Source organism: Paraburkholderia solisilvae (assembly GCF_902859875.1).
GTDB classification, from domain to species: domain Bacteria; phylum Pseudomonadota; class Gammaproteobacteria; order Burkholderiales; family Burkholderiaceae; genus Paraburkholderia; species Paraburkholderia solisilvae.
The window spans coordinates 1-57,671 of the sequence record NZ_CADIKF010000031.1; the positions used below are offsets into that span (position 1 = coordinate 1).

The window sequence follows — 57,671 nt, forward strand, 5'->3', positions numbered from 1 at the left end:
AACCTCGATTTCCTCCGTGCAACAACGCTCATGTCGAGTCATGGGAGTTCGGCAGGAGCGCGAACGGTCACCCGTCTAAACAGATCCCTCGACCTCGGTCCGTTGATCGAACGCCCTTCTAGCATCTTCGATTTCAGCCAGGTGTATTTGCGCCCACATACCGAGTGCCCGGACGGGCTCGCACAGTGACCGCCCAAGTGCGGTCAATTCGTAATCAACCCGCGGAGGTTTTGTGGGGTAGATGGTACGCGTGACTAAGCCGTCCCGCTCCAGACCGCGCAGCGTGAGCGTCAGCATTCTCTGCGATATCCCGTCCGCCATGCGCTTGATTTCGTTGAAGCGCCTGGAACCGTCCCCGAGGAGGATGACGACCAAAACACTCCACTTGTCGCCGACGCGAGTCAAGATTGTGCTCACTCTCCGACAGTCGTCGTGCGTCGGATGGTGGTATTCACTAGTCACTTCGATGTGCTCCGGTATCAAGAATATGCCTTCCTGCAAAGTTACCAGAGACGATGACGAAGAGAGCCCCGGATAGGGCGTTCATGTGCCGTATGGACGAGGTGCACCTGCCCGCGGCTAAAAACGGCAGCGTGCCCGTCCAGTGTTCCACTTAAAAATCAAAAAACTGTTCGAACGCGAACGGGGCCACCTCTGTTTTCGCAGTTTCTGTATGGCAAGGTACCCGCTCCACTTATCTCCAACGCGCGCCAGGATTTTGCTCACCTTCCGGCAGCTTTCATGCATCGAGGGGTGATGTCTAAGGGCCACTTTTCTGGATCGGACGGAGAGGCTTGAGGGTGCACGTCGATATGCTCCAGTATCAAAAATGTGCCTCCTTGCGGAGGCTCACGATAGTTACTTAAGATGTCCAGGTCGCAACTTGATGCCGATCCTGGAGTCAATGAAGCTTTTGCACATCGACTCCAGCGTCTTGCGGGGAAACTCTGGTAGTCGGCCGATTGTTGCCGCCGTCGTTAGCAGGTTCCGACAGACCGATCCCAACCTTGAATTTACCTATCGCGACTTGGGTGAAGCACTTTTATCGCATCTAACGCCGGTGCAATTGCCGAGTGACCATCCACTTTGTGCGACGGCCCCCTGTGCGGGTACGACGCAGGAAGAATAAGGCGACAAGCGAGGCCACACTGGACGAGTTCCTTGCGACTGACATCGTGGTTTATCTACCTTCAAAATCGCTTGCGCTGGCAAGGTACGTCCGGCCGTTCATCATCTGAGTTGCCTCACTGTTGTTGCGAACCGTGCTCAAACCAGCTCGTATCAGTTGACAAGGTAAATGCGAAGCGCAGTGCAAATCGGTGAAGGTCAGACCTTACAACGTCAATCTATTTGAAGCCGTACGGTCTGCCGACACACACTACGGCGCTTTGTCACGGCTTGGGAGCCTGGCGGGAAAGATCCCATTGGCATGCTCAAACTTTCTACTTAGGAAAACTTAAATGAACTCACCAAAAAAGTTAGCTCATGTTGTCCTCTATTCTGGCCAGGTCCAGGCAATGCGAGACTGGTATTCGAATGTTCTCGGAGCCAGAGTCGTGCACGAAAACCCCGCCATGGCATTTTTGACGTATGACGAAGAGCATCATCGAATCGCGTTCGGAGATCGATCTGCCGTTGCCAAACTGGTGGATGGAATCGATGGACTGGACAAGCTGATCCCAACCGGATCCGAGAATGCAGATGTGAAGACTCCCGAACATCCGAATCGTGGTCTTGCGCACATTGCGTTTGCTTACGATTCGCTCGAATCCTTGCTTGAAAACTATGCGCGCCTGAAGTCGGACGGCATTCTGCCCGTGTACTCGATCAATCACGGTCCGACGACGTCGCTGTATTACGAAGATCCGGATGGTAACCAAATCGAATTGCAGATCGACAACTTTGAAACGATTCAGGAAGGCACGGAGTTTATGGAGTCAGATTCTTTCAGCAAGAACCCCGTTGGCGTGCCGGTTGATCCGGATGAACTGCTCATTCGGCTGCGAAACGGAGAGTCGCAGTCCACCTTGGTAACACCCTGGTGGTGACGCCGAGTGAGAGTGGCGGGCCGCGCGGAGCGGCCTTCAATTTTACGACCCGGTTTAAGTCACCAGAACTCGTGCCACCTCTTTATCGAGTCACCTTGTGGGAAATCTCCGAAACCCGGGCAAAGCGCATTCAGATGCGAGATCGCGTGAGCCGAAAATCAAAGGCGCTTACTCGAGACGCATATTGAAGGACTCGAGCGACATTCCAAGAGTCGTGATTGTCGGCGATTCGGCCCCAGACGTCGACCGTCTCTTGTTAGCCTGTCTCTGCCGAACGTGACAGGCAGAAGTCGACACCACTGCGGCCGTCGACCCAGCGCGACATCCACGGCGGCTTTCAAGGGTACACAGCCGTTCGTTGACACACATAGGGAGACGGGAGTTCGGCCGTAACGGTCATCGAGATCCGGTCGAATGAACGACAGTTATTTGATCGGAAACGCACTGTCGGCGTCGATGTCGGCATCTCATGCCATGGTTAATACCATTTCGGGCAGGCGGCGAGAGCGACAACCTCGGGTCAGCAATATAAGCGCACAGCCTCGACTGCGCCTTGGATTGCTTCAGAAAATGTGTTGTAGGTGACAATTTTGCGTATTGCGGGTAGCCCCAATGCCATGAGTGACACGATTCCCTTGCCAATCTGCAGATCATGGTACTCCCGGTTTGGATTCTGGTATTGCGCCCCCTTCACGCGGTTGATACCGAGATCGCCGACCAGCATGATCACGGGAATGCCTGAGCCCTCAGCGATTTGAAGCTCGATCCCTAAGCCTGTTGACGGAAAGCTTGCATCCGCAATGACCAAATCGGCCTCTTCGACCATGCGACGGTCCCAGTCGTAGCATAGACCTGCTTGATCCGCTTCAGGCTTGGATGCAAGTTGCGGATCGCTATCAACCAAGGCGTATCGTACGTTCTCGATGGCGTCTATTGCCCGTAGTTGCTTGGCGAGCCCGTGAACATAGGTTGTATATTGAGGAAAAACATCTCGGGGAACATGGGTAAGCCCACATGCTATGTAAATCTGCATTTTGTACTCAGTTTGGCAAGCGCACATTCGGGATCATGATTTGGTGACCCGTCATCTCGCTTGCTATCTCGTCAAGGAACTGGGCCGGCGTCATCGCGACAAACTCGCTGAGTAGCCAGTTCTTTTGTCCGTCGAGATAAGACTGTAACTGAGATGGCTTATAGCGGCAGATCTCACTAAGCCGGTGCATCGCCGAGAGTGTCAGGGTGATCGGCATTCGGTTGATTTCATACGATCCGGCAGTCTTTAGATACCAGAGTGTGTGAGCGCCATTGATATAGTGAAACACTCTGCGAAGCGAAGCGTTCAACTGACAAAGTGCATCCAACTCAGCAATTGTAGGCGAGTTTGCCGTCGCCCAAGTTATCGAAGCGACCGACTGAATAGCCGATGTACTCCCCGGGAGAGCTACTACTTCAACAGGGAGACGCCTCCGATAATACGTCCAATCGATGTTGTCGACGAACTCTGCCTGAAGCCGCACTTCACCTGATGCGGGATCACGGAGAAAGGCAGCGGTTTTCAGAGGTATAAAGCGCTCCCTTTTGTTTGCATAACTTAGGCAATAGGTTCTATGGACGCATACCAAATTATAAAGAATGTCCTCCAAGCTGTGACGCGGGGATGGCTCGGTCTCACCGAAATAGGAAATCAGAGCGGGTACAATGCCATGCTGCTTGATCGCAATCCCCTCGTTGCTAAGCATGATTCTGCTATTCGGGCCGCGCATAAGGTGTGCACCGACGCCGTGGTATGGAACGAATGCAATGCCTTTAGCGGCAAGTAGAGCTTTTGCGGCATTCATGAAACAGTAATAGAGCACGAGCGGGGCAGATTCGATCGGCAATCCGCCGGCTGCACGATGAAAGTTTCTCGCTTGGCGCCAATAGTGCAGCGCTTCGTCCTTGTGCTCTCGGCGAAGCCAAAGGTCGACATAGTCGAACGGGTCCAGAGTAAGGACCGTCTTCATGCTAAATTGCGGCTTCTTGACTGCTTTGGCTAAGGTGAGCGCCTTATTTCCGATCGCGATTCGTTCCATGGTCATACGATCACTTTTATATGCAGATAGAGAGAGTGCCCGCTCCAGCACGGCGATTTTGACCGCCGATGCTGCTCCGCAGGGGGTATAACTGTTTGGGGCCTGTGTTTATTTCCACGATGCATGATACCGCGCGCCTTCAGAATCGAGCATTTGCCCGCCAGTGCCGATCGATTCCTGCCTGAAAGTCAAGAAGCTCGACTACTTACGGTATATCTGAGTTATTTCAACTGTAACTTTGAAAGATCGCAGTCGGTCTTGGAGCGGACGTCGGTCGGGCCAGCCGCAACGACCGCTTTGGTCGAAGACCGAGCGTTCGTCCTTTAGAATTGGATGGCCGGTTATGGAGCGGAGCCGACGCTTGAACGTCCGAGCGACGACGCAAGTGAAGGCTGCTTGTGGCCGAACCCGGAAATTGAAATGAGTCGTCGCTCGCCCGGGCGCAACGTCAGCCTCGAATTTCCGCAGCCGACCCTAAGCGGACACGTAGGTCGAGTGGCGCACCCGTGGAGCGCGCCACTCGAATTGCCTGGTTCTGGTTCGGGCTGGCGTCCCGTCAGGATTTGATGAATTCGAGAAGGTCGGGGTTGAGGACGTCCGCGTGGGTGGTCAGCATGCCGTGCGGGAAGCCAGGGTATGTCTTCAGCGCACCGTTCGCGAGCAGGTCGACCGCGCGGGGCACCGAACTGGCGAACGGGACGATCTGGTCGTCTTCGCCATGCATGACCAGTACCGGCACAGTGATCTTCTTCAGGTCTTCGGTGTAGTCCTCCAGCCAGGAGGATACAGTCTCATAGTGGGCCTGGGCGCTGCCGGCCATGCCCTGGCGCCACCAGTTCGCGATCACCGCCTCAGACGGCTTGGCGCCCGGACGATTGAATCCATAGAACGGACCCTCCGGGACTGCCCGGTAAAACTCCGACCGGTTGCCAAGCATGCCTGACTTAACCGCGTCGAACCACTCCCGCGGCTGACCTGCAGGGTTCGCGTCGGTTTTCACCATGTTCGGCGTCAACGAGGCCACCAGCACTGCCTTGGCCACCCGCTCCTGGTGGCGAGCGACGTAGCGGGCCACCTCGCCGCCGCCGGTGGAGTGCCCGATGTGGATCGCGTCGCGGACGCCGAGGTGTTCGGTCAGTGCAGCGAGGTCGGCGACCCAGTGGTCCATGTCGTTGCCGGTGCCGACTTGCTCGGACCGACCGTGCCCACGCCGGTCATGGGCGATCACCCGGTAGCCGTGGTGAAGGAAAAACATCATCTGGGCGTCCCAGTCGTCGGCCGACAGGGGCCAGCCATGGCTGAAGACGATCGGCTGACCGGACCCCCAGTCCTTGTAGAAGATCTTTACGCCGTCCGGAGTGGTGATCGTAGGCATCGCTGTTACCTCCTATAAGAGATTGATTGAAGTGTTGGTGCTCCGCGAGGCATCGAGAATGCTGCCAGCGGCTTCTTTCGAAGTCTTATTTCACAATGCACATCTGAAAACGTATGAGCGGAGCGCACTCCGACAACGCTGCGATGGAATGCCGTGGCAGAACACGATGCTAAGCTTGGAATCTATAGCCATTGCCCTCTCCTTCCAGGATTCGACCGGTTTGACTGCGGTGCTGCCGTCGATGCATCGACGGAAGCTACTGCAAAGATAGGCGTCCCTTTCCCTGAGGACAAAGGTTTTGGAAGACCTTACCTATGCCTTGAAGGCATATCGGAGATCCAATGGAACTTCGACATTTGCGATATTTTGTTGCCGTTGCGGAGGAGGGCAGCCTATTGACGGCCGCTCAGCGGAGACTGCACACGTCGCAGTCGTCGCTGAGCTGGCAGATTCGCGATCTGGAATCCGAAGTCGGTGTGAAGTTGCTGGAGCGCCGGACACGTGGCGTGGCGCTCACCGCCGCTGGGATAGTTTTCCTTGATCACGCGCGCCTGGCGCTGTTGCAAGTTGAAGCGGCGACTGACGGCGCGCGGAACAGCCGGAAAAGCCTGTCTTGTCCATGGGTTTCCTTGCCGGGCAGGAAGTTGTGTGGCTACCCCATGCGCTACGCATCCTCCGGGAGGAGGCGCGGGAGACCGAAGCATCAAATCAGTGAGTCAATGAAAAGCCGCTAGCGGTCATGGTTGCAATCGCGAACGTCGTCAGTTCGCGCCAGCACGCCCGGTTCAACACTTGAATTACAAACGCTCCTTTTCTCCATCGCGCCAAAGCACCATGCGCGTATCGCTATCGTCCGCATATGCGTCCTGCACCTGCCTCGGGCGCCGGCTAGTAACCCGAACCATGCAATAAAACGCCAACGGGGTAAACACCAACCCTAGCAGCGTCGCCGTAATGACGCCGCCGAACACGCTGGTCCCTATCGAATGCCGGCTTTCAGCGCCCGCGCCACTCGACACCATCAGCGGCATCACCCCCAGCAAAAACGCCATCGACGTCATCACGATCGGACGAAACCGCATCGCCGAGGCTTCCACGATCGCCCGCTTCAAAGGGATACCGCGGCCGTGCAGGTCGCGCGCAAATTGCACGATCAGGATGGCATTCTTGGCCGACAGACCGATTACCGTGATGAGCCCCAGTTTGAAATAGATGTCGTTCGATATCCCACGCATCAGCACCGCGGCAACTGCGCCCGCGACGCCCAGCGGAATGACCGTCATGACCGCGAGCGGCACCACCCAGCTTTCGTACAACGCCGCGAGCACCATAAACACCGCAACAAGCGACAAACCGATCAGCAGTGAAGTCTGGCGCGTCGCATTAGTCTCTTCACGCGCCGCATCGACCCAGTCAAAGGCGAACCCACGCGGCAAAGCCGCGGCAAGCCGCTCCATCTCTTTCAGCGCCTCGCCCGACTGATGACCGGACGCCGCCCGCCCGTTGATGTCGAGAGAAGGATACCCATCGTACCGGTTCAGCACGACCGGCCCTTTCGCCCAGCGTAGCGTAGCCAGCGCGGAGAGCGACACCATCGCGCCGGATTGATTGGGCACCGACAAACTGAGCAGATCGTCGGCGCTCATCCGCGACGACGCTTGTCCTGCCACAATCACGCGCCGCATGCGTCCGCCGGCCGGAAAATCGTCGATATAGGACGAGCCGAACGTATCTCCCAGCACGTCCGCGATCCGTTCGAAAGGCACACCGAACGCGTAGGCCTTCGCCCGATCGAAATCGATCGCCACACGCGGCGCATCGGGCAGATCCTCGAAGTGCACCGAGGCAAGCACCGGGTCTGCTTTCGCCTGCGCGGCGAGCCGCTCGCGCGCGCTCGTCAGCGCCGCGCGGCCAAGACCGCCGCGGTCTTCCAGCCGGAATACGAAGCCGTCCGAATGGCCCAGCCCCGGAACCGAAGGGGGCAGCTGCACGTCGACGCGGCCGTCGAGAATCCTGTCGAACTCGCCGCTCAATCTGTCGCGCAACACACGCGCATCGACGTTGCGCTTGTCCCACTCCTTCAACTCGACAAAAGCCATCGCGACATTCTGGCCGCTGCCGGAAAAACTCCAGCCCATCACACTCGTCACATTCGAAATCTCGGGCTGGCGGCTCAGTATCTGCTCGACACGTTTGACGACAGCCAGCGTGCGCGCCTGCGTGGCGCCCGCCGGCAACTGGATCATGACCTGCAACTGGCCTTGATCTTCAGCCGGTAAAAACCCGGCAGGCATGCGCCAATACATCAGCGCACACACCGCCACAAGACCCGCATAAAGCACGAGCATCGGGCCCACCCGCCGCAATATGCGCGAGGTCATCAAGCGGTAATGGCGTGACGCCTGGTCGACGCTTCTCTCGAACTCATCCGCAATGCGGGTCGGCAACGACCGCATCGCTATGGTTGCCGTTGCGCGCCCATGAGCGGCCGGCGTTGCCTTCAACAGGTTCGCGCACAATGCGGGCGTCAACGACAGCGCCATAAACGATGACACCAGCATCGATGCGATCATCGCGATCGCGAACTGTTTGTAGATGCCGCCAACTCCGCCGGGAAAAAATGCCATCGGGACGAACACAGCGGTCAGAACCGCAGCCACCCCGATCAGCGCGCCGCTGATCTGCGCCATCGACTTGCGCGTCGCCGCGCGCGGCGAAAGGCCTTCCTCCGCCATCACGCGATGGACGCTTTCGACCACCACGATCGCATCGTCGACCAGAATGCCGATCGCCAGCACGAGCCCAAGCATCGTAAACGTGTTGATCGACAGCCCGCACGCGTACATCGCGCCAAACGCGCCCATCAACGTGACGGGAATCACGACGGTCGGCACCAGCGCATAGCGCAGATTGCGCAGAAACAGCCACATCACGAAGAACACCAGCACCACCGCTTCGCACAGCGTGATGACGACTTCGTGAATTGCCACATGGACGAAATGCGCATTGTCGAACGGGATCTCGATCGACATGCCCGGTGGCAATTGCTTCGACAGCTCGGCAAGCTTCGCGCGAATCAGTCCGGATGTTTCGAGTGCATTGCCGCGCGGCCCGAGCTGGATGCCCACCGCCGCCGCCGGCTTGCCATTCAGGCGCGACCAGAATGCATAGTTGTCCCGGCCTATTTCGACGCGCGCCACATCCGACAAATGTACGGCGCTGCCTTCGGGTTTGGCCTTCAGCACGATCTGCCCGAACTCGTCAGGCGAAATCAACTGGCCCTTCAGGCTGACCGACGCCGTCAACGGCTGGCCGTCGACCAGTGGCGTATCGCCGATCGTCCCGGCAGTGACAGCGGCGTTCTGTGCGGTGATGGCCGCATTGACGTCGGCGGCGGCAAGACCATACTCGCGCAGCTTCATCGGATCGAGCCAGATACGTAATGCTTCGTCCGCATCCCAAAGCTGCGCGGAACCGACGCCCGGCGTGCGCTTCAATTCACGCATCACGTAGCGGCTCAGATAATCGCTTAATTCAGCGGGATCGCGCGAGCCGTCAGCCGATGTCAACGCGACCAGCATCAGGAACGTGTTGGCCGATTTGAATACATTGATGCCTTGCTGCACGACCTGACTCGGCAGGCGCGTCTCGACCTGCTTGATGCGATTTTGCACATCGACCAGCGCAATGTCCGGGTTGGTGCCCGGCGCGAAGGTCGCGATGATCTCGAGTTCACCGAGACTGTCGCTCGACGTCTCGTAGTAGAGCATACCCTCTGCGCCATCGAGACTCTCCTCGATGATGCTCCCGACGGTTTCATCGACCGTTTCGGTGATCGCGCCCGGATAAGTCGCGTCGATAATGATTCGAGTGGGCGCGAGCCGCGGATACTGGGCGACGGGCAATTGCGGAATCGCCAGCGCACCGGCAAACACAATGGCGAGTGCGACGATCCATGCAAACACGGGGCGATCGATAAAGAAATTAGGCACGCGGAATTCAACTCATCTTTTAGTCATGGCCGCGGTGGTCCGCTGCGACACACATTATTGTTTTTCACCCAGAACGCGATGATGAAGTTGTCAAATCGCAAGTTCAACAGGCTGGACAATAATTTTTCGATTGCGGGTTTTTAATGGATATGTCGTCCGGCCCTGGCAATATGCGTGCGGCATTTTTCGTGCGCTATCCACGGCGATGTCTTGATGCGCCGTGTCGGAACGAAGGCTGCGGAATGTGTTCTGGATGGTTGCATTCACAACGGTTCAGTCGGCCCGGCAGTCCGAGGGCGGGGTCCACGTTCTCGGCGTTTTCATGCGTCTCGATCTGACGCGGACTGTCCACCCGTCAAAACAACGATGACTCATGCGCCAGGCGAAGCGGACGCCCCACGGACGAAGCTCTCCATACACCGTTCACGCGCCGCTACGTTAGTATTTTCTCGATGCTGTAGTGAGCCGATGACGCACGGATTAAGCGGCATTTCACTCCGACCATGCGAGCGTAAGCGCGACTTCAAACAGTTTTCGAGCGGCGAACGGTGGTAACCGAAAAGCCTGACCGAAAACTCAACCGCAAGCGCCGCCACGCTCTCGCGTACCGTTTGCTCCGTATATGCGTCGCATCCCAACACCTTACTTGCGAGGCGCTTGCATAAGCGCTCCCGCAACAGAGCGGAAACATGAGCAGAGAGAAAATACCTGATGGCCCCCTTGCTGACTCCCGAAGCATGCTCGACGTTCATGCGATGTTCAAGGCGGAGTTTCTTCTCGTTCCGGCGCTGATCGCCGGCGTTCCACCGGGTGACCAGCAACGCACCGACGTGGTGGCAGATCACGTTCAGTTCATGTGCGCCATCTTGCATGCGCACCACACGCTCGAAGACGAGTGTTTATGGCCCAAGCTGACGAATCGGGGCGCAGAGGAAGTGGTCAGAATTTCTCATCTGATGGAGGGTCATCACGCAGATATCGCGCGAATCCTCGATCAGTTAAACAATGAGTTACGCGCGTGGCGCGGCAGTGCCGGATCACTACACGGTCCGGCTTTGCTGCAGACGGTCAAGCAGTTGCTTCCGGCGCTGCTCGAACATATGTCCGCTGAGGAATCGCAAGCCTTGCCGGTGATTGAGAAGCACGTCACCGCTGACGAGTGGCAGCAGATGGCCGAGGCCGGAACCCGACATGTCTCGCAGGAAGAGTTCGTCCTGGCCGTGGGCATGATTACCTGCGCGAAGCTTGAAAGCTCGGCACACATGCCCCTGTCTCCTTTCGAACAACAGTCGCTGCAGGTTCTCGTGCCTTATGCCGAGCGGGTGCATGGTCGTGACAATCATGTCGGGATCAAACACTGGCTAGACCGGTGACAACTTGCGGGGAAGCAGCAAAGCTCACCAATCACAAAATGCCTTTTATGATCAAAAAATACTAGTCGAGTTGAGAGCAAGCGCGAGCCTCCGTTGTGGGTCGCCGCCGCATTCTTTGCCAACGTGCCGTGCGCGCGGCTGCGGCCGTTGTCCGGCCCTCGAAGTGGAGCGGCACGCGGCGACCTCCTGCCAGGCCGCCGCCTATCAATGAGATGCGCTTATCCGGGCAGCTTGACCTTGAAAATCGCGAACGGCCCGGAACGGGGCAAATGATTCCTGAACGTCACCTCCCATAAGTGGGAGTCGGCGATGTACAGATAACCCTGGCTGATCGCGAAGCCATCCGCCCACGAGAGCCGCCCGGGCGCGCGCACGAAGAGGCGCGACTTCACTTTGTGCGTGGCGGGATCGATGTCGAGCGCGACGATCGTGCTGTGCTCGAGATCGCCGCCGTAAAGCGTCCCGCGCGAGTCCATGATCAGACCGCCGGTCAATTCGGCCGAGCCGAGATACTGCACCTTGCGCGACAGTTGTGCGGGGCTTAGGCGTGCATCGATCAGCGCGCTGGTCGGCACGCGCCAGTAGTTGTGATCGGTGAGCGGCCGGTAGTAGAGCCATTTGGCATCGGGCGAGAGTGCGATGCCGTCGGCGTGGATGGCGACTATCTTGCCGTCATTCGTTTCCGCGGGTTGACCGTTGATCATCAGATGCTGGCCCGGGTCTGCGAAGGTCGAGCGGTCGCCGACCAGCACTTGACGCGATGTGCCGGTCTTGAGATTCAGCACGACGAGGCTGCCGCGCTTGCCGATATTGGTCAGATACGCGTAACCATGAACGAGGTCGATGCGCACATCGTTTAGCGAGTCGGTGGGGGCGACGATGTCATCGAAGCCATAGCTGCGGATCACCGTGTTATTGCCGAGGTCGAACTCGACCAGCTTGGGCCTGGCGCCCGGGCCCGCCGCGGTCAGCACGGCACGCCCCGAATCGAGTACCCAAAGGTGATCGGCTTTGTCTACCCACATCGCTTGCGGCACTGCCCACTCATGCTCGGTATCCGAGCCGGAGGTGTTCCAGGGACTGATCCGGATACGGGGTCACCGCGCCGTTTTGTGCACTGACTTCGACAAGCTTGTCGCCGGATTGAGCCGCGGGGGCGCTCGCGAAAAGGCGGCCTTCGTGGGACACCGCGACGCCAACGAGTTTGAACGTGTCGAAAGTCTTGACGGTTTCGAGAGGGGGACCGTAGTCGCCTTGCGGCTCGGCCGATTGAACCGGTGAAATACCGGCGGCAATGGTTGCACCTAGCAGTACGACTTTTGCAAGCTTCGCTACCTTCACTTTTATGTCTCCGTTGTTAAAAGGCGTGTTAGTTCAGACTGACGAAGAAAGGCGCAGTTCGCTATCGGAGTTTTTCTCGATCTGGAATTGCGATCAGAAGACATCCTTATAGATCGATGCAATACTCATTGCGGTTGAGACCGGTTCTTGCAACGAAATAACGATTGCTTGCTGAACGAATTCATTTGACGAGATCAATAAACCGTTTTGGATTTATTAGAAAAGCAGGTTGTCCGGTTGACGATGAGATGGCGCTCTCGAGCATGGGGACGACACAAATAAAAACCGCCGACACAAGCCGGCGGCTTTCTTTCGCATATCGCAATCGCGCGCTTACTTGCCTGGCGCCTGAATCATCTTCCAGCCGTTGCCCGCCGGATCGCGGAAACCGGCATCGACGCTGCCGTAGCGGTCCACCGGCTCCTGCGTGAATTCCACGCCGTTCGCTTTCCACTGCTCGTAGCGGGCGCGGCAATCGGCGACTGAAAGGACGAGCGGCGGCATGGCGCCCTTCGCGACCATCGCGCGCAGGGTTTGCGCGGTGGCTTCGTCGTGGATCGGCGGGCCGGGCGTAAACAGCCCGAGCTGGAACGACGGCTGTTCCGGATGCTGGACCGTCAGCCAGCGGTAGGCGCCGTTACGCACATCCGTGTGGACGCGAAATCCGAGTTTGTTCACGTAGAACGCGAGCGCGTCATCCTGATCGTCGACGTACAGGCCCACCACATTGACACCTTGAGTCATGACTCCTCCCGGGTTGATGGCTGGACTGTATCGCCGGCCGTGCGGCGCCGCTTCTCCAAAACTGCGATCGTGAGGTCAGGGCGCTGCGCGGCCTTCAGCACGCAGGCCGGCACGCGATCGACGGGTCCCGCGTTGGCTTGCGCTTCAGCACGCATCGCACCGGGATTGCGGCCGGTGATGTCGCGGAATACGCGGCCGAAGGTGCCGAGGCTTTCCCAGCCGGTCGCGAACGCGATGTCCGTGATGCCGAGTCCGGTGTCGCGCAGCAACGTAACGGCTTGCTCGATGCGCCGCGTCAGCAGGTAGCGATGGGGCGGGATGCCGAACGCCCGCTTGAATGAGCGCGCGAAGTGCGCTTCTGAGACGCCGCTGACGTCGGCCAGTCGTTTGACGGGCCAGGCTTCGTGCGAGGCGGCGTCCATGCGGTCTTTGGCGCGCAACAGGCGGCGCAGCAGAGCGGGGTCCTGCAATGCGTCGGCTTCGCCGTCGATTAGTTCGGCGTGCGGCGCAAGCGTATCGGTGGGGCGGCGGTTTGTGCGGGAGGGCATGCGTTCCGGATGCGGGCTGGCGGTATGCGGGTAGTTTAGGCCTATCGCGCCTACCCGCGATTCCGGCCAGCCCCTGGTCTCGCTGTCAACGTCGCATCAAACCCATGACCAGCGTGACGATGAAAATGACGAGGAAGATAAAGAACAACACCTTCGCGATGCTGGCGGCGCCCGCCGCGATGCCGCCAAACCCGAGCGCGGCGGCAATGATCGCGATGATGAAGAAGACCAGTGCGTAATACAGCATGATGTGACCTCCGTCGATTGGGAGCGCCGTGCGACGACGTGCACGGACGGTGTGGTGGCTGTTGCAAACCTTGTTCCTGATCGGCAATTCGCCCGTTCAGGCGCTATTCGTATGCTATTTCCACGCATTGCGTTTCACGCAGCCCGGGCATAATAGCGATGAGCAATGCGAATAATAAGGGTCGTGTTTGCATTGTTTGCCCATCCGTCCGCTCTCAATTGCCACGCCTGCTTCGGCCTCGAGCCACACGTCCAAGGCATCCGGCACCACGATACGGAATCGCGACAGGTTCGAGTGTTTCATCCTCGAACTGGAGATTTTGGGCGCCGCCATTGCGGACCCTTTCAGGAATGAATCGATGAAACCGACAAGGAACTCGCTGTGGTCACGCATTGGCCGCTATGTGACGTTTGGCGTGACCGCGGCCGCGCTTGCGGCGACTGTAACGTTCCTGTATTGGCGGCATGAGCAGCGTCTCGCGCAAGCCCAACCCGTCGCGCTGACCGGCATTGCCAGCCAGATGCGGCACGACGCGTCCGCGTGGACGCGCCGGGAAAAGGATGCATCGGACCTGCTGCGCGATATTCACGATCGGGATATTGCTGCGATCGGCGTGAGCCGCGATGCCATTCTGGTTTCGACGCTGCAGGGCGAAAAGTATTACGTGACGGATCACAACGGCGCGTTCTCGAACGCGCTGCTGCTCGGCGATCTGAAACCGGGCAGCACGTCGCCGTATCAACTGGTCTGGGTGCCGGACGCCGACGTGCGGACGGGGGAGGCGCGCTGGAGCGTGATGTTCGATCATCTGCGCGATGCATTGAGCCTGCTGCTGCCCGTGTTGATGATAGGCGGCATCTTCTGGCTGATGCGCCGTGAGATGACCGGCGGCGCGCGTCTGCTCAGCAAAGCGCCGACGCTGCGTTTCGACGATGTGATCGGCGCAGGCGAAGCGAAAGCGGCGCTTGCGGACGTGCAGGCCTGGCTGACCGTGCCGGCGCAGTTCAGCGGCATGGGTGTGCGCGCGCCATGCGGCGTGCTGATGACGGGCGGCCCGGGGGTCGGCAAGACGCGTCTTGCACAGGCGCTCGCCGGCGAATGCGGCGCGAACTTTATCGCGATCACGGGCAGCTATTTCAGCGCGAAGTATTACGGTGTCGGCATCCAGAAGGTCAAGCATCTGTTCGAGCTCGCGCGCAAGAACGCGCCGACCGTGATCTTCATCGACGAAGCCGACGGTCTCGGCAAGCGCACGGATACCGGCGGCGGTCCCGTCGAAGCGGAGAGCAATCGCATCATCAACCAGCTGCTCGCGGAAATGGACGGCTTTACGTCGAACGAAGGGGTGGTCATCATCGCGGCGACCAATCATCCGGACAATCTCGACGAGGCGCTGCGACGCCCCGGCCGTTTCGATCGGACCGTGCAGGTGCGCTTGCCCGACCTCGAGGACCGCGCGAAGATTCTGCGCTTCTACGCGGCGAAGCTGAAGACGGAAACCGACGCTATCGATTTCAACCAGCTGGCGCGTCTGACGACCGGCCTGTCGCCGGCAACGCTGTCGATGATCGTCAATCAGGCGGGGCTTGTCGCGCGCAAGTCGGGCGCACACGAAGTGGCCGCCGCGCATTTTCTCGAGGCGATCAAGATCGCGCGTATTGGCGATATCAACGGCGCCGAGCGTGCGTTGTCGGCCGACGAGCGTACGCGCATCGCCATCCATGAAGCCGGACATGGTCTCGTCGCCGCACTGCTCGATACCGGCGTGCTCGAAGAAGTCACGATTTTGCCGCGCGGCGGTGCGCTGGGCGTCGCGCTGATCACGAAAACACAAGACAAATACCTGTACCGCGAAACGGAATTGCGCAACGAGATTCAGGTGCTGCTCGGCGGACGCAACGCGGAACTGCTGATGTTCGACGAAGCGTCCAGCGGCGCCGCACAGGATTTGCAGGAAGCGTCGCGCATCAGTCTCGACATGGTGTCGAAGCACGGCTTCAATGTCGACGGCAATCTGTTCAGTCTGGCGGCGTTGCCGCAGCAGTACGCGGGCCTGCAATTGAAGAATGCGATCGAGCACGCAAACGTGCTGTTGCGCGATCTGAACGACGCGTGCTTCGCGCTGCTGCATGCGAACAAGCCGGTACTGCGTGCAATTGCCGATCAATTGCTGGAATCGGAGACGGTGCCGGGGGAAACGGTCTATCGGCTGATCCGCGAACACGAGGAATCGGTGGCGGCGGAGAACGCGAAGGCTTCGGTGGTTACTCAGGCAGCAGCATAGGCGGCGTAAACGTTAAACGTCGGGTTACGACGCGCATGCGGTTGCAACTATACGCATCGCCCGTCGCTATGCACGAAAGCGCGCCTCCGCCCACTCCGCATCGCGAGCGAGCGCGACGAATGCGCTTAGATAATCGATCGCATCGTCCGCCTCGCGCGTACCGAGAAAGATCTGCTTCGCGATGCCTTTCTTGCCGAGCCGCAACGGCGTAAGCGGCATCGATTCCGCGTATTCCTCCGCGAGCCAGCGCGGCAGCGCGGCGACACCGCGTCCGCTCGCGACCATCTGCAGCATGATGTCGGTCGTCTCGATCACCTTGTGCCGCCGCGGCACGATGTTCGCGGGCGTGAGGAACTGTGTGTAGATGTCCAGTCGATCCGTTTCGACCGGGTAGGTAATCAGCACTTCGCTTGAAAGATGCGCGGGCGTCACATACGGCTCGTTGGCGAGCGCATGTCCGTCGGCGACCACCAGCACCTGCTCGTAGTCGAACACCGGCTGGAAGCGCAGCCCCGGTTTCATCAGCGGATCGGGTGTCACGAGTACATCGATGTCGTAGCCGAATAGCGCGCCGATGCCGCCAAACTGAAAACGCTGCTTTACGTCGACATCCACATCGGGCCAGCGCGCGAGATACGGCGACACCACCTTCAGCAGCCACTGGTAGCACGGATGACATTCCATGCCGATGCGCAACGTGCCCCGCTCGCCCTGCGCGTACTGCTTCATGCGCGCTTCGGCGTGTTCAAACTGCGGCAACAGCCGGTTGGCGAGACCCAGCAGGTACTGACCCGCCTGGGTGAGGCGCATCGATCGTCCCTCGCGCGTCCACACCGGCGTACCCAGTTGCTGCTCGAGTTTCTTGACCGTGTGGCTCAGCGCCGACTGCGTGATATTCAGCACGTCAGCGGCCCCCGTCAGCGAGCCTTGCCGCTCCACTTCCCTGACGACCATCAAATGACTGCGCTCCAGCATGGCGACCCCACGGCTTTAAGATGCATGAACAGAACTAATCCTTGTATGAAATAAATCCATTTTTATTCATACATCGAAAATTCTATCATCGCTCCCAGACCCTTCTCTGTGGATTCTCTGGACAAGTACGAAAATGGCGATCACACACAACCTCGGTTTCCCGCGCATCGGCGCAAAACGCGAACTGAAGTTCGCACTCGAGCGTTACTGGAAGGACCAGTCGTCCCGTGACGAACTGAAAGCGGTCGGCGCACAGCTTCGTGAGCGCCACTGGCAAGACCAGGCGCGCCTCGACTTCGTGCCCGTCGGCGATTTCGCGTTTTACGACCAGGTGCTCGACATGAGCTTCACGCTCGGCAACCTGCCCGAGCGCGTGCGCGGGTTTCATGGCGACGCGCTCGACAATGCTTTTCGCGTGGCGCGCGGCCGCTCCGCGCAGGCCGCGGAGGAACACGGCGCATGCTGCAGCGGCGTTGCAGCCGGCGAGATGACCAAGTGGTTCGACACGAACTATCACTACATCGTGCCGGAATTCACCGCGACGACGAACTTCTCGCTAGACGCGACGCGGCTCGTTACGCAACTGGCGGAGGCGCGCGCGTGCGGCGTGAACGCAAAGCCGGTCATCATCGGGCCGGTCACTTACCTGTGGCTCGGCAAGTCGAAGGACGATTCCGATCGGCTCGCGCTGCTGCCGAAACTGCTGCCGGTGTACGGTGCGCTGCTCGATGCGTTTGCCGCGCAAGGCGTCGACTGGGTGCAAATCGACGAGCCCGCGCTCGTCACCGAACTCGATGCGAAGTGGCGCGACGCGTTTGTTACCGCGTACGACTCGCTATCCGCACGGCGTGTGAAGCTGCTGCTCGCCACCTACTTCGGTCAGTTGCAGGACAACCTCGAACTTGCCTGCGCACTGCCGATCGACGGTTTGCATATCGACGCGATCAACGCGCGCGACGAGCTCGTGCGAGCGGCGGCGATGCTGCCGGACACCGCGGTGTTGTCGGCTGGGGTGATCAACGGCCGCAATATCTGGAAGACGGACCTGAATGCGACGCTCGAATGGCTGACACCGCTGGCAAAGACGCTAGGCGAACGCTTGTGGATCGCGCCGTCGTGCTCGCTGCTGCATGTGCCGGTCGACCTGGAAAGCGAGCAGAAACTCGATGCCGAGATTCGCGCGTGGCTCGCCTTTGCGCTACAGAAGCTCGACGAACTGACAGTGTTGGCCGACGCATTGAACCACGGCCGCGATTCGGTCGCGTCAGCGCTGGCTTCAAACGCGCAGGCAATCGAGAACCGTCGTACGTCGCCGCGCGTCAACAACCCGGCTGTCAAGGCCGCGGTGGCGAAAATCGATGCGGCGCTCGGCCAACGGCTCAATCCGTACATTACACGCGCATCGAAACAGGCCGCGCGGCTGAAGCTGCCGGCGTTCCCGACCACGACGATCGGTTCGTTCCCGCAAACCGCCGAGATCCGCCATGCGCGCAGCCAGTTCAAGGCAGGCGCACTGGACGAAGCCGGCTATCAGATTGCGATGCAGGCGGAAATCGTGCGCAGCGTGCGCGAACAGGAAGCGCTGGGTCTGGACGTGCTCGTGCACGGCGAGGCGGAGCGCAACGACATGGTCGAATATTTCGGCGAGCAGCTCGAAGGCTACGCGTTCAGCCAGTTCGGCTGGGTGCAGTCATACGGTTCGCGCTGCGTGAAGCCGCCGATCCTGTTCGGCGACATCAGTCGCCCGAAGGCGATGACCGTCGAATGGATCACATACGCGCAATCTCTGACGGACAAGCCAATGAAGGGCATGCTGACCGGACCGGTGACGATTCTGAACTGGTCGTTCGTGCGCGACGATCAGCCGCGTTCGGTGTCGTGCCGGCAACTGGCGCTTGCGATTCGCGAAGAAGTGCTCGACCTCGAAAAGGCGGGCGTGCGCGTAATCCAGATCGACGAAGCCGCGTTGCGCGAAGGGCTGCCGCTGCGCCGCTCGCAATGGCATGCGTATTTGCAGTGGGCAGTGGAATCGTTCCGCCTTACCGCGAACGGCGTCCAGGATGAAACGCAGATCCACACGCATATGTGCTATTCGGAATTCAACGACATTATCGCGTCGATTGCCGATATGGATGCGGACGTGATCACGATCGAGACGTCGCGCTCCGATATGGAACTGCTCGATGCGTTCGACAACTTCAAGTACCCGAACGAGATCGGACCGGGTGTGTATGACATCCATTCGCCGAACATCCCGTCTCAGGAGCACATTGTGCAATTGATGCGCAAGGCTGCGGAGCGCATTCCGCGGGAGCGGCTGTGGGTCAATCCTGACTGTGGGCTGAAGACGCGTCAGTGGGCGGAGGTGGTCCCCGCGTTGACCAATATGGTTGCCGCCGCGAAGACGTTGCGTGCACAACAGCATTGACGATACGCGCATCCGCCGTGCGTTGTGCAACGCACGGCGGATGCGGTCCATCTCTCAAAGGTCGTATTTGAGTTCCGCGTAGAAGGTTCGTTGCGGAAACGGATGGAACAGGTAGTACTTGCGGTTGTTCAGGTTATCGACACCGAGCGCCGCGCCCCAGTGTTTGTCCACTTGCAGATGCACGCGCGCATCCATCACGAAGAAGCTCTGGAAGCCCTGATAGGTCGCGGGGTTGCTGTCGCTGTTGTCGACGGTCGCAAAGAGCCGCGTACTGTATCGCGCGGCGAGCGTATAGGCCCAGCGGTTGTCGGGCCGGTACGTGGCCGCGAGCGTCGCACGCCACGTCGGCACGTAGGGCACCTGCTTGCCGACCGCGGTACTGCCGGTGGCCGAAACGAAACCGTCGTCCTCCAGAATGCGCGCATTGACGTAGGTCAGATTGCCGGTCAACGACAATCCTTTGATCAACACATTGTCTTGCGTGCCGGCAATCTCCGCGCCCGTTTCCCGCGTCCGGCCGACGTTCTGCGTGACCGAAACGGGCGTCGCGAAGCCGGGCACGGTCGATGTCTGCGAGATCAACGCATCGGACACGTACTCGTCGAACACCGAGAGCCGCAACTTGCCGTCGCTTACGTCGCGTTCGAGCGCGAGTTCGCCGGACAGCACGCTTTCGGGCTTCAGAAAAGGGTTCGCCTGCACGAACGTCGTGCCGGTCTGCACGGTTTGATACAACTCACCGACGGTCGGAAAGCGCAACGCTTTGCCGAATGACCCGGTGATCGACCAGATGTCGGTCAGATCCCAGCGCAGCGACGCTTTCGGGGAAAAAGCATTGCGGCTCAGGCTCGGCTGATTGACCGACACGCCGACGCCGTTGCTGCCGGTCGCGAAGTTGAACCCATCGTAAGCACGCCACATTTCATAGCGGCCGCCGAGTGTCGCCTGCAGCGAAGGTGCGATGCGCCAGACGTCCTGCGCCCATAGCGCGACGGTCTGCGTCTTGCCGAGCGAGTTGCTGAACAGCGACCCTTCTTCGCCCTCGGCGGCCCAGTTCGCGGTGTTGAACGTCGGGCTGACAAGCTTGAACTGATCGTAATGCGCGCCGAAGCTCACGATATTCGCGCCGTCGATGCCTTGCGGCCGCCACGTGCCGTTCAGGTCGACCGTCGACCAGCCGGTGCCGCCCATGTCGGTGGTGCGGCCCGCGCCGCCGGCGAGCGCGGCGGGATAGACGCCGGTCGACAAGCCGCTCAGGTCCTGCAGGTAATAGAAGTTGCTGACGATCAACTGCCAGTCGAACGGCCCCTTGGTATGGCTGTCGACCGTCAGGCTTTGCATCAGATGCTCCTGCTCGACATTGTTCGCGGTGAACTGTCCGGCGATCGTCGCCGCGTTGTACGAAAACCCGCCGATATTCACATTGCCGCTCGCCGCGCCATAGAACGGTGTGCCGTCGGCGGTTTGCAGGTAGGTTTGCGCGCGCGTCTTCTGGTTGTTCTGCCAGTAGCCGAGCGCGTAGGTCGCGCTGAGCGTCGGCGTGAAGTCGTACATGACTTTCAACGCCGCATTGTCCTGAATCGTGTGCGTGAAGTTGCCCGCGCCGATCACCTGAACCGGTTGTCCGGTGCGGTTGCGATCGGCGAACGCACCGGTCACGACGGGCAGGTTCGCGCCCGCCGGCGTAGTCGATTGCGCGACTTCGCCGATGGTGATGGGCTGGCTGAAGCTGTCCAGATGGCTCGCGGAGAGAAACCACGACAGCTTGCCGACCTTGTCGCCGAGCGTCGCGCTGTATTGCTGCGACGGCTCGTTCTCGTGCGTGCCGTACAGGCCGAAGTGCTGGATCGCGCCCGTCACGTCGACGCTGGCCTCGAACCTGGTCGGCATGCGGGTCGTGATTTCGGTCACCGCGCCATACGAGTTGCCCGGAAACTGCGCGGCGAACGGGCCGTAGAGCACGTCGACGCGTTCGATCTGCTGCGGCGAAACCATAAACCATTGCGGCGAGCCGTTCTGGTTGTTGTTGTTGATCAGCGTGCTCAACAGCACGCCGTCCGCGTAGATCAGGCTGCGCGCGCTCGCGTTGATGCCGGTGGTGCGCGTCGCCATCGGCGCCTGCGTATCGCCGATAAAGCGCTTGCGTACGAGCACATCCGGCAAATACTTCAATGCGTCGGATGAATCCGTTGCATTGATCGTTTCGCGAATCTGCTTCGCGGTGACGCTTTCGGTCGTTTGCGGAAGCTGGTTTTTTTCCGCAAACGAACGCTGACCGGTTACCTGTACGGTGGGCAGCGCCCGTGCGTCGTTCGGCTTCTCGGTTGTCTGGCTAGCGGCGCCGCTTGCGGAAACGGCGCTGGCTCCGGTGTCGGCTGTGGCAGTCGATGCCGTTGCATCGCTGCCGGCCGCGACAGCCAGTCCGTGGGTCAAGCCTGCGGCGGTGAATAGCAGCACCGCGTGGGCGAGCACGCGCGGCGCCGCGTCACGCGGGCGTCGATGGCGCGGGAAAGACATGGTGAATCCCCTCAAAGCAAGGCTGGCCGGGCTTCAAGCATGAAGCCCGGCAGGGTCGCGATGCGCCGTCAGGGCGCCGCGATTCTTTTACAGACTCGACGTGAGGAAAACCGGAGGGGCGCGTGGACGGCCGGAAGGGAAGGCGCCGAGCGGCGTGAAGCGGGTGGACAGTACGGGCGCCGCCGCGCTCGCGATGAGCACGATCAGCAAGGGCAGCGCAGGCGGGAGGGTCGGCACCGCGACGTGGTTCGCGAGCAGATCGCAGTAACCGCACGCTGCGAACGTATCGCCGTTCATAGGGTGCGCGCTGTCGCCGCTCGGCTGATACGCCGAACAGAGCGCGGCAGCGGGCTCATCCGCATGCGCCGATACGACCAGCTGACTGACGAGCGGAACGAACACGATCAGGCACATGGCGAAGATGCCAAGCCATGCAATCAGCCGTGTACGTGTGCGATGGGCCATGGTGTCGAAGGGGGTGAACGGTGCGGAGTTTAACAAATCCGATAGATTTGTCATCCGGCGCTGCCCGCAACGCGCCGTTCGCGGCGCAACACGACCGGCAATCGTGCTGATCATGAGAATCAGCCACGCGTGCCGTCAAATCTTGGCTGTTTACTGCCGCCATTGCGGCGACGCACCGGTTCAAGCCTCCCGCAGCGCCCGCTGCGACAAATTGCCACCCATGCTTCCTCGATATCACACGCATCTGCTGCTGTTTCAGACTCCTGAGCGGTTCGATGATTGAGGCAATCCACGACCGGCAGGAGCCGAATCATGCAATTTCTCACACTCGTGCGCATCGTTCTTTCCAGCTTCTTTGGCGTACGCAAGCGCGCGTCTCATGAAGCCGATTTCGCGAACGTCAACTTTGTTCTGCTGCCGTTCGTTGCGGTGCTGTTGGCCTTCTGCATCGGCGCGGCCATCTTCGGTGTCGTGCATCTGGTTGCGCATGCAACCGCCACGGTGCAAGGTTTCTGAACACGCTGCGAGCTGGACGCGCACTGCGAGACGACCACGATGCGGCAGTCACCGCGTCCGTTTTTCCCGGCGACGGACGCTTCGGGAAGCGCCGCTCGCAGGTGCGGCTCGCACGCTTGAGGCAGCAATTGCCACCATGCAGTGGAGTTGGCCGCCATCTTCCTTCTCGCGTGTTTTCGAGGGACGCAGGTCAGCCAGTCTAAAATAGTGGGCCGGACTGACTGATGGAAGATGTGATGAAAGATGCGTTCGAACGTCGGGCCCTGCTGTTGCACCTCGGTGCGGTACTCGATGCGCTGGGCAAATTGCTGGCCCGTTCAGGCGACGGAACAGCCACGATGCGCGAAGTGCTGTCCGCGCATCGTTCGCTGTCGAAGCTGCCGTTGCTGCAGCACCTGTCCTGTGAGGTGACCGCGCGTGAATTCGCGCAGCAGGCGAGTGCGGCATTCGCCGCCTGGCCCGCTGCATTGCTCGAAGCGAAACTGGATCGCGAGTATCTCGCGTCCGTGGTGCGCGACGGTCTGTTCGCGACCCATCACGAAGGCTGGCGCGCGTATGTCGCGAGCCTGAAACAGGACGTGCCATGGTTTGGCGATGGGCTGCCGATGCCACCGCAAACTGAAGCCGCGGCGCTGCGGGAGCCGGTGCATCGTGCGGACGAGCCGCGCGGCACGCAGCACGAAGCAACGACCGCCGGCACCGGCGGTGTTTATCCGTCATGGCCGTGGAAGCCGCAGCGTTGAGTCGACTTTAAAGCGCACAGCAGGCGCGGTGTGCAAATCTCGGCAACGCGCCTGCGTCGACCGGTCAACTCTCGATTCACCCGCGACCCACCCGCAACCGGCTCGCGTCAGCTCGCCCGATGCGCGAGCGCGATCCGCGCCTTCGCCCCCGGGCTCCCGTCGACGAAATACTTATCGGCCCATTTCCCATCCGGTTGCAGCACAAGCCGCAGATGCGTGCCGCGCTGCTGCTCATCGATCGCAATCGCTCGTGCGCGATAGTGCTCATATAGACGCAAAAACTCCGCGAGATAAATTCCCGCGATGCGCTTGCCGCGAATCTCGAGCAGATTCTCGTCGTTGAAATGCTCGGAATTGTTGCTCATGTTCGCCGAGCCCGTGTAGACGATCGGGTTGTCGCCTTCCGCATCGATCACGAGGAACTTGTGGTGAATGATCACCGGCGCAAAAGGCGGTGCGTGTTCGCCCGGAAAGAGCTGCAGCTCCGGCGTGAACCCCGCGGGCACCGTCGCCGGCGAGAAAAACGCGGCGTCGATCACGTCTTTTTGCTCCTTGCTGCGATGGTAGAGCTCGAGGTTCGCGAGCTCGGTCGTGTTGAGCACCTTGCCGTCGTGTTGCGCGGCCTCGGCCCCCTGCGCCGATTTCTCGCTGATGTGATTGACGAGCCCGAACATCATCAGCCCTTTGTCGCCTGCCGCGAAGCACGCGTCGCGCAGCGGCTGGTCGGTCGGCATAAACAGGCAGAACATCACCGAATGCTTCGCCGTGCCGATGGCCTGGATAATCGTGTCGATTTGCACACGCTGGTCCTTCGGTTCAGGCGAGAAGAACACGCGCACCTTCGTGTCGCCGACCGCGACCGAATCAGACCAGCCGCTTGCCAGTTTCGCGGTTTCGGCGATCGTCGGATTCTTCGCGAGGCTCGCGGCCCGGTCGTTGTAAAGCTGCGCGAGCGCCGTCGATTCGAACAGATGCAGCACATTGGCCTGCTCGGTCAATCCCTCGGTCGTGAAGTTTGCCGAACCGGTCAGCAGTTGCGTGGGGCGTGCGCTACCGTTGCCGTCGTCGCTGACGATGAACTTGTCGTGCATGATGTGCGTCTTCGTGCGCGGCGAAAGCGTCGCGAGACCTTCCAGTGCATCGACGGCCGGCTGGTTCGGCGACGGCAGCGACTTGCCTTTTTCGCGCACCTGATGCGCATCATAGACAAGCGCGAGCGCCGCTTTGCCGTGCGCCTTGCCGAATGCTTCGAAAGCGGGCAACGCCCACAACGTATCGGTCAGGTGATACACCACGGAAACTGCGCGCCGCGCGTCGGCGAATATCGTCTTGAACGTGTCCTCGATGTCGTTCGCAAGCCAGCTTCGCAAGCGCAGCGCCTGTTGCGGCGGCGGCGCCTCGCCTGCTTTCAGATGCAGCGCGGCGACCATCCGCGCAAACGCCTGCGAACTGACCACCGCGCGATTGAACCAGCTGCCGATCCCATCTTCGATATGCGCCGGCAACGTGATGCGGCATATACCGGCTTCCGCTTCCAGGACGACCGGCGCGGAGCGCGAGCCGGTCACCGGATACACCTCATATTCGAAATGCTGCTGGCGGTCCGGCGGATCGATGCGCGCGTCCCACCACATGAACTTCTGGATCGGCGCGACATTGCTCGGCGCATCGTGTTGCGTGTCCGGCACGGGGCCGTCGAACGTAATCCGGTTCGGCAGCCAGCTGGCCGCCTCGCGTGTGGTGCCGGTCGCATTGGAAAAGCCGGGCGTCCGTTTGATCGCGAAACCGAGGAAATCGTTCCGGCCTTTGCCTGGCGGCCAGTCGAATGCCAGCAGGACGAGCGTGGGAGAGAGATAAGCGCGCACGACGACAGCCATGAAATGTCTCCTCGACCGAAATGTCCGAAGAGTTCAGTCTGGCTAACGCAGCGCTTGAAACGATGAATTTTGTATGTCGTTTTCGAGTCAGTACGACAACTCACCGCTTACCGCTCGTGTGCGTCATGCTTTCAGTGGTGTGATACAGAGGCGACGGCACACACGGCTACACGGTTCACTACAGGCGCTCGCTCGACGCCCGTCCTCTGCGCCTGAACACCCACCAGCCGGCCAGCACGGTCAGCCCGACGACGGTCAGCACCATCACCCAGAAGCCGTGATGATTCTCCGCGAGCGGAATGCCGCCGACGTTCATCCCGAACAGGCCGGCGACGATATTGATCGGCAACGCGAGCACAGTAACCAGCGTCAGCGTGAACAGCGTGCGGTTGGTCTGTTCGTCGAGACGCGCGGCAATTTCTTCCTGCAGCAGCTTGATGCGTTCGGCAAGACCCGACAGATCGCCGAGCACGAGTGAAAATTCTTCGGTCGAATCGCGTAATTGTTGAACGTCCCGTTCCGACAGCCACGCGGGCGGACGGACCAGCAGCCGGAAGATCGAGCCGGGTTCCGGCGCGAGCAGCCGCTGCAGCCTCACCAGCACGCGCCGCATGGCGCCGAGGTCGCGCCGGCTTTCCACGGCTTGCCTCGACAGAAAGTGGTCTTCGATGCGGTCGACCTCGATGCTGCTGCTGCGTACGATCTGCACGAGCAGATCGGCCTGGTCGCGCAGCAGGTGAATCAGCAGCTCCGCCGGCGTGCTGAAGATTTCGCCTTCGCGCACCGCGGCGCGCAAGCGGTCGACCGAGCGCAACTGCTTCAGGCGCGCGGTCACCATGATGCGCTTATGCGTGTGCACCCACAGCGTGGCAATATCCGACGGCGTCTTCTCGAAGTCGAAGATCACGTCGTTGACCACGGCCAGCAGCGCACCCTGTTGGTGCTCGATGCGAGTCGAGTGCGAGCCTTCGCGCAGCGCTTCGAAATAGCCGTCGGGCAGATTCAGATGCGCGTGCATCCAGCGCTCGCTTGCGACGTGCGCGAGATTGAAGTGCAGCCACAGAAACTCGCCGTCGCTGCGCTCCGGATTCGCCGCATGTGCGGCGAGCCAGTCCATCACGGCGTCGGAATCGATGGGTACGCCCGCCTGACCGGAAACGAACCGGAAGCTGCAAACCAGACCCGACTGGTCGGCTCCATAAGTAGATGGCGCCAGGTTCAGTTTCATAGATAGAGACGAGAGAACTGAGCGAGAACAGAACGTAAATCGGGGAAATTGTATTCAGTTGCGCGGATATTCTGACACATGCATTTCGCGGTCCATGCACACGGTCCGCATTTATACGGGATTTTAAGGCCTCGCGAGCGTGACGGCCGCGCCCGATATTATGAAGTTTCATCGTTCAGTCACATTCATCCCCAACAATCGGGGCCGCCCGACAAAGTGGGCCAGTGACACTGCGAAGAGCCCGCTGCGATGACGGCGGGACGCGCGCGCCAGTTAGACCTCGGGGAATTGCACCATGACTATCCGTCATCGCATTACGCTTTTGGTGATCTTGATGTTCGTCGCTCTCACGGCGATCGGCGGTTACGCCGTGTACCAGACGAGAGGGAGCGCAACCGAAGTCAAGAAGGTGACGGAAGGCGTCGTGCCCAGCGCGCTCGCATCCGCCGATCTCGTGTCGCAAGTGAAGGACGTGCAGATTGCGACAATGACGCTCGTCTATGCGCCGGACGCGAACATGGTCTCGCAGGCTGAAGACGAGCTGAAGAAAAAACGCGAAACCCTCAAGCGGGCACTCGAGCTGCAGGCGAAAGACGCCGCCAGCCAGGCGCAAAAGGGTCTTGTCACGCAGGCGCAGGAAAGCCTCGCGAACTATTTTTCCGCGATCGACGATACGGCGAAGATGAAGCTCGCCGGCAAGAACGAGATGGCGCAGGCCTTCCTGTTCGCGAACGTCGCCGAGTATCGCGACGAGCTCGAGGGCATCGTCGAAACGCTGCGCATCGAAAAGAACCGCCAGAAAGACGACGCGATCGCGGGACTGAACAACACGCTCTCGACCACCACCACCGCAATTGCCGCGGTAACCGGCATTGCGGTGCTGCTGCTGACGGTAATCGGCACGTTGCTGTACCGCCAGATCACGCGTCCGTTGAGCCGCATGCAGGCGATGATGAGCGAGATCGCGACCAGCCAGGACTTCACGCGGCGCGTGCCGGTGGGGCGCCTCGATGAAATCGGCCGCTCGATCGTCGCGTTCAACGGAATGATCGAAAAGATCCAGGAGAACTCGGCGCTGCTCAAGCAGAAGACCGCCGATATCCAGGCGATGCTGCAGAACATGCAGCAGGGCATTCTGACCGTGGTCGACGGCGCGGTGATTCACGCCGAATACTCGGCCTACCTCGAAGCGATCTTCGAAACGAAGGATATTGCCGGTCGCCCGCTGATGGATCTCGTATTTGCCGACACCGAGCTCGGCGCGGACGATCTGTCGCAAATCGATGCTGCCACGCACGCCTGCCTCGGCGAAGATGCGATCAACTTCGAGTTCAACCAGCATCTGCTGGTGAGCGAGATTGCGAAGCACATGCCCGACGGCCGCGTGAAGACGCTGGACCTCAGCTGGTCCGCGATCACCGACGAAAACGACACGATCGTGCGCCTGATGCTGTGCGTGCGCGATGTGACCGAGTTGCGCAAACTGGCCGCCGAAGCAGGCGAACAGAAGCGCCGCCTCGAGATGATCGGCGAGATTCTCGCGGTGAACGAAGAGAAGTTCCACCACTTCATCGATACGGCAAGCGGTTTCGTCAGCGAGAACGAGCGGATTATCCGCAAGCACGAGCTGCCGGACGGCTCCGCGATCGCCGAGCTGTTCCGCAACATGCACACCATCAAGGGCAATGCGCGCACGTATAACCTGCAGCATCTGACCAACATCGTGCATGAAACCGAGCAGCGCTACGAGGAACTGCGCCACACGGATGCGGAGCGCGTGTGGGATCAGGAACAGCTGATGGCCGAGCTGGCCCGCGTGCGCGAGGCGATCGACAGCTACGCGAAAATCAACGAAATCAGCCTCGGCCGCAAGCGTCTTGCGCGCCGCGGCAGTGGCGACGGCTATCTGCTGGTCGACAAGGAACACATCGCGCACAGCCTGCGTTTGCTGGAGACCGCGAATACCGGCGACGTCGATGCGCTCGTCACGATGCGCGACGCGCTGCACCGGATGCTGCGCGTGCTCGGCACCGAAAGCGTGGCCGAAACGCTGTCGGGCGTGATCGACTCGCTGCCGTCGCTGGCGCTCGAGCTGGGCAAGGAGGCGCCGGTCGTCCGTATCGACGACAACGGTTACCGGCTGCGCGGCCAGGCTGGCACCACGATGAAAAACGTGTTCATGCACTTGCTGCGCAACTCGATGGACCACGGCATCGAGGCGGCCGCGCAGCGCACTGCGCAAGGCAAGCCGGCGGCGGGTGCGATCGATATCGAAGTCGGTGTCGATCATGACGCGCTGCAGATCACGCTGAGCGATGACGGTCGCGGCCTCGCGTTGGGCAGGATTCGCGCAATCGCGGTCGAGCGTGGCTGGATCGAGGCGAGCGCGCAGGTAAGCGACGAAGAGATTGCCGAGTTCATCTTCCGTCCGGGCTTCTCGACGGCCGAGCAGGTGACCGAGGTGTCGGGACGCGGCGTCGGCATGGACGCGGTGCGCGATTTCCTGAGCCGCGAGCAGGGCAGCATCGAACTGCGCTTCACCGACGATCGCAAGGGCGCCGAGTTTCGCCAGTTCCAGACGATCGTCTGTCTGCCGGACAGTTTCGCGGTGGACAGCCTCGGCACCGATGCGCGCGCTGAAGACGACGCGGCGCAAGTGCCGCCGCTCGGTCATATGGCCGGCTGAGCCGGCCGCGAAGCGCGAGCCGGTGTACGGCTCGACGCTTCGCGTCAACGGAATTCTTGAAGGATGGGTGTGATTCAACAGTATGTCGTAGCAGCCGTCGCGGCCGGTGTCATCACGGCGGTGCTGGCATTCATCGCGCACCGGCTGCATCGCGCGAAACTGATACAACGATTGCGCGCGCAAGCGGATGCGCGGATCGATGCGTTGACGCGCGATGACGACCGGCATACGGCATTGCTCGCGCAGGCCGAAGAGGACAAGCGCGAACTGGAAGCGACGCTCGAGCAGGTGCACGGCGCGCTCGCGCAGCAGACGGCGCTGGTCGACGAAACGCGCGTCGCCTTGCGCGAAGCGACTGAGAATCGCGACCAGTGGGCGCGCGACGCGAAACAGCTCGCTCACGAAGCTTCGCGCCTGAAGGGGCTCGCCAGCACGTTTGAGCGGTGGCACGAACAGATGACCTCGTTGATGACACAGAATCAGGACATGCACACGAAAAACCAGGAGTTGTCGTCGATCGTGCGGCACGTGGTGATCGTGTCGCTCAACGCCTCGATCGAGGCCGCGCGCGCGGGCCAGGCGGGACGGGGGTTCGCGGTGGTGGCAAGCGAAGTGCGCGCGCTCGCGGCGCGCTCGGAGGAATTGTCGAAGAGCTATCGCGACAGCCTGCATCGCAACGATCTGACCACCACGGCGACGTTCCAGGATATCCAGGCGGGCGGCAAGATGATCGCGGCCTCGCTGGCGAGCGTCGAGGCGTTCGCGAACCAGTTCCAGTCAAAGCTTCATTAGGCGCCAGACGTGATTAGCGCACAGGCGAAGCAAAGCTTCGAGCGCATCCTGCACAAGGCTGCGCAAACGAGATTGACCACGCATCCGGACGATACGTGCAGCGTCGTGCCGCGCGCATCGCATGACGCGGCCGGGGCGGCCGCCGCCGCAACGAATGTCGTGATCCTGACGATTTCGTCGATCACGTTCCGGCTGTTGCTGATCCTGCACGTCGATGAAGACCCGGCAACGGTCGAGTACTTCACGAAGGGCGACACGGAGCGGCCGTTTCGCGAGGTCTTCCAGGAAATCTGCAACCTGTGTTGCGGCGCGATCAATCAGGAACTGTTGAACTACTTTCCGGATCTCGGGATGTCGACGCCGTATATGTTGAGCGCGCGTTGCCTGCCGTATCTGGAGGGGCTCAGGCCCGAGCTGCTCGCGACGTATGCCGTGACGCTCAATGGTTCGATCGAACTGGCCGCGACGTTGTGCGTGTGCGCGCATGCGCCGATCGATTTTGCGGCGGACGTCAGCGTGGCGGAAGACACGAGCGGCGAGCTTGAGCTGTTCTGACCGATCCGTTTCGAGCGCCGCTTCATGTGCGGCTTCAAGCGCCCCAATTTGGCAACCCGGCAGGCAAACACGATGAACTTCAACAAACCGGTCAGCAAGTTGCTGGTGCTCGACGAAAGTCCGCTGCACATGGACACCATCAAACGCTTTTGCGACGAGCACAACCTCGTTGGCGTGAAGGTGCGCAAAAGCCGTCTGCTGTCCGTGCTGCGCGCGAATATCGACCTGGGCGCGATTCTGCTCGACGAGAACTACGGCGGCTCGCTCGACGAAAGCGCGGCAATCGCGAACCGTGTGTACGCGGTTCGGCCCGAGTTGCCGATCATCATGCGGCGTGAGTCGCGCGCCACGCTCGACGATCTGCCCGACAGCCTGCGCCAGATTCTATGCGCGGCGTTTGTCGCATCGGACATGGCGCCGCTGCGCGAGGTGATCGACCGTTATATTTTCAGCCTCGATTATCCGAATGCGCTGGTGCGCGGCATTTCGGAAATCAGCGAAACGATGCTCGCGACGCTGTTCAAGGAGTTCACGATCGACTGTGAAACGCCGAGCATCGTGCGCGACCGCATCATCTTCGGCGAAGTGTTCAGCCTGATCGCGCTCGAAAGCGCATGGTGCCGCGGCTACATGATGATTCAGGCCGAAGAGGAGCCGCTGCTCGCGCTGCTCGATCAGCGCGGCACCGGTGGCGGCGCGGCCGACTTCCGCGATCTCAACGATCTGCTCGGCGAGTTGACCAACATGATCTGGGGCGCGTTCAAGAACCGCTACCTGGGCGACGCGGACACGCTCGCGCGCGCACAGGTTCAGGTGCCGCTGCTCGTCAATCACCGGCAGAAATACATTTCATTCGGCTCGGAAAATCCGCAACTGTGCTTCGTGTACCGGATCACGGATGAGGCGTCGGGCCGTTCAGTCGATTTGCATCAACGTTTCGTGTTCAGCCTGAGCTGGTCTCCGGAAGATTTCCGGGAAATCGCCGAGCAGCCGGGCACGACGGTCGAAGCGGGCGAACTCGATCTCTTCTGATAGGCGTTACGGAGAAACCAACATGGCAAAGATTCTGGTAGTGGACGATTCGAGCACGGTACGCGACGAAGTGGCCGGCTTTCTGAAAAAGAACGGCCTCGACGTCGACACTGCGGTGGACGGCAAGGACGGCCTGGCGAAACTGAAGGCCAGCCCCGGCACGAAGCTTGTGATCAGCGACGTCAATATGCCGAATATGGATGGCCTGACGATGGTCGAAAAGATTCGCGGCGAACTCGGCAATACGGTGGTCAATGTAATCATGCTGACTACTGAAAGCAGCCCGGCAATGAAGGAGCGCGGCAAGGCCGCCGGCGTCAAGGGGTGGATCGTCAAGCCGTTCAAGGGCGAAGCGGTGCTCGAAACGTTCCGCAAGCTGGCAGGCTAAACAGGTATTGGCGCGGCAGGTTTGGTTGCGCCAGCAACGACTGCCGCGCTTGCTTCGGATTTTGGCTTATGACTTCGCGGGGCGGCCCGTTTTCACGGTATCCAGCGCCGACACTGCGGCGATAAGTCGCTTCGGCGGCACTGCCGCAAGCAGCGCGAGGCCTGCGCGCAACAGTTCGCTCTTCTTTACTGATACGCCCGCATCGAGGCAGCGCTGCTTCAGTTCCGCGATCTTCTCGTAGTCGGACTTCGGCATGGTGAAGCTGTCGCGCACCACTTTGTCCTTCTTCGCGCGGCGAGGTTTTTCGTCCTTGCCGTCCTTGGCGACGGGTTGCTTGACAGCCTTGACGCTCTTTCCGGGCGCTTGCGCCTGCACGGCTTGCGGCGCCTTCACGGCCGTTTGCCTGGTTTTGGCGGCGGTTTTCACCGTTTTACCGGCACCCGTCACGTCTTTCGCTGCTGCTGTTTTTTCCGCTGCGGCCTTCATCTGATCTCCTCGTTAATCGTATAAACGATATAAACAGTATATACGGTTTGGTCGGCGGCCAGATTGCAGCGATGCGTCGGTTTTGTGACAGACTTGAAGTGCGCCGATGTAACGGACAGGTCGTGCCTTCTTCAAAACGCAAGTGAAGGTAACAGAATGTAACCAAATCGATTTATGTCCGTAACGCGCGAATCACGTTGACACACTATACTGTGCCCCACTCGGTGCGCCAGTCCCAGCGCACTGCTGGGGATCACGATATGCTGTCAGTCGACCGGGCGGCATCCTTGCGCGATGTCGCGGCCGGAGCGCCCGAGACGCCCGCCTATACATGGCCGGGCCGAACCCGCCGCCTTTCCGCCACCCTCTGCAAGCTCTTCTATCGCTGGACGCACTCCCGCGCGTATCGGCACAACGAGCGCCTGTGGCGTTCGGTTTCGATCGACCGTGACGTCGATGGCACCGTTACGGGTATGCGCATCGGCCGTCGCGGACTCACCATCGAGAACACGTCGGCGCTGCTGGCATCGCGCACGGGCGCGTGCCATCTGATCGCAGCCGGCCCGTCGATCAACGAGATCGACTACAGCGCGCTCGAACTCGAGCATGTGATGGGCGTCAATGGTGCAATCGCGCTGCAGGACAAGCACGACGTGCGATTCGACTATTACTGCATCGTCGATGCAGGTTTTGCGCGCAACCGGCCGGATCTGGTCGCACGCATCGTACAGCAACCGCTCATTCTGTTCGCCACGCCGCTCGTGCTGTGGTACATCGCGCAGTATTTTCCGCTCGACCATATGCGTTGCCGCGTTTTCGTGATCGAAGACGTGCAATTCCCGGCTGGCCAGCGTGCGCGGCGTGGCCGCGATTTGCGCGACACGTGTGCGCAGTCCGATCTGCTGCTGTTCGACGAGGAGCGCATGCTCGGCTTCAGCCTCGATGTGCGGCACGGCGTGTTCGATGGTCATACGGTCGCGTATGCGGGCTTGCAGGTGCTGAATTCGCTCGGTTTCGACCTGGTGTATCTGCACGGCGTCGATCTGCGCGATGCTTCGCGCACGCCGCGCTTTTACGAAACGCCGGGGAATATGCAACCGAGTGTGCTCGACCGCCATTTCGACGCGTATATCGAGCCGTCGTTTCGCCAGGCCGCGGCATTGTTGAAGCAGCGCGGGATGCGCGTCGTCAACCTGTCGGTGGACAGCGCGCTGAGTGTCGATATCTTCGAGAAGCGAAGCTGGCGCTCGCTAACGGGCTCGCGCACCGGGTTCGCGCAGCGGATGCGTGCGTAACGCTGCACCCGCCGCACCGTCTTGGCACCCACACCGTACGACAACAGAAAAAGCAGGCCACGCACGCCGCGCGAAGGCCGAGGCCACCCTAACCGTCGCGCCCGATGAAGGTCGTTCACCTCTCCAATACGCCGGTCGCCGGCAGCCCCGGCAATATCGTGTCGGCGCTGAACCGGCTGACCGATATTCGCGCCCGTCACGTGGTGTTCAACGCAGCCGCGTACCGCACGCGCACGTTCGCGATCGACATCGACTGGCAGACGCAGCGACAACAGGCGCTCGATGCAATCGCCGAAGCCGATCTGGTGCACATTCACCAGTATTTCTCGCTCGACGACACCTTCGGCGCGGGTTTTCACAAGCGCTTCGGCGACAAGAAGCTGATCCGTCAGTACCATTCGGCGCCGGACCTCTGGTCGAACGGCGATGCGAGCCTGATCGAGCGCATCGTGCACGAGGACGTGCCGCAGCTCGTCATCGCGCAGGGTCCCGAACGCTTTTATCCGCTGGCGCGCGTCGTGCCGAATGTCGTGCCGCTCGACGACCCGCGCTATCTGCCGCACCCTGAAGCGCGAGGCACGCCGATCGTCACGTTCTCGCCGAGCGGGCGGGCTTCAGCGTGGAAAAAGCGCTGGGAGACGAAGGGCGTGCCGCAAACGCTCGCGCTGCTGCGCAAGCTCGAGCGCGAGGGGCTGTGCCGGTTGCAGTTGATTGTCGATACGCCGCATGACGAGTGCTTGCGCATGAAGCAGCAGGCAGCCGTCGCGATCGACGAATGCGTGACCGGCAATTACCACCTGAGCGGGCTCGAAGCGCTGGCGCAGGGCAAGCCGACGCTCGGCTATCTCGATCAGCGCGTGCAATCGCAGTTGCGCGCGTTGACCGGCGCGAGCGATCTGCCTTGGGTCGACGTGCGTCTCGAAGAGGCGCAAGCGCCATTGCGCGCGCTGCTCGAAAACGCTGTCTTGCGCACGGAGATCGGTGCTGCATCGCGGCGCTGGATGGAGACGCACTACGCGGAGCGCGCGATGATCGAGCACTATCGGCGCGCGTATCTGGATGTGTTCGAAGCGCCGCAGCGGTTCGGCGTGTCCCGCTTCACGGGCGAGGCCGATGCGTGGCGCGCGCTCGCCTGTCCCGATTACAGCTGGACGGCGCGGCGGCGCTTGCATGCGGGTTGGCGCGATAAGTTGCGCAGCTGGCTGAAGGGTCAAAGCTGAAGGGGCAAGGCTGAGGGTCAAGGCTGAAGCGCTGAGCTGCGCAAACACCGCGCGGCGACAGCGAGGGGAGGTGAGCCGATTCGGGAGCACAAAATCGGCAGGTGAGCGTTTTCGGGAGCAGCGGCTGCAGACAATCGCGGCTGCGCATCCGTTGCATACACTGACTTGTGTGCTCCGGCATTAACGCATTTGCGTCTTCGCTTCTTCACGCCGCCGTCACGCCGTCACGATCAGCAGCACGCCGGTCAACGTCAGCGCGCCGCACCACAGCCAGTCGAAATTGATCCAGCCTTTGCGCAGCATGCCGAGGCCGAGATACTCGTAGGCGGCAAACGCGATCGCTCCGCCGGTGACCAGCGTGACGAGCGTATGCAGCACGGTCATCTGCCCGATCATGCGCAGCGATGCGGGCAGCACGCTTGCCGCCGCGATAGAAGCAGTCGCCGCGGAGGACGCGAGCGGCGCGCCGCCGCAGATCGGCAGCAGTGCCGGTAACAGCATCAGACCGGCGCCATGCATCGTCGCCATCGCGGCCGACCACAACGCGAGTCCGACGAAGCCCGCGGTCATCCCGACCCGCACGCGGTGACGATGACCATACAGATGGTGATACACCGCCCACCCGATCAGCACCGCGCCCATCGCGATACGCAGATGCGCGGTTTGCGCGAGCGCGCCCAACGCGACGGCCGACGTCATCACGAGCAACACCGATGCCGCGTGGCCGAGCGCGATCGGCGGCAACGCCAGCAGCATCGCCTTGCGGCTGCCGCGTTGCAAACCGAGCGCGGCGGCGAACAGCCATCCCATCGCCGGATTCGCGCCGTGAAATACACCGCTGCCGATGACGGTCGCCCACGTCGTGGCGAAGTCGCCCGCGAACAGATCGTTCATGATGCGTCGAGCGCCATGTATTACGGGTAGCAGTACGAGTCGGACGAACCGTCGCCGCCTTCGAGTCGAATCTGATGCGGACGATGCGTGCCCGGCCATTGAATGAAAAAGTCGTCCTCGAACTTGAGGCCGCCGCCCGGCGCCGCATCGAGTTTGACCATCCATCCATCGAGGCCATCCGGATAGAACTGATCGTCGATCACGCCGTACAGCGAGTTCGTGAAGTAGACGCGCTTGCCGTCGCGGCTCACTTCGACCATTTGCGGGCCGCCATTGAGCGGCTCGCCGCCCGCACCCGCATGCGTCGCGCGCGACACGATGCCGCCGATGCGCACGGTGCCGGTCAGCTCCGGATGAAACGGATCCGACACGTCGTATTGACGCAAGTCGCCGGTGCCCCAGCACGACACATACAGGTAACGGTCATCGAGCGACAGCGCGATATCGGTGACGAGCGGCGGCACCGCGCCGAAGCCTTTGAGCATCGGCGGCAACAGGTCCGCGTCGGCGGGCTCGGCGGGAATCTCGATGACTTTGCGTACCGCCCATTCGTTGCCCTCGCGGTACCAGGTCCAGATCGACGCGGACAGGTCCTTCAGGCTGATCACCGAATTGACGAAACCGTGCGCCATCGTCGGGTTGTGTGCGGGGCGCAGTTCGAACACGAGCTGGTTTTCCGCGCCGAAATCGATCACCTGCTTGTGCTTGCGCGTGTTGATGTCCCAGAAGTGCAGACGGTGCCCGTATTGGCCGCCGAGCAGCACGTCCGGCACGAGGCCGTTCTCGAAGGTCGCCGGCAGTCCCCACTCGCTCGTGACGACCGTGTCGTAGCCGAGGTGCCACCACGCGTCGTACGCGAGTTCCTGCGGGCCTCGATCGATTTCCCAGCGGCCGCGAATATCGAATGTTTCGTGGTCCATCAGGAAGATGCCGCCGGGCGCTTCGCCTTGCGCGTTCGCGAGCGAGGCCACGTAGATGCCGGCCGGCCCGCAATGCACGGTGTGCGGACGCGTGTAGCCGGCTTTCGATGCGACCTCGTCGGGCTCCAGTACGCGCACGATCTTCGGCTTCCTGGCATCGGGTTTCGTATCGAGGATATGGATGCGCGACGAACGCAGTCCCGGCACGATCAGATAACGGCGTTCGGAATGCGGGTGCGGTGCGTTCGGGCACAGGCATGAACTGCAGGCGTTCCAGCCGAAGTGATGCAGCTCGTCGCCGAGGTTCGGCATCTCGACGCGGTTGACGATCTTGCCGTAATCCGCGGACGCGGAGTCGACATCGACCACCGCAATAGCGTCGGGTTTCTGCCGCGACGGGTCGAAGCTCGCGACATACGCGAGCGTTTCCCTGGGGGCGTCGGCTGCGAGACGGGCTGAAGGATAAAAGGTGGGATCGGGTTTCCACGTCGCCATCACGGTTCTCCACGGTTGCCGCATGGGTCTCGCACGCGTGTCTCCTTGACGTGCGAACGGGCTGGACGCCATACGCATTGCTGATTGGCAGATGCTGCGCGGCCACAAAAGGTGACGCGTTCGGCATAGGTTATCAATCGTAGGCAATTAATCGGAGAAGTGGGGTGTTGCGATGCGCCCGATTGTGATGGGGAACGAAGCGATGCGATGTGCAATGAGCCCGGTTGGGCGTTTGATGGGAACGCCCGGCTGCCGTTAAGGTGAGCGTTTTCGGGAAGCGATGGCAAGAACGGGGACGGTGCCCGCGCATACGTCGGCTATATGGCGAATGCTTACTTCACACGAACGCCCGTAATGCGGCAGATGCGAAGCATGGTGAGTACGTCCGCTCTGCTTCAATGCGTATCGACCGATAGATCGCGCGTTCGATGCCTAGCGCCACGGCTCCGAGATTGTCGCGGCCAGTGCGAGCTTTTCGCGCACGAGCGCGGCGACATCCGGTACAGGCGCCGCGTGCACAGAGCCGATATGCGCGTCGATAAACTTCTGCACGGCGCCGTGCACCGCGCGTATCGACCATCCGTCGATGCCGGTGAGACGCGACGGCGTACGCTTCAGTTCGTCGACGAGGTCGCGCGCGTCGTCGAAACGAGGCGCGACCCCGGTGTGCGCGGCAAGCTGTGCAGCGCTATCGGCCGCATAGGCGCGGTCGCTGCCGAGCCGGTCGATGTCGAGCACCGTCTGCGCGGCGTGGCCCATGCGCAATGCGCTGAGCGCCCACAATGCAATAAACGCGCGGTACGCCTGCGTGCCTTCGATCGTGCGCGCGTACTGCTCGCACACTGCCGCGTACGCATCGTCGGACGAAGGCGCCTGCTCCGGCAGGCGAACTTCGCAGGCGTCGAGCACAGCTTTCACGATCGGCTCGTTGCGGTTCAGGCCCAATACGCGCAGCGGCGCGGCGACGAAGAACGTATTGCGCCATTCCTGATGCAATAGCCAACCGGATGCAAATTGCGAAGCGGGATTGCGCAATACCGCGACATGCAGTGCGGCCGGAAACGCGTGCTTGAGCCAAGGCAGTCTTCCGGACGAGCGGCAGAACTTGAACACCGGCATCTTGCCGGCCGCGAGTGTTTGTTCAGTGAGATGCTGCAGATACGCCTGCAACGCGGGAAACTCGGCGTCCGGTGTATCGCCGAAGCGGTCGGTGGCAAAGCGCCGCCGATAACCCGGCACGCCGCGCGCGCCTTCACGCATGAACGGACGATACTCGGCGAAGTAAGGCGCATTGAGCGCAGGATGACCCGAATTGAAAGTGGGCTGAAGCGCGCCGAGATCCGCGAGCTTCAGATCGCCGATCACATTGCTCAGCGGCTCGTAGAACGCGGTGACGGAATCGAGCGCGCGAAATCTCGACCACACCCAGGTGCCCGCGCTGCGCCATCCCGTATGCAGGAAGACGCCGCGCGACAGCGTGCCTGCGGGGTCGTTTAGAGGGGCCGGACTAATCGGACTACTACCTGGCAGCGCCATCACTGTTGTTCCTTGCACATGCATCTTCGATCGATGCGTGGCGATTATAGCCAATGCCGCTATCGCTTCACTGACAAGCGCCGCGCCGCGGACGGCACGTTCGAGGTAATACGCGACATGATATGCAATGGTCGCGTCGATTATTTCTCTTGCATATTTCTGATGTCAGCTGGATTTACACTTCGGGATTACCCGATATTGCCGCGTTGCAGTCGAGCCAATAAAGTCTGAGCGGATTCGGATTATTAAAGTTTTTGTAAGCCTTCAATTAATGAAACTGCCAGTCAACACAATTGACGCCGGGCCGGCTGGCCAGTTCCGACATCGGCATGTCGCGCATGTTATGGGTTGGTATCGATACCCATATAAGAATGACAAAAACCTGCCGTAAACCAGGAGTGGTACGCGCTGTAGCGCAATGGAACAGCGCACGGCTTGCGATGCGCGTTGCGCGGCGCTTCAGCGTCGTGATTGAGAGTATTTATTCATAAGTGGCAAATCACGCTATGAGAGGGCGGGATATTGCCAGTTTCACCATGCAGCAGCATTTATCGGTAATCCAACAAAAAATTCCGGGGGCCATACCATGATTCTGAAGAACCTGACGATTAAAATCCGGCTGTTTGCGGGATTTTCCACCGTCGCCGCCATTGCGTTTTTTATTTCCATTGTTTCGCTATATAGCCTGGGCACAACCACGGATGCATTCAGTCAGTTTGTGCATGGAATCGACGCGCGCGCGCAAGTCGCGGCGGAGGTTCGCGCGGCCGTCGACCGCCGCGCGATCGCGGCCCGCAACCTGGTGCTGGTCACGAAGCAGTCGGACCTCGATATGGAAAAGGACGCGGTGACGCGTGCGCATGAAGACGTCAGTTCGCGCCTCAGGCAACTGAACGAAATGATTGCGAGCGCAACCGATACCAGTGAAACGGCGCGCTCGCTGGTCGCGGAGATGAACCGTGTCGAGAAGCTGTACGGGCCGGTCGCGCTCGATATCGTCGCGCTCGCGCTCGCCCATCACCACGACGAGGCGATCCAGAAGATGGATGACGAATGCCGGCCGCTGCTCGCCCAACTGGTGAAAGCCACCGATGCATACGCGAGCTTTACGAAGTCCCGCGAGGAGCAGATCGTGGCGGAATTCGCGGAGCGCTATACCTGGCAGCGCAACCTGATCGCCGCGGTCTGCGTGCTGGCAGTCCTCGTCGCGATCTTCGCGAGCATCGCGATCGTCGCCTCGATCACGAAACCGATCGACAAGGCGGTGCGCATCGCCCGCACGGTCGCAACCGGTGATCTGACGAGCACGATCGTCGTCGATCGCGGCGACGAAACCGGCGCGCTGCTGCAGGCGTTGCGCGATATGAACGAACGACTGACCGAAACAGTCGGACGGGTCCGCTCGAGCAGCAGCAGTGTCGCCAGTGCGGCGCATGAGATCGCGGTCGGCAACGGCGACCTGAGCCGCCGTACCGAGGAGCAGGCCGCGTCGCTGCAGCAGACGGCGGCAAGCATGGAGCAGTTGACGACCACAGTCCGGCAAAACACGCACAGCGCGCAGCAGGCGAAAGCCCTGGCGTCGAACGCATCGACCGTCTCGCAGCGCGGCAGCGATACGGTCGGCCGCGTCGTGACGACGATGGAAGCGATCAGCGCGAGCTCGGGCAAGATCGCGGACATTACCGGCATCATCGAAGGCATCTCGTTTCAGACCAATATCCTTGCGCTGAACGCGGCGGTCGAAGCGGCTCGCGCCGGCGAGCAGGGGCGCGGCTTCGCCGTGGTCGCGAGTGAAGTGCGCAGTCTCGCGCAGCGTTCGGCACACGCGGCGAAAGAGATCAAGGAACTGATCGCGCATTCGGTCCAGCAGATTCGCGACGGCTCGTCGTTTGCCGACGACGCGGGCCGCACGATGACCGAGGTCACCCAGGCCGTGGCGCGCGTCACGCAAATCGTCGACGAGATCGCCGCTGCTTCGCAGGAGCAGGGGCAGGGCATCGAGCAGGTCAACCAGGCGATTTCGCAGATGGACGCGGTCACGCAGCAGAACGCGACGCTGGTCGAACAGGCGGCCGCCGCGTCGCAGTCTTTGCGGCAGCAAGGCGCCGCGCTTGACGAGACGGTGTCGTCGTTCCGGCTCGCCGTTGCCTGAGATGCGCATACGCGCTGCGTTGAGCGTGCCGCGTCGCGTCGTTTTGCGCGAAAGCGGTGCGCACGCGCATGTGCATACGGACCGGATGAGCCATCGATGAACTCCAGACGAGACCGATGAAGCCGATCTCCACGCATCGACGCGGCCGTGCCCGCCGGGTGAACGGCGCGAGTGCCGCGTTGTTGTCCGTGTGGCTCGTCGCGGTCGTGATGACGGCGATCGCGTGCCTGAGCGTCACGGTGATGTCGCTGCTGCTCGCGTATGTCGCAGGCGAGAGTCAATGGTCGAAGGCGCAAAAGGATGCGGTGCGCGCGCTCGAGCGTTACGAACATACGCATGCCGAAACGGACTATCAGGCATTTCTCGCGCATATCGCGGTGCCGCTCGCGGACCGGGTGGGCAAGCTTGAAATGGAGAGGCCCGCGCCGGATCGCGGCGTGGTTGTCGATGCGCTGCTGAAAGGGCGGATCGCGCGCGAAGATATCGACGGGATGGCATGGCTGTACCGCAATTTCCGTCATGTGCCGCTGTTCAGCGATGCGGTCGCGTACTGGGATGCGGGCGACGCGTACATTCTGCGGCTTCGCGAGATCGGCGCGCGTTTGCATGCGTTGACGCATGTCGAAGGCTCCGCCGACGGCGGCGCGGCCGGCGCTATCGATGAGATTGAAGCGGTCGACCGCCAGGCGACGCGTGCCGAGGACGGCTTCTCGCGCTCGCTCGACGAAGCGTCGCACATCACACGCGACGCGTTGATCGTCGCGCTGACCACCTCGGCCGTGTTGCTGCTCAGCGTCGTGACGACCTTCATGCGACGCCTGTTCGCGCGCGGCGAGCGGCTCGAAGGCGAATTGCGCAAAAGCGAAAAGCTGGCTGAAGTGACGCTCGCATCGATCGGCGACGCGGTGATCCGCACGGATGAAGCGGGTCGCGTCACGTATTGCAATACGATCGCCGCGCACATGCTCGGACGTTCCGTCGCGCATATGCATCTGCAGCCGTTCGACACGATCTGCGAACTGCGTGACGAGGCGAGCGGCGTGCGCGTCGCACCCGGCGCCCAATGTCCGCGCGCGCAGCGCGCGCAAGGGCAAGACGACGTCTCGCAACCGGCCTGTTACATCGTGCGCCCGGACGGCAGCCGTCTCGAAGTCGACTATGCGGCGACCACGCTGCGCGATGCGCAGGCACAGGTGATCGGCGTGGTCGTGGTGCTGTACGACGTGAGCGCAAAGCGCAAGCATGCGGCGCAACTCGTCTATCAGGCTACGCACGATGAACTCACCGATCTGCTCAACCGCCGCGAATTCGAACGGCGGCTCGAGAGCCTGCTCGCGCCGGACGCTGCTGGTGCACACGGCTATGCGGTGATGTTTCTCGATCTCGACCAGTTCAAGATCGTCAACGATACGTGCGGGCATGCTGCGGGGGACGAACTGATCCGCCGCGTCGGGGCGACACTGCGCGCCTGTTTGCCGGATCACGCGGTGCTCGCGCGGCTCGGCGGAGACGAGTTCGGCGTCGTGTTGCCGGAGTGCGCGACGGCGGATGCGCTGGAAATAGCCGGCCAACTGTGCGACGCGGTCACCGCGATTCGCTTGCCGTGGGACGGGCGGATGCTGACGACCGGCGTGAGCATCGGCCTGGTCGGCGCGTGCGCATGCCTGACGTCGCTGAAGGAGGTCATGAAGGCCGCAGACGTCGCCTGCTATATGGCGAAGGAGAACGGCCGCAACCGCGTGCATCTGTTCAGCGTGGACGATCAGGCGCTGTCCGCGGCCAACGCGCAGATGGAGTGGGTCGCGCGCGTGAAAACGGCACTCGACGACGACTCGCTGTGCCTGTACGCACAACCGATCGAACCGGTGCGCCGCAACTGCGCGCGCGCCGGTGAACGGACCGGCGATATCGGCGGCAAACATCGCAAACACGATTTGCACGATGCGGACCGGGCGCTGCGCCACGACGACACGCATATCGAAGTGCTGCTGCGCATGAAGGACGAGGGCGGTCTGCTGGTGCCGCCCGCACGCTTTATCGAAGCGGCGGAGCGGTTCAACCTGATGCCGGCGGTTGACCGCTGGGTGATCGCACACGCATTCGCCGCGCTTGCGAGCGGCTGTCATCACGCGCGGACGTGGTCGATCAATCTGTCCGGCGCGTCGCTCGGCGACGAGCATCTGTTCGACTACATCGTCGCGCAGCGGCTTCGTTATGGCATTTCATTTGACCGCGTGTGCTTCGAGATTACCGAAACCGCGGCGATCACCCACTTGCATCGCGCGATCGCGCTGATCGACCGCTTGCGTGCGCTCGGCTGCCGCTTTGCGCTCGACGACTTCGGCACGGGTATGTCGTCGTTCAGGTATCTGAAGCACTTGCATGTCGACTATTTGAAGATTGACGGCAGCTTTATTCAGGGCATGGTGCACAACCCGGTCGACCGCGCGATCGTGCAATCGATCAATCAGGTTGCGCATGCAACGGGCAAGCGCACGATCGCCGAGTTTGCCGACGGCGCCGCGATTGTCGAGTGTCTCGCGGACATCGGCGTCGATTATGTGCAAGGCTACGGCATCGGCTTGCCCGCACCGCTCGACGCGCCGGAGCCGCAACGGCGCATCGCGCGCGAGCGCGATGCGCTGACATACTGACTTCAGCGAACAGCATCGGTCAGGCACCCTCCTTGCTCGAAAACGAGTGTTACACCAGCCATTCATAAGGAGGTTTCATGCGACGATCCTGGATCATTGCATTCGTGTTGCCGCTCGCCCTGGGAGGCTGCCTGTCCTTTAGCAGCAGCGATCCGCGGCCGCCGGACCACACGACCGTGGTCGTTCCGCAGGATCAGGCGCCACACACGGTCTGCGACGGGCGCACGCCCTGCTGACGTTTTTGCAAGGCGCGTGGAGCCGATTGATGCGACGCCGGAAGCCATCGTGTCATCGCCCGCTCACGGTTTGCGACGCGGCAATCCCGGCCGCGTCGCGCATCACGCCGTCGGCAAACAGCGAGTCGCTTACCGGCAGTCCCGCCGCTCTCAACGCGCGCGCAGTCCAGATATTGCAGGTGTGAAACGCGTCGTAGGTGAATGTCGCGGCAAAGAACACACTGCCTTCGTAAGGCCCGTCGCCTAGCTTGACCGGCGTACCGGCGTCGCCGGTTTGCACCGACGACTGCAAAAACGCGTTCAAACCCGCGAGCCCTTTCTTTCCGATGCGCAGATCGATCACGCTCGATGCGCCAAACGCGTCCTGCGGTGGCGCGCGCAGCACGGTCATCAGCAACGCGGCGTGACTCGGGAAAAGTGCGCCGACTGCAGCGAACACACCATGGTCCCGTTCGAAGACGAAGCGCCGTTCGCCGAAGCCGAAGCAGAGATAACGCGCGCCGTCGAAGCCCGCGGCGAGTGCGCCGACAGCCGGCGCGGCGTCTTCGCGATGCATGCACACGTCGGTGTGCCATTCGCGCCTGACGACGGAAAGCGTCGCGACGGGCGGGCGTGCATCCGCGAACGGCGCCGGCGATGGAATCGGCGTGGTCGCACATCCTGCGGAGAGAAGCGATAGGGCGGCTGCGGCGGCGAGCGCAAACGCGTCGGGCCCACGGCAATGTCGACTTCGATTCCGCCACCGCAGATGCATCAGCCGATGCAGGCAGCCACGCAAACGCCAAGGCGGACGAGCCGTTACGCGTGGCCGCACGAGGCCCTCAAGCATTGACCGCGTCGACGATCTGCTTGCACAGCGCCTTGTCCGGAAACGGGCCGATGCCGGCATGCACATTGTCGATCATGTACTCGGGGCGGCCGGTGCCGGGAATCACGACGGTCACCGCGGGTTGCGCAAGCACGAACTTCAGCAGTACCTGCGCCCACGTCGTGCAGCCGATTTGCGCGGCCCAGACGGGCAGTGGCCGCTTGCTTACGCGCGCGATCAATCCGCCGCCGCCGAACGGCTGGTTGATCACGACGCCGATGCCGAGATCCGCCGCGAGCGGCAAGATGCGCTGTTCGGCGTCGCGATCGTCCGCTGCGTAGTTGATCTGCACGAAGTCCGGCTTCTCGCTGCGCATCACGGCTTCGACTTGCGCAAACGCACTCGACGTGTAGTGCGTGATGCCGATATAACGAATCTTGCCGCGCGCTTTCCAGTCGCGCAGCGTGGCAAGCTGCGTGCGCCAGTCGAGCAGGTTGTGCACCTGCATCAGGTCGATGCGTGGCTGTTGCAGCCGGCGCATCGATTCCTCCATCTGCGCGATACCGGCCGCGCGGCCCTCGGTCCATACCTTGGTGGCGACGAATGCTTTGCTGTGCGCATCGAGCCTGGTCAGCAGCGCGCCCGCGACTGCTTCGGACGTGCCGTACATCGGCGAGGAATCGATTGTCGAGCCACCCGCGTCGAACAGCACTTGCAGCACGCGCGCGAGCCGGGCCTGCGCGCTCGCATCGTCGCCGACGTCGAACGTGCGCCACGTGCCGCATCCGACTACCGGCAGCGGTTCGCCGGTCGACGGAATCGGGCGGCGTGTGATGCGCGGCAGCGGCGCGGCGTCGCCTTGCGCGGCTGCAAGCTGCTGCAACGATAGGGAAAGCGGCAAGCCGAGCGTAACGGCGCTGGCGGCGCGCAGAAAGCGGCGCCGGCTGCCGGGAAGGGAGGGTTGCTGCATGGCCTGGACTCGCTGTATCGCAAACGGGTCTGCGCACGATACGTCATTTCATCGGGGCACGGGTGAACGGCGCGTGACCCGGGTGGACCGCACCGCGCGCGACGGAGCATGCCGCACGACCACGCGCTACGCGCCTCGCGACCGCGTGCGCTGCCCGCGCAACCTGCGCGGGCCGTTCAGGACGGACGGCGCGCGATGAAATCGATCTCGACAAGCGCGTCGCGCGCGAGGCCGGTCACGCCGATACAGGTGCGCGCGGGCAGTTTGCCCGGCGGGAAATAGGCGGCGTAGACGGCGTTCAGCGTCGCGTAATCGCGCTTGAACTCGGTCAGGAACACGCGCGCGTTGACCACGTGCTCGAGGCCGAGACCGAGACCCTTCAGCACGATGATCAGGTTGTCCATCACGCGCTTGGTCTGCGCGGCGACACCTTCGGGCAGCGGCGCGGCATCGTCTTCGGGCAAGGTCGGCATCTGCCCGGTGACGAATACCCAGCCGCCCGATTCGGCGGCATGCGAAAAAGGCGCGACGGGCGTCGGCGCGCCGGGGACCATCCAGAACTGTGTTGCTTCAGACATGTGACGTAACTCCGGGAGAAGCGGTGAGCGGCTGAGAAAGGGCATTGGACGCGAGAGGGTCGAGCCCTGCGCCCGCTCGGGCAAGACCGGGCGACGGACGGCGGGCGTCCGCCGATGGGCGCACCGCGCAGTGTCGCACTTCAAAAAAGTCCATGCGTCGAGGGCGGCAGCACGATTTCGCATGCCGCAACGCGCCGCGTCACGGTCAGCAAAACTTTCGATGCGGTGGTATGTTGTCGCCTTGCTCGCGTCCGGCGTCGAAGTGCGTCGTACGCGACGGTACGTGTGGTCGCGCTGCACGGTCATGTTGTCCGCCGGTTCGCGCGCACGATACTCATCCCGTTGTCATTCAAATCATATAGGGTTCGACGTCGCGGCAGGCTGGCGCACGCCGCTCTCCCCTATCGAAAGACCGCTCCGGAGACAGGGCTTATTTCCTTGACGCGCAGGTCGCGTGACAGGCGGCGCGCGCGTTGAACGTGCGATTGAGCCCGACGGCAAAAACGCAGCAATACCGCAACTAGACAAAACGATAAGGCAGTGCCCGGACCGGCATGCCCGGATGTTCGTTCAAACTGAAAAGCAGCGTCATCATGATGATGGAAAGCAATAACCCGGCAGGCAACGGCTCGCCGGCAAACGAGGACTCGTCCCCGCTTCGCGCGTGGCTCGCGGTCGGCTCGGTGACGATCGGCGCCTTTGCATTCGTGACTACCGAATTTTTGCCGGTCGGCCTGTTGCCGCAAATCGCGCACGACCTCGGTGTGACGCCAGGCACCGCGGGGCTGATGGTCACGACGCCCGGTGTGATTGCCGCGCTTTCGGCGCCGGGCATGATGCTCGGCGCAGGCCGCATCGACCGGCGCTACATTCTGATCGCGCTGTCGGTGATGCTGCTCGCGTCGAATCTGATCTCCGCGTTCGCACCGACGTTCGGCTGGATGCTGTTCGGCCGCGCGCTGCTCGGCGCGAGCCTCGGCGGCTTCTGGACGCTCGCGCTGGCCGCGGCCAGCCGGCTCGTCAAGCTGCACGAGTCGGCGCGCGCGACCGCGGCCATTCTGGCCGGCGTGACGTGCGCGACCGTGATCGGCGTGCCGCTCGGCACGCTCATTTCCGAACTGGCATCGTGGCGCGCGACCTTCATGGCGACCGGCGTGCTGGTGGCGATCGCGCTCGCCGCGCAAGCGGCGCTCGTACCGTCGCTGCCATCGCAGGCGGCGTTGCGCTTCGCGGATCTGCTGGAACTCGTGCGGCGTGCGCATCCGCGCAAAAGTCTATTGATGGTGTCGCTCGTGTTCGGCGCGCATTTTTCGTCGTACACGTATATCGCGCCGTTCCTGTTGCGCGATGCGGGCTTCAGCATGTCGAGCATCACATGGGTGCTGCTCGGCTTCGGCATTATCGGTTTCGTGTCGAATTTCGCGGTGTCGACGGTGGTCAACCGCAGTCTGAAAGCAGCATTGATGACCATGGTCGTGCTGATGCTGACCGCGCTGGTCACCATGCCGCTCTTCCGGCATTCCGCGCCGGCCGTGACGGCGGTGCTGATGGCATGGGGCGTCGCGTTCGGCGCGATTCCGCTGTGTTTGAGCGTCTGGATGCAGCGCGCGACGCCGGATCTGCCGGAAGCCGGGTCGGCGATGTTCGTCGGCATCATTCAGGTGGCGATCGCGGTCGGTTCGTCGGTCGGCGGCGCGATTGTCGATCACGCGGGCATCGCGACCGACTTCCGCTTCGGCAGCGTGCTCGCGATACTCGGCATCATTGCGGTCGCGACCCTCAGCGCGGCCGGCGCGCCGGCTCGCGTCGACGAGCTCAGCGAGCATGTCGGCGCGGAGAAGTGCTGACCCACGCGGCGATGCATGCGGCGTGCGCTGTGCGTCGCCGCTGTGTCGGTGTTCCGCTGCGGCCGTGCCGCGCCGGCGTTACGCCGCCTCCGCGCTCAACACCGTCACCTCGCTGCGGCGGATAAAGCTCGCCAGTTGCGGTGCGTCGCGCTCCGCGTCGGTGACCAGCGACCAGTCGCGCTCGAGCGGCGTCCAGTGTTGCTGGCTGGCGTGATCGAGCTTGTTCGACGTGACGAGCACGAACACGCTCGCCGCCTGGCGGATCACGCACTCCTTCAGATACGCCTGCTCCGCGCTCGCTTCGCACAGGCCTCGCCCGGCGACGACGCCGTCCGCGCCGAGAAACGCCTTGTCCACCGACACCCGGCTCAGCGCAAGTTGCGCAATCGGGCCGAGCGTGCTCATGCTCGACGGCCGCAACTCGCCGCCGATCAGCGTGATCGCGATATCGCTCGAGGCCAGCACGCCGATGGCGAGCAGATTATTCGTCACCACCCGCAAACCGCGCCGGCCGGCGAGCAGGCGCGCCATCGCGGCGGTGGTGGTGCCGCCGTCGAGAAAGATCGTGTCGCCGTCCTGCACGTGCGCGGCCGCCACGCGCGCGATCGCTTCCTTCTGCTCGCGAAAGCTCTGGCGGCGCGTCTCCAGCGATTCTTCCGGTTCGTGCATGCCGACTGGCGCGGCCGCGCCGCCATACGTGCGCACGATGCGGTGTTCTTCGGCGAGCGCGCGCAGGTCGCGCCGCACGGTGGCCTCCGACATCTGGAAGTGCTCGCACAGCGCGCCGACATCGGTCATGCCGGACAGCACGGCTTTGAGCATTGCCTCGCGGCGGTTCGCTACTTTCATGGTGCTCCGGATCGGAATTAAACAGCCCGCGCGGCGCCGCGCGCGCACGACGCGCCGTCCGGCACGGCCATTGCGCGCGGCGAAGCGAAACAGTTTAGCGAACCTGCAACGCGAGACCGCAACGCACATCGACGCCAAACCGCGAGACCGCGCGAAATGCCGTTCACCCGATCGACCGCTTTCGCTCATTTTGCGCGAATCGATCAATTTCGCGGTGCAACGGACAAGCTTCACGCGCCCACGCAAAGCCCGTGCAGGCTCGCCGCACATTGCATGAAATGCCCGAAATTCAGGCATTATCGTAAACCCTTGGGCGGCACGAGGTTGCGCGTTCAAGCAGTACGTCTTAAACTTCGTTTTGATCGAATCAGTCAAAATAATGATCGAATCGGTAGGAATTAGTCAATCGGGAGACAACTTCATGGCTCAAATTCGTATCAAGCGCGCGATCGAGCGCGTGCCCGGCGGGATGATGATCGTCCCGCTGCTGGCGGGCGCGCTGGTCGCGACCTTCGTGCCGGACATGCCGAAATTCTTCGGCTCGTTCACCAACGCGCTTTTCACCGGCGCGCTGCCGATTCTCGCGGTGTTCTACGTGTGCATGGGCGCGAGCATCGACGTGAAAGCGACGCCGTATATCGTGAAGAAAGGCGGCGCGCTGTTTGCCGCGAAGGTCGGCACGGCGATCCTGGTCGGCGTGGTGCTCGGCCATTTCCTCGGCGAGCAGCCGATCACGTCGGGCCTGTTCGCCGGTCTGTCGACGCTCGCGGTGGTCGCCGCGATGAACGACACGAACGGCGGCCTCTATATGGCGCTGATGGGCCAATACGGCCGTTCGGAAGACGTCGGCGCGTATTCGATCATGTCGCTCGAATCGGGTCCGTTCCTGACGATGGTCACGCTCGGCGTCGCCGGGTTGTCCGCGTTTCCGTGGCAGACGCTCGTCGGCAGCATTCTGCCGCTCGCGTTCGGCATGCTGCTCGGCAACCTCGATCGCGAGATGCGCGACTTTCTCGGCCGCGCGGTGCCGGTGATGATTCCGTTCTTCGCGTTGGCGCTCGGCGCGGGCCTCGATCTGCACAAGGTCTGGCAAGCTGGCCTGCTCGGCATCGGGCTCGGCTTCGCGGTCGTCATCGTGACCGGCGTTCCGCTCTATATCATCGATCGTCTGACGAGCGGCACCGGCGTGGCCGGCGTGTCGGCTGCCAACACCGCGGGCAACGCGGCGGCGGTGCCCGCGTTGATCGCCGCGGCCAATCCGGCGTATGCGGAGGCCGCGAAGAGCGCAACGCTGCTGGTCGCCGCATGCGTGGTGGTCACGGCCATCGTATGTCCGCTGCTGACCGCGGCGGTCGCAAAGCGCGTGGTGCCGCAGCGTGTCAATGGCAACCGGGAGACCGTGCAGTGAGCATGTTGATCGTCGCCGACGACCTGTCCGGCGCGGCCGATTGCGCGATTGGCTTTGCCAACGCGGGGCGCCGCACCGTGGTCGCGCTCGGCGCGGATGAAGCGGTGCAGGCCGCCAATGACGCCGCGTCCGGCCGTGCGGCCGTGATCGCGCTCGATACGGACTCGCGACGTCTCGCGCCCGCCGATGCGGCGCGCCGCGTCGCGCACGCGTGGCAAGCGCTCGGCGGCACGCAGGGCGTGCGCGCCGCGCAGCGGCGGCGCCTGTACAAGAAGATCGATTCGACGTTGCGCGGCAACTGGGTTGCCGAAGTCGCGGCGCTGCAGCCGCTCGCGGGCCTCGCGATCGTGGCGCCGGCGTTTCCGGCGACCGGCCGCACGGTGCGCGACGGCCGCGTCTATGTGCGAGGCGTGCCGCTTGGCGAAACCGAGACATGGCGGCTCGAGCACGCGGGCCGCACTGCGGACTTGCAGCCGATGCTCGAGGAAGCGGGCTTGCGCACCGCGCAGCTCGGCATCGAACGGCTGCGCGACGCACCGGCCGATGCGCTCGTTCGGGCCATCGCCGCACGCATCGAAAACGGCGTGCAGGCGTTGATTGTCGATGCGCAAAGCGAGGCCGACCTGAACCTGCTCGCGCGCGCGACGCTTGCGCTGAACGACGCGTTCTTCTGGGTCGGTTCCGGCGGTCTCGCGCGCGAACTGGCCGCGCTGCCCGAACTGTTCGACACGGCCGCACCGTCGCCGCTCGCACCCGCGCGTCACGACGGCCCGATCCTGACGCTGGTCGGCAGCCTGTCGGCGGTGTCCGTCGAACAATGCGCGCTGCTGCGCGAGCGCACCGGCATGACCGAACTGACCGTGCCGCCTGCGGTGCTGCGCGGCGCGGCGAACCATCCGGACCGCGCGGCGTGGCGGGCCGCCATCGGCGCGCCGCTCGCGGCGGGCGTCGATCTGCTGGTGCGCATCGGCCGCGACGACGCGTTCGATCCGGCCGAAGGCGCGCAATTGTCGACGGCGCTTGCCGCGCTCGTCGAGCCGCATATCGGCCACCTTGCGGGTCTGATCGCGACCGGCGGCGAAACCGCGCGCGCGATGCTGAGCGCCGCCGGCATCGGCAGCCTTGAACTGTTGACCGAAGTCGAGCCGGGCGTCGCGGTCGCGCAGCCGTCGGACGACGCGCGGCGCCTGACGATCGTCACCAAAGCCGGCGCGTTCGGCAGCGAGCATGCGCTGTACGGTGCATGGCTGCATCTGCGCGGCATGCAGGAACCGGCACAGCCCGGGTCGCAACCCGGGCAGCCCGGATCGCAGCCGGCTCCGCAAGCCGGCCGCGCACACGAACAAACCTCCCTCTGAACTGAAGCACCGAGAAGCCATGAGTCACTATCTACCCGTAATCGGCATCACGATGGGCGACGCCACCGGCGTGGGGCCCGAGATCATCGTCAAGAGCCTTGCTCACGAGGCGGTCTATCAGCAGTGCCGCCCGCTCGTGATCGGCGATGCGAAGCGTCTCGAACGCGCCGCGCAAATCGTCGGCAGTGCGGCGCAAGTGCGTCGCATCGAGCGTGCGTCCGAAGCCCGCTACGAGCCCGGTACGATCGACTGCATCGACCTCGGCCTGATTCCTGCCGACCTGCCGTTCGGCAAGCTGTCGCCGGTGGCCGGCGATGCGGCCTATCAGTTCATTGCGCGTGCGGTCGAACTCGCGAAGGCGAACGAGATCGACGCGATCTGCACTGCGCCGCTCAACAAGGAAGCGCTGCACGCGGGCGGCCACAAGTTCCCGGGTCACACCGAGATGCTCGCGTATCTGACCGGCATCGACGAAGTGTCGATGATGCTGGTCGCGCCGCAACTGCGCGTGATTCACGTGACGACCCACATCGGCATCATCGACGCGATTCGCAAGATCGAGCCGGGACTCGTGAAACGCACGATCGAGCGCGGCCACGCCACGCTCGTGAAGGCGGGCATCGCGAATCCGCGTATTGCCGTGTGCGGCATCAATCCGCATGCCGGTGAAAACGGTCTGTTCGGTTATGGCGAGGAAGAAGAGAAGATCGTGCCGGCCGTGCGCGAATTGCGTGAGCGCGGCTGGAGCATCGAAGGTCCGCTGCCGGCCGATACATTGTTTTTCCGCGCCGGACGCGGCGATTTCGACCTCGTGGTGGCGATGTATCACGATCAGGGGCACGGGCCGGTCAAGGTGCTCGGCCTCGAAGCGGGCGTCAACGTAACGGTCGGGTTGCAGGTCGTGCGCACGTCGGTCGATCACGGTACCGCGTTCGACATCGCGGGCAAGGGCGTCGCCGATGAAGGCAGTCTGCTCGAAGCGCTGCGCCAGGGCGCGGAACTCGCGACACGGCGCGGGTAATCGAAGCACGGCAAAAATAATCGAAAGCAATCCGAAAGAGTGATGAGCTGGCCGCGTTGCCATGACGCGGCTGCATCGATCACATTGACGAATGGAATGGGCGGAACGGTGCAGACCGTACCGCCCTTTTCACTTGTGCGTCCGCTGGCGTCAACCTGACAGTCGGTTTGACGCAACCGGTCAATTGCGGCGCCGTGTAGGGAATATCCGCTGACCGCCGGGTGTTGTGAAAGGTTGACGCCGTGTCTGCGGCCGCATGGCCCGCAGATGTCGGACACCACCCGTCTCGTTCCGCAGATAAGTCCTCCAACGATGAATACCACCGACTCGCAAGTTCCATTCATTCCACACCGCCCGCTGATGAGCAGCGATCATCGAACGCTCGTGCTCGCGGCGCTCGGCGGCGCGCTCGAGTTTTACGATTTCGTCATCTACGTATTTTTCGCAACGGTGATCGGTCAGCTGTTTTTCCCGCAGACCATTCCGGACTGGCTGCGCCAGGTGCAGACCTTCGGCATTTTTGCGGCAGGGTATATTGCGCGGCCGCTCGGCGGCGTGATCATGGCGCACTTCGGCGACCTCGTCGGCCGTAAGCGGATGTTCATGCTGAGCGTGCTGCTGATGGCGCTGCCCACGCTGCTGATGGGACTGCTGCCGACCTATGACGTGGTCGGCCTGATCGCGCCGGTGCTGCTGCTGGTGTGCCGCGTGTTGCAGGGCGCGGCGGTCGGCGGCGAGGTGCCGGGCGCGTGGGTGTTCGTGTCGGAGCACGTACCGCGGCGCTATGTCGGCTACGCTTGCGGGATGCTGACGGCCGGGCTGACGGCCGGCATTCTGCTCGGCTCGCTGATCGCTTCGGCAGTCACGCACCGTTATGGGCACGACGAAATCATGGCGTTCGCGTGGCGCATTCCGTTTCTGCTCGGCGGCCTGTTCGGACTGCTGGCCGCCTTCATGCGCCGCTGGCTGCAGGAGACGCCGGTGTTCGTCGAGATGCAGAAGAGCAAGACGCTTGCATCGGAAGTGCCGCTCAAGGCGGTGCTGCGAGATCACGGCGGTGCGGTGCTGGTGTCGATGGCCCTCACGTGGACGCTGACCGCGGCGATCGTCGTCGTGATTCTGATGACGCCGACGCTGCTGCAAAAGCGCTTTCATCTCGATCCGGCGGTGACGCTGCAAGCGAACTCCATCGCGACCTTTTGCCTGACGGTCGGTTGTGTGGTGTTCGGGTCGATTGCGGGGCGCTTCGGCGCGGCGCGCACGATCTTCGTCGGCTGCGTGTTGCTCGCGGTGTCGTATTACCTGATGTTCACGCACGTCGCAGCGGATCCGTCCTCGCTCGACCTTTACTACGGCGTGACCGGCTTCTTCGTCGGCACGGTGGCGGCCATTCCGGTTGCGATGGTCAAAGCGTTTCCGCCGACCGTGCGTTTCTCGGGCATTTCGTTTTCGTACAACATTGCGTATGCGGTGTTCGGCGGGTTGACGCCGGTCGCGGTGGCGCTGATGTTGAAGTCGAACGGCGATGCGCCGCAGTTGTATGTTGCCGTGTTGTGCGCGTTGGGCGCGCTGGTGGGATTCACGCTGCGCAGCGCGCGCGAGTCAAACGCGTAGCGAGCCGGCATGCGAGGGGCGCGGTTGCGCGCCCCTCGCGTTGCGCACCGCGCGGGTCGGTCGCTAGTCCGGAAAGGTGACCTCGACAAGCACCGGATGATCCGGCACCTCGATCGTCGCCTGCGCGACATTGCGTTGCGTGACGGCCGGCGCCGTGCCGGACAACGGATCGTAGACGCTGACCACCCGCGCGGTTTTGCCGAAATCGAGCGGCACCTTGATCGGCGGCGAGTCGATCGGTTTGCCGGTCGCGCGATCCCAGAACGGCACTTCGTTCCAGAGCGCGAGCACGAAGCGGCCGTCTTTCTTCTGCATCAGCAGATAACGGGCGGAAACCGGCCAGTCCGATAGCGTGAATGACATGCGTCCGTTGGCCGAACCGTTTTCCGCGACGGTGTCGTTCGCTTTCAGGATCAGGATGAAATTGCGCAGCGCGCGCGCCGACACTTTCGGGCTGTGATCGACATTGAACAGTCCGAAGTGCATGCCCGAGTCGAGATGCTGCGGGTCGGGCTTCTCGTCGAGCAGTTCATAGATATAGGTGCGTGAAATGCCGGTGTTCACCGAATCGAGCAGACCGTTCAGCGTGCCCTTGGCCTGGGTGGCTTCGTCGACGCCGATGACGTTCCAGCCGCTTTGCGGCACCGTGAAATAGCCGAACTCGGTCATCACCAGCGGCAGCTTGAATTTGCGCAGATCGCCGAATGCCCAGTCGATCCACACGCTGCCCCACTGATCGTAGTTCGGCTGCTGGCCGTTTTGCGGATACGCGTGATTGTTCGCGAAGTCGGCCGACCCGGCCCGCGTCCTGACCGGTTTCGCGTCGTAGCCGGTCAGGTCGTAGACGGGCAGGCGCGCGAGCGCCGGCGTGCGACGCACGAGTTCATAGAGCGCCTTCTGACCCGCGAGACCTGCATCCTGGCCGGTCAGCCCCGCGTACTTGACGGGCCAGTTGTTGATCTCGTTGAAGCCTTCGATTGCGACGATGCTGCCCGGCGCCTGCGCTTCGATCTGCCGGTATTTGTCGAGTGACCCCGCGAAATCGTCGGTGACGATAAACGTGTATTTGATGCCGCGCTTCGCGAGATATACGTAAGAGGAGAGCGGGGCCGAGTGGCCCGGCGTGTTGTCGCGCACGTGCGTGACGCCGAGCCACTGCAGACGGTCGCCGACCTTGCCGACATCGGCATAGGAGCCGTCCGTGTAGTTGACGTGAATGTTGATGCCGATCGTGTCGATGAAGCGCTCGGCGCCGAGCGCTTCGACGCCGCTCTTCGAGACGCTGGACGTCGATGCGGCGAGCGCGTCGCAGCACGCGGCAATCATGCAAAGCGCAATCGCGAAGCGTTTCATAAGCGGTTCCGTGGGTAAAGAATGACGGCCGGCGAATCGGTGCCTCGAATCCGCCTGCGGAGAAACCCCTGGAATTTTCGCATTGTGTTTTGCCGCCGCATGCGCGGTAAAGCACGTTGTGCGGCAAGTCGTATCCGATCTGGACCCGGCATGCACTATGGTTGCGCGCGGTGCACCGAAGCAAACGCATCATGCGTCGTTCGTCCCGCCTTACGGTGCGCTTTATTCCGGTTCCGGAATAAAGCGCACAACGCCGGTGTTACGAATGGTAAGCGCCTCGTGCATGATGTGAGGCAAGCCCACCTTCTCTGGAACCCGGCCATGAAACTTTCCTCCCGCCTGTCTCAACTCGGTTTCGAACTGCCCGCGCCGATCCGTCCGCTCGGTTCGTATCGCACGGTATCCGTATCAGGTAAGCAGTTGTACGTATCGGGCCTCGGGCCGTTCGAGAACGGTCAGCCGATCGTCGGGACGGTGGGCGCGGACGTGTCGCTCGAAGCCGCACAACGCGCGGCGCAACTGACGATGCTGATGATCCTGTCGTGCATCGAAGATGAATACGGTCTCGACACAATCGATCGCTGCAGCCGGCTCACCGTGTATGTGCGTGCCGAGGCATCGTTTACGCAGCATCCGCAGGTGGCCAATGGTGCGAGCGACCTGCTGCGCGAACTGTTCGGCCCGGACAAACTGCCGGCGCGCAGCGCATTGGGCGTGTACACGCTGCCGATGGGCATTCCGGTGGAGATCGACAGCATTTTCGAATTGAAAGCGTGAGGACGCGGCGCCGCGTGTGATCGCATTGGCGATCCGCATACGGTGAGCGTTTTCGGGAGCCGCGGCAAGCTGACGATACGCCGATAACGTATTGCCGTCGGCCGGCTTGCTGTTGCCGCGGCCTGGTGACGAAAGCGCGTATCCGCCGTAGCATGACGCCGATTCTTTATCCAACCGGCGCCGCCCCATGATCCAGCAATCGATTCCGCTTCTTTCACCCGCCGTCGGCACGCATCGTGAACTCGCCGTGTTTCGTTTCGGACCGGCGCACAGCGAACAGAAAATCTACATTCAGGCATCGCTGCACGCGGACGAGACGCCGGCAATGTTGACGGCGGTGTTGCTGAAGCGGCGTCTGCTCGAACTTGAAGTCCAACAGGCGCTCGCCGCGCAGATCGTGCTCGTGCCGCTCGCCAATCCGATCGGGCTTTCGCAACACGTGCTCGGCCAGTTCGTCGGTCGCTTCGAACTGAATAGCGGGAAGAACTTCAATCGCCATTTCCTGCCGTTCAACGCGGTGATCGAGCGTGCGAAAGAAACGCTCGGCGCCGACCCGCTCGAGAACCGCCGGATCGTCCGGCAACTGATGCACGATGAACTGGAACGCCGCACGCCGGCAAACGAGTTCGAATCGCTGCAGCATGAACTGCTGAAGCTGTCCTTCGATGCGGACCTCGTGATCGACCTGCATTGTTCGCAGGAAGCCGCGATGCATCTCTACACCAACGAAACCGGCTGGCCCGAGTTCGAGCCGCTTGCGCGCTACCTCGGCGCGCGCGCGTCGCTGCTTGCGAACGACTCCGGCGGCCAGTCTTTCGATGAAGCGCATAGTTTCTTCTGGTGGCAGCTTCAGCAGGCGCTGCCGGCCGGCAAGCCGGTACGCACCGGCACCTTTGCGATCACCGTCGAATGCCGTGGACAACGCGACGTGTCTTACGAGGTCGCGCAACACGATGCCGATGCATTGATCGACT

At 62.2% G+C, this 57,671-nt stretch carries 47 protein-coding genes and 1 pseudogene (1 of these 48 running past the window's edge); 24 read left to right on the forward strand and 24 right to left on the reverse strand.

Annotated features, from left to right (window positions below):
* Positions 1-75 precede the first annotated feature (75 nt).
* Complete coding sequence (locus HV675_RS19115; RefSeq protein ID WP_377700701.1) at positions 76-462, reverse strand: winged helix-turn-helix transcriptional regulator; 387 nt, start codon at positions 460-462, stop codon at positions 76-78.
* Positions 463-1,460: 998 nt separating this feature from the next.
* Between HV675_RS19115 and HV675_RS19120 the strand changes: the two genes are divergently transcribed.
* A complete protein-coding gene (locus tag HV675_RS19120) occupies positions 1,461-2,048 on the forward strand; it encodes a VOC family protein (protein ID WP_175112576.1) in 588 nt (195 codons plus the stop codon).
* 520 nt (positions 2,049-2,568) lie between these two features.
* Here the strand turns inward: HV675_RS19120 and HV675_RS19125 are convergent.
* The 3 genes from HV675_RS19125 to HV675_RS19135 form a co-directional block, all read right to left on the reverse strand.
* Positions 2,569-3,081 carry a TIR domain-containing protein gene (locus HV675_RS19125; RefSeq protein ID WP_175112578.1) on the reverse strand — a complete coding sequence of 171 codons (513 nt, stop codon included), beginning with the start codon at positions 3,079-3,081 and terminating at the stop codon, positions 2,569-2,571.
* A 7-nt stretch (positions 3,082-3,088) separates the two neighbouring features.
* A complete protein-coding gene (locus HV675_RS19130) occupies positions 3,089-4,120 on the reverse strand; it encodes a YaaC family protein (protein ID WP_175112580.1) in 1,032 nt (343 codons plus the stop codon).
* A 556-nt stretch (positions 4,121-4,676) separates the two neighbouring features.
* Positions 4,677-5,495 (reverse strand): alpha/beta fold hydrolase, encoded by an 819-nt coding sequence (locus HV675_RS19135; RefSeq protein WP_175112582.1) that lies wholly within the window; start codon positions 5,493-5,495, stop codon positions 4,677-4,679.
* Between the two features lie 341 nt (positions 5,496-5,836).
* Between HV675_RS19135 and HV675_RS32525 the strand changes: the two are divergent.
* A pseudogene (locus HV675_RS32525) lies at positions 5,837-6,195 on the forward strand (LysR family transcriptional regulator); the annotation flags it as partial.
* A gap of 97 nt (positions 6,196-6,292) precedes the next feature.
* Here HV675_RS32525 and HV675_RS19145 read toward each other — a convergent pair.
* Positions 6,293-9,487: a multidrug efflux RND transporter permease subunit gene (locus HV675_RS19145; RefSeq protein ID WP_175112584.1), complete on the reverse strand. Its 3,195-nt coding sequence runs from the start codon at positions 9,485-9,487 to the stop codon at positions 6,293-6,295.
* A 689-nt stretch (positions 9,488-10,176) separates the two neighbouring features.
* Between HV675_RS19145 and HV675_RS19150 the strand changes: the two genes are divergently transcribed.
* Complete coding sequence (locus HV675_RS19150) at positions 10,177-10,860, forward strand: hemerythrin domain-containing protein (RefSeq protein WP_175112585.1); 684 nt, start codon at positions 10,177-10,179, stop codon at positions 10,858-10,860.
* 218 nt (positions 10,861-11,078) lie between these two features.
* On the opposite strand, the gene HV675_RS19155 is transcribed toward HV675_RS19150, so the two are convergent.
* The 5 genes from HV675_RS19155 to HV675_RS19175 form a co-directional block, all read right to left on the reverse strand.
* Positions 11,079-11,885 carry an L-dopachrome tautomerase-related protein gene (locus HV675_RS19155; RefSeq protein WP_175112587.1) on the reverse strand — a complete coding sequence of 269 codons (807 nt, stop codon included), beginning with the start codon at positions 11,883-11,885 and terminating at the stop codon, positions 11,079-11,081.
* 19 nt (positions 11,886-11,904) lie between these two features.
* A complete protein-coding gene (locus HV675_RS19160; protein WP_175112589.1) occupies positions 11,905-12,201 on the reverse strand; it encodes a hypothetical protein in 297 nt (98 codons plus the stop codon).
* Between the two features lie 333 nt (positions 12,202-12,534).
* The gene (locus tag HV675_RS19165) at positions 12,535-12,945 is read right to left on the reverse strand and encodes a VOC family protein (protein WP_175112591.1); all 411 of its coding nucleotides are present in this window, start codon (positions 12,943-12,945) and stop codon (positions 12,535-12,537) included.
* On the reverse strand, positions 12,942-13,367 hold the full coding sequence (locus tag HV675_RS19170; RefSeq protein ID WP_246270407.1) for a helix-turn-helix transcriptional regulator: 426 nt from the start codon (positions 13,365-13,367) through the stop codon (positions 12,942-12,944). The genes HV675_RS19165 and HV675_RS19170 overlap by 4 nt, the downstream gene beginning before the upstream one ends.
* A gap of 211 nt (positions 13,368-13,578) precedes the next feature.
* Entirely contained in the window at positions 13,579-13,740 is a 162-nt protein-coding gene (locus HV675_RS19175; protein ID WP_175112594.1) for a DUF1328 family protein, read from the reverse strand.
* A 358-nt stretch (positions 13,741-14,098) separates the two neighbouring features.
* Between HV675_RS19175 and HV675_RS19180 the strand changes: the two genes are divergently transcribed.
* On the forward strand, positions 14,099-16,024 hold the full coding sequence (locus tag HV675_RS19180; protein WP_175112596.1) for an AAA family ATPase: 1,926 nt from the start codon (positions 14,099-14,101) through the stop codon (positions 16,022-16,024).
* A gap of 66 nt (positions 16,025-16,090) precedes the next feature.
* On the opposite strand, the gene HV675_RS19185 is transcribed toward HV675_RS19180, so the two are convergent.
* Complete coding sequence (locus HV675_RS19185; RefSeq protein ID WP_175112598.1) at positions 16,091-16,999, reverse strand: LysR family transcriptional regulator; 909 nt, start codon at positions 16,997-16,999, stop codon at positions 16,091-16,093.
* A 133-nt stretch (positions 17,000-17,132) separates the two neighbouring features.
* On the opposite strand from HV675_RS19185, the gene metE reads away from it, so the two are divergent.
* Positions 17,133-19,427, forward strand: a complete 2,295-nt coding sequence (metE, locus tag HV675_RS19190) for a 5-methyltetrahydropteroyltriglutamate--homocysteine S-methyltransferase (RefSeq protein ID WP_175112600.1) — start codon at positions 17,133-17,135, stop codon at positions 19,425-19,427.
* Positions 19,428-19,481: 54 nt separating this feature from the next.
* Here the strand turns inward: metE and HV675_RS19195 are convergent, their stop codons facing one another.
* Both HV675_RS19195 and HV675_RS19200 read right to left on the reverse strand, forming a co-directional pair.
* The gene (locus HV675_RS19195; RefSeq protein ID WP_175112602.1) at positions 19,482-21,944 is read right to left on the reverse strand and encodes a TonB-dependent receptor; all 2,463 of its coding nucleotides are present in this window, start codon (positions 21,942-21,944) and stop codon (positions 19,482-19,484) included.
* 87 nt (positions 21,945-22,031) lie between these two features.
* Positions 22,032-22,523: a DUF2946 domain-containing protein gene (locus HV675_RS19200; protein ID WP_343056814.1), complete on the reverse strand. Its 492-nt coding sequence runs from the start codon at positions 22,521-22,523 to the stop codon at positions 22,032-22,034.
* 198 nt (positions 22,524-22,721) lie between these two features.
* On the opposite strand from HV675_RS19200, the gene HV675_RS19205 reads away from it, so the two are divergent.
* Together HV675_RS19205 and HV675_RS19210 are read left to right on the forward strand one after the other, a co-directional pair.
* Complete coding sequence (locus tag HV675_RS19205) at positions 22,722-22,925, forward strand: DUF2970 domain-containing protein (protein ID WP_175112604.1); 204 nt, start codon at positions 22,722-22,724, stop codon at positions 22,923-22,925.
* Positions 22,926-23,161: 236 nt separating this feature from the next.
* Positions 23,162-23,668 (forward strand): hypothetical protein, encoded by a 507-nt coding sequence (locus HV675_RS19210; protein WP_175112605.1) that lies wholly within the window; start codon positions 23,162-23,164, stop codon positions 23,666-23,668.
* A 107-nt stretch (positions 23,669-23,775) separates the two neighbouring features.
* On the opposite strand, the gene HV675_RS19215 is transcribed toward HV675_RS19210, so the two are convergent.
* Both HV675_RS19215 and HV675_RS19220 read right to left on the reverse strand, forming a co-directional pair.
* A complete protein-coding gene (locus tag HV675_RS19215; protein ID WP_175112607.1) occupies positions 23,776-25,545 on the reverse strand; it encodes a phospholipase D-like domain-containing protein in 1,770 nt (589 codons plus the stop codon).
* 178 nt (positions 25,546-25,723) lie between these two features.
* Positions 25,724-26,773, reverse strand: a complete 1,050-nt coding sequence (locus tag HV675_RS19220; RefSeq protein WP_175112608.1) for a transporter — start codon at positions 26,771-26,773, stop codon at positions 25,724-25,726.
* Positions 26,774-27,068: 295 nt separating this feature from the next.
* Between HV675_RS19220 and HV675_RS19225 the strand changes: the two genes are divergently transcribed.
* From HV675_RS19225 to HV675_RS19245, 5 genes are all read left to right on the forward strand, one after another.
* A complete protein-coding gene (locus tag HV675_RS19225) occupies positions 27,069-29,459 on the forward strand; it encodes a HAMP domain-containing protein (protein ID WP_175112609.1) in 2,391 nt (796 codons plus the stop codon).
* Positions 29,460-29,528: 69 nt separating this feature from the next.
* On the forward strand, positions 29,529-30,251 hold the full coding sequence (locus HV675_RS19230; protein WP_175112690.1) for a methyl-accepting chemotaxis protein: 723 nt from the start codon (positions 29,529-29,531) through the stop codon (positions 30,249-30,251).
* Positions 30,252-30,260: 9 nt separating this feature from the next.
* The gene (locus HV675_RS19235) at positions 30,261-30,806 is read left to right on the forward strand and encodes a hypothetical protein (RefSeq protein ID WP_175112610.1); all 546 of its coding nucleotides are present in this window, start codon (positions 30,261-30,263) and stop codon (positions 30,804-30,806) included.
* A gap of 72 nt (positions 30,807-30,878) precedes the next feature.
* Positions 30,879-31,838, forward strand: coding sequence for a chemotaxis protein CheX (locus HV675_RS19240; protein WP_175112611.1), 960 nt, complete (start codon positions 30,879-30,881; stop codon positions 31,836-31,838).
* A gap of 22 nt (positions 31,839-31,860) precedes the next feature.
* The gene (locus HV675_RS19245; RefSeq protein ID WP_175112612.1) at positions 31,861-32,226 is read left to right on the forward strand and encodes a response regulator; all 366 of its coding nucleotides are present in this window, start codon (positions 31,861-31,863) and stop codon (positions 32,224-32,226) included.
* 66 nt (positions 32,227-32,292) lie between these two features.
* Here HV675_RS19245 and HV675_RS19250 read toward each other — a convergent pair whose 3' ends face one another.
* Positions 32,293-32,712 (reverse strand): hypothetical protein, encoded by a 420-nt coding sequence (locus tag HV675_RS19250; protein ID WP_175112613.1) that lies wholly within the window; start codon positions 32,710-32,712, stop codon positions 32,293-32,295.
* Positions 32,713-32,972: 260 nt separating this feature from the next.
* Between HV675_RS19250 and HV675_RS19255 the strand changes: the two genes are divergently transcribed.
* Both HV675_RS19255 and HV675_RS19260 read left to right on the forward strand, forming a co-directional pair.
* Positions 32,973-34,007, forward strand: coding sequence for a hypothetical protein (locus HV675_RS19255; RefSeq protein ID WP_175112614.1), 1,035 nt, complete (start codon positions 32,973-32,975; stop codon positions 34,005-34,007).
* Positions 34,008-34,111: 104 nt separating this feature from the next.
* Positions 34,112-35,227 (forward strand): glycosyltransferase family protein, encoded by a 1,116-nt coding sequence (locus HV675_RS19260; protein ID WP_175112616.1) that lies wholly within the window; start codon positions 34,112-34,114, stop codon positions 35,225-35,227.
* A 216-nt stretch (positions 35,228-35,443) separates the two neighbouring features.
* Here HV675_RS19260 and HV675_RS19265 read toward each other — a convergent pair whose 3' ends face one another.
* From HV675_RS19265 to HV675_RS19275, 3 genes are all read right to left on the reverse strand, one after another.
* Entirely contained in the window at positions 35,444-36,121 is a 678-nt protein-coding gene (locus tag HV675_RS19265; RefSeq protein ID WP_175112618.1) for a hypothetical protein, read from the reverse strand.
* 20 nt (positions 36,122-36,141) lie between these two features.
* Positions 36,142-37,536, reverse strand: coding sequence for a selenium-binding family protein (locus HV675_RS19270; RefSeq protein ID WP_175112619.1), 1,395 nt, complete (start codon positions 37,534-37,536; stop codon positions 36,142-36,144).
* A gap of 432 nt (positions 37,537-37,968) precedes the next feature.
* Complete coding sequence (locus HV675_RS19275) at positions 37,969-39,072, reverse strand: hypothetical protein (RefSeq protein WP_175112621.1); 1,104 nt, start codon at positions 39,070-39,072, stop codon at positions 37,969-37,971.
* A 586-nt stretch (positions 39,073-39,658) separates the two neighbouring features.
* Here HV675_RS19275 and HV675_RS19280 point away from each other — a divergent pair.
* The 3 genes from HV675_RS19280 (at position 39,659) to HV675_RS19290 (ending at position 44,114) form a co-directional block, all read left to right on the forward strand.
* Positions 39,659-41,224, forward strand: a complete 1,566-nt coding sequence (locus HV675_RS19280) for a methyl-accepting chemotaxis protein (RefSeq protein ID WP_175112623.1) — start codon at positions 39,659-39,661, stop codon at positions 41,222-41,224.
* A gap of 116 nt (positions 41,225-41,340) precedes the next feature.
* Complete coding sequence (locus HV675_RS19285) at positions 41,341-43,878, forward strand: EAL domain-containing protein (protein ID WP_175112624.1); 2,538 nt, start codon at positions 41,341-41,343, stop codon at positions 43,876-43,878.
* Positions 43,879-43,955: 77 nt separating this feature from the next.
* The gene (locus HV675_RS19290; protein ID WP_175112626.1) at positions 43,956-44,114 is read left to right on the forward strand and encodes a hypothetical protein; all 159 of its coding nucleotides are present in this window, start codon (positions 43,956-43,958) and stop codon (positions 44,112-44,114) included.
* Between the two features lie 52 nt (positions 44,115-44,166).
* Here HV675_RS19290 and HV675_RS19295 read toward each other — a convergent pair whose 3' ends face one another.
* The 3 genes from HV675_RS19295 to HV675_RS19305 form a co-directional block, all read right to left on the reverse strand.
* The gene (locus HV675_RS19295) at positions 44,167-45,009 is read right to left on the reverse strand and encodes a DUF2459 domain-containing protein (RefSeq protein ID WP_343056816.1); all 843 of its coding nucleotides are present in this window, start codon (positions 45,007-45,009) and stop codon (positions 44,167-44,169) included.
* On the reverse strand, positions 44,936-45,892 hold the full coding sequence (locus HV675_RS19300) for an aldo/keto reductase (protein WP_175112630.1): 957 nt from the start codon (positions 45,890-45,892) through the stop codon (positions 44,936-44,938). Before HV675_RS19300 ends, HV675_RS19295 begins: the two co-directional genes overlap by 74 nt.
* Before the next feature lie 176 nt (positions 45,893-46,068).
* Positions 46,069-46,470, reverse strand: a complete 402-nt coding sequence (locus HV675_RS19305) for a RidA family protein (RefSeq protein ID WP_175112632.1) — start codon at positions 46,468-46,470, stop codon at positions 46,069-46,071.
* Between the two features lie 593 nt (positions 46,471-47,063).
* Between HV675_RS19305 and HV675_RS19310 the strand changes: the two genes are divergently transcribed.
* The gene (locus HV675_RS19310; protein ID WP_175112633.1) at positions 47,064-48,317 is read left to right on the forward strand and encodes an MFS transporter; all 1,254 of its coding nucleotides are present in this window, start codon (positions 47,064-47,066) and stop codon (positions 48,315-48,317) included.
* Between the two features lie 78 nt (positions 48,318-48,395).
* On the opposite strand, the gene HV675_RS19315 is transcribed toward HV675_RS19310, so the two are convergent.
* Positions 48,396-49,166 carry a DeoR/GlpR family DNA-binding transcription regulator gene (locus HV675_RS19315; RefSeq protein WP_175112635.1) on the reverse strand — a complete coding sequence of 257 codons (771 nt, stop codon included), beginning with the start codon at positions 49,164-49,166 and terminating at the stop codon, positions 48,396-48,398.
* Positions 49,167-49,587: 421 nt separating this feature from the next.
* Here HV675_RS19315 and HV675_RS19320 point away from each other — a divergent pair, with 421 nt between their 5' ends.
* The 4 genes from HV675_RS19320 to HV675_RS19335 all read left to right on the forward strand — a co-directional run bounded on the left by HV675_RS19320 (position 49,588) and on the right by HV675_RS19335 (position 54,567).
* Positions 49,588-50,574, forward strand: a complete 987-nt coding sequence (locus tag HV675_RS19320) for a 2-keto-3-deoxygluconate permease (protein ID WP_175112637.1) — start codon at positions 49,588-49,590, stop codon at positions 50,572-50,574.
* The gene (locus HV675_RS19325; RefSeq protein WP_175112639.1) at positions 50,571-51,932 is read left to right on the forward strand and encodes a four-carbon acid sugar kinase family protein; all 1,362 of its coding nucleotides are present in this window, start codon (positions 50,571-50,573) and stop codon (positions 51,930-51,932) included. Before HV675_RS19320 ends, HV675_RS19325 begins: the two co-directional genes overlap by 4 nt.
* 19 nt (positions 51,933-51,951) lie before the next feature.
* Complete coding sequence (gene pdxA / locus HV675_RS19330) at positions 51,952-52,953, forward strand: 4-hydroxythreonine-4-phosphate dehydrogenase PdxA (protein WP_175112641.1); 1,002 nt, start codon at positions 51,952-51,954, stop codon at positions 52,951-52,953.
* Between the two features lie 312 nt (positions 52,954-53,265).
* Positions 53,266-54,567 carry an MFS transporter gene (locus HV675_RS19335; RefSeq protein ID WP_175112643.1) on the forward strand — a complete coding sequence of 434 codons (1,302 nt, stop codon included), beginning with the start codon at positions 53,266-53,268 and terminating at the stop codon, positions 54,565-54,567.
* Positions 54,568-54,630: 63 nt separating this feature from the next.
* Here HV675_RS19335 and HV675_RS19340 read toward each other — a convergent pair whose 3' ends face one another.
* Positions 54,631-55,920, reverse strand: coding sequence for a glycoside hydrolase family protein (locus tag HV675_RS19340; RefSeq protein ID WP_246270399.1), 1,290 nt, complete (start codon positions 55,918-55,920; stop codon positions 54,631-54,633).
* A 321-nt stretch (positions 55,921-56,241) separates the two neighbouring features.
* Here HV675_RS19340 and HV675_RS19345 point away from each other — a divergent pair, with 321 nt between their 5' ends.
* On the forward strand, positions 56,242-56,697 hold the full coding sequence (locus HV675_RS19345) for a RidA family protein (RefSeq protein WP_175112644.1): 456 nt from the start codon (positions 56,242-56,244) through the stop codon (positions 56,695-56,697).
* 187 nt (positions 56,698-56,884) lie between these two features.
* Positions 56,885-57,671: the 5' portion of a succinylglutamate desuccinylase/aspartoacylase family protein gene (locus tag HV675_RS19350; RefSeq protein ID WP_175112646.1), read on the forward strand. 329 nt of this gene lie beyond the right edge of the window; only the first 787 of its 1,116 coding nucleotides appear in the window; the start codon lies at positions 56,885-56,887; its stop codon lies beyond the right edge, outside the window.

Coding starts and splice junctions, on each gene's coding strand:
- HV675_RS19305 (WP_175112632.1), bottom strand. CDS start 46,470: ATGTCTGAAGCAACACAGTTCTGGATGGTCCCCGGCGCGCCGACGCCC.
- HV675_RS19185 (WP_175112598.1), bottom strand. CDS start 16,999: ATGCTGGAGCGCAGTCATTTGATGGTCGTCAGGGAAGTGGAGCGGCAA.
- HV675_RS19225 (WP_175112609.1), top strand. CDS start 27,069: ATGACTATCCGTCATCGCATTACGCTTTTGGTGATCTTGATGTTCGTC.
- HV675_RS19130 (WP_175112580.1), bottom strand. CDS start 4,120: ATGGAACGAATCGCGATCGGAAATAAGGCGCTCACCTTAGCCAAAGCA.
- HV675_RS19300 (WP_175112630.1), bottom strand. CDS start 45,892: ATGCAGCAACCCTCCCTTCCCGGCAGCCGGCGCCGCTTTCTGCGCGCC.
- HV675_RS19335 (WP_175112643.1), top strand. CDS start 53,266: ATGAATACCACCGACTCGCAAGTTCCATTCATTCCACACCGCCCGCTG.
- HV675_RS19250 (WP_175112613.1), bottom strand. CDS start 32,712: ATGAAGGCCGCAGCGGAAAAAACAGCAGCAGCGAAAGACGTGACGGGT.
- HV675_RS19320 (WP_175112637.1), top strand. CDS start 49,588: ATGGCTCAAATTCGTATCAAGCGCGCGATCGAGCGCGTGCCCGGCGGG.
- HV675_RS19120 (WP_175112576.1), top strand. CDS start 1,461: ATGAACTCACCAAAAAAGTTAGCTCATGTTGTCCTCTATTCTGGCCAG.
- HV675_RS19310 (WP_175112633.1), top strand. CDS start 47,064: ATGATGATGGAAAGCAATAACCCGGCAGGCAACGGCTCGCCGGCAAAC.
- HV675_RS19345 (WP_175112644.1), top strand. CDS start 56,242: ATGAAACTTTCCTCCCGCCTGTCTCAACTCGGTTTCGAACTGCCCGCG.
- HV675_RS19285 (WP_175112624.1), top strand. CDS start 41,341: ATGAAGCCGATCTCCACGCATCGACGCGGCCGTGCCCGCCGGGTGAAC.
- HV675_RS19290 (WP_175112626.1), top strand. CDS start 43,956: ATGCGACGATCCTGGATCATTGCATTCGTGTTGCCGCTCGCCCTGGGA.
- HV675_RS19175 (WP_175112594.1), bottom strand. CDS start 13,740: ATGCTGTATTACGCACTGGTCTTCTTCATCATCGCGATCATTGCCGCC.
- HV675_RS19205 (WP_175112604.1), top strand. CDS start 22,722: ATGCAATTTCTCACACTCGTGCGCATCGTTCTTTCCAGCTTCTTTGGC.
- HV675_RS19280 (WP_175112623.1), top strand. CDS start 39,659: ATGATTCTGAAGAACCTGACGATTAAAATCCGGCTGTTTGCGGGATTT.
- HV675_RS19125 (WP_175112578.1), bottom strand. CDS start 3,081: ATGCAGATTTACATAGCATGTGGGCTTACCCATGTTCCCCGAGATGTT.
- HV675_RS19150 (WP_175112585.1), top strand. CDS start 10,177: ATGAGCAGAGAGAAAATACCTGATGGCCCCCTTGCTGACTCCCGAAGC.
- HV675_RS19135 (WP_175112582.1), bottom strand. CDS start 5,495: ATGCCTACGATCACCACTCCGGACGGCGTAAAGATCTTCTACAAGGAC.
- HV675_RS19270 (WP_175112619.1), bottom strand. CDS start 37,536: ATGGCGACGTGGAAACCCGATCCCACCTTTTATCCTTCAGCCCGTCTC.
- HV675_RS19220 (WP_175112608.1), bottom strand. CDS start 26,773: ATGAAACTGAACCTGGCGCCATCTACTTATGGAGCCGACCAGTCGGGT.
- pdxA (WP_175112641.1), top strand. CDS start 51,952: ATGAGTCACTATCTACCCGTAATCGGCATCACGATGGGCGACGCCACC.
- HV675_RS19240 (WP_175112611.1), top strand. CDS start 30,879: ATGAACTTCAACAAACCGGTCAGCAAGTTGCTGGTGCTCGACGAAAGT.
- HV675_RS19245 (WP_175112612.1), top strand. CDS start 31,861: ATGGCAAAGATTCTGGTAGTGGACGATTCGAGCACGGTACGCGACGAA.
- HV675_RS19195 (WP_175112602.1), bottom strand. CDS start 21,944: ATGTCTTTCCCGCGCCATCGACGCCCGCGTGACGCGGCGCCGCGCGTG.
- HV675_RS19210 (WP_175112605.1), top strand. CDS start 23,162: ATGAAAGATGCGTTCGAACGTCGGGCCCTGCTGTTGCACCTCGGTGCG.
- HV675_RS19255 (WP_175112614.1), top strand. CDS start 32,973: ATGCTGTCAGTCGACCGGGCGGCATCCTTGCGCGATGTCGCGGCCGGA.
- HV675_RS19265 (WP_175112618.1), bottom strand. CDS start 36,121: ATGAACGATCTGTTCGCGGGCGACTTCGCCACGACGTGGGCGACCGTC.
- metE (WP_175112600.1), top strand. CDS start 17,133: ATGGCGATCACACACAACCTCGGTTTCCCGCGCATCGGCGCAAAACGC.
- HV675_RS19170 (WP_246270407.1), bottom strand. CDS start 13,367: ATGGACGCCGCCTCGCACGAAGCCTGGCCCGTCAAACGACTGGCCGAC.
- HV675_RS19315 (WP_175112635.1), bottom strand. CDS start 49,166: ATGAAAGTAGCGAACCGCCGCGAGGCAATGCTCAAAGCCGTGCTGTCC.
- HV675_RS19165 (WP_175112591.1), bottom strand. CDS start 12,945: ATGACTCAAGGTGTCAATGTGGTGGGCCTGTACGTCGACGATCAGGAT.
- HV675_RS19200 (WP_343056814.1), bottom strand. CDS start 22,523: ATGATCAGCACGATTGCCGGTCGTGTTGCGCCGCGAACGGCGCGTTGC.
- HV675_RS19180 (WP_175112596.1), top strand. CDS start 14,099: ATGAAACCGACAAGGAACTCGCTGTGGTCACGCATTGGCCGCTATGTG.
- HV675_RS19340 (WP_246270399.1), bottom strand. CDS start 55,920: ATGAAACGCTTCGCGATTGCGCTTTGCATGATTGCCGCGTGCTGCGAC.
- HV675_RS19295 (WP_343056816.1), bottom strand. CDS start 45,009: ATGTGCATGCCGGCATCGGCCCGTTTCCGGACAAGGCGCTGTGCAAGC.
- HV675_RS19155 (WP_175112587.1), bottom strand. CDS start 11,885: ATGTGGGTAGACAAAGCCGATCACCTTTGGGTACTCGATTCGGGGCGT.
- HV675_RS19215 (WP_175112607.1), bottom strand. CDS start 25,545: ATGGCTGTCGTCGTGCGCGCTTATCTCTCTCCCACGCTCGTCCTGCTG.
- HV675_RS19275 (WP_175112621.1), bottom strand. CDS start 39,072: ATGGCGCTGCCAGGTAGTAGTCCGATTAGTCCGGCCCCTCTAAACGAC.
- HV675_RS19260 (WP_175112616.1), top strand. CDS start 34,112: ATGAAGGTCGTTCACCTCTCCAATACGCCGGTCGCCGGCAGCCCCGGC.